We start from the raw sequence: 54379 nt of genomic DNA, 5'->3' as shown, positions 1-54379 counted from the left end.
AGGGGCAGGCCCTGTCGGGCTCCGCCCCGAAGGCGAGTCTGACGCATCCACCTTAATGTGGGGAAACCAGCGGAAAGAGCAAATCCCCCTCCCCCATGGGTCGGTAGACCGGCCGCGCTGCTGGATGGAAGTCGTATTTTGTATGCGATTCGCCGGGGCACAATGGCCCGGCACCGCGGCAGCCAAGCCGCCAGGCCACCCCTCCCCCGCGGCAGCCGCGGAAGGAGGGGGGGGCGGGCCGCCGGCTCAGCCGGCGGCCGAGGCCGCGAGGTCCTTCGGGGTGACCGGCGTCTCGGTCACCTTGGCCAGTTCCAGGACGAAGTCGACGACCTTCTCCTCGAAGATCGGCGCGCGCAGGTTCTCGACCGCCTGGGGGTTCTTGCGGAAGAAGTCGAGGACCTGCTTCTCCTGCCCGGGGTAGCGCCCGGCCTCGGCGCGCATCGCGCCGCCGAGTTCCTCGTTCGAGACCTGGATGTTGTTCGTCCGCCCGATCTCGGACAGCAGCAGGCCAAGGCGGATGCGACGTTCCGCAATGGCGCGGTACTCGCCCTTCAGCGTCGCCTCGTCCTTGCCCTGGTCGTCGGCGTCCAGACGGCCGGCCTTCATGTCGGCCTCGACCCGCTGCCAGATCTGGCCGAACTCGCCTTCCACCATGCCTTCCGGCACCTGGAACTGCGCGCGTTCCGCCAAGGCGTCCAGCAGCGCGCGCTTCGCCTTCATCCGCGCGAGGCCGTCATATTCCCGCTGCAGGTTCTCACCCACGCGGGCGCGCAGCGCGGCGAGGTCGTCCATGCCGAGCTTCTTCGCGAACTCCTCGTCGATCGCGGGCAGCACCTTGGTCTTCAGCGCCTTGGCCGTGATGGCGAAGACCGCCGCCTTGCCCGCCAGCTCGGCCGAGCCGTATTCGGCGGGGAAGGACACCTCGATGTCCTTCTTCTCGCCCGGCGACATGCCCTCGAGCTGCTCGGTGAAGCCGGGGATGAAGCCGTCGCCGGCTACCTCGATCGGCATGTCGCTCGCCGTCCCGCCCTGGAAGGGCTCGGCGAGGGTGCCATCCTCGTTCTTCAGCCGCCCTTCGAAGTCGCAGACCAGCACGTCGCCCTTCACGGCGGGCCGTGCCTCGGCCACGTCCTCGGTGCTGGCCAGACGGGTCGCCATGGTGGCGAGGAACTCGTCGATCTCGGCCTCGCCCGGCGTCGCCTTCTCGCGCACCAGCTCGATCGAGGCGAAGTCCGGCATCGGGATCTCGGGCAGCAGCTCGAGATCGAGCTTGTATTCGAGGTCGGCGCCGTCGCTGTAGTTCACCAGCTCGATCTTCGGCTGCATGGCGGGGCGCAGGCCGCGGTCGGTGATGACCTGCTGCGTCGCCTCCTGCACGGACTGCTCCAGCACCTCGCCCTGCACGGCGGCGCCGTAGCGCTGCTTCACCACGGCGGCGGGCACCTTGCCGGGGCGGAAGCCGGGCAGGCGCAGGTCGGCGCCCAGTTCCTTGAGGCGCTTGTCCCGGCGCGCCGCCAGGCTCGCGGCCGGCACCACGACCTGGAACGCCCTCTTCAGCCCCTCGGCGGGCAGCTCGGTGACCTGCATTGTCCGTATCCGTGTCCTGATGGGGCGCCGGCGGCGCCGAACGCATGAAGCGGGCTCCGTTACCGCCCGGACGGCGCGGGGGCAATGGGGATCGCCGAAAACAGCGCCCATCGCCCCGGAGGGGGCATCATGCGGGCGGAGGGACTTGAACCCCCATGGCTTGCGCCACTGGAACCTAAATCCAGCGTGTCTACCGTTCCACCACGCCCGCGCGCCCGATCCCTAGCCCGGCTTCCGCAGCACGAAAAGCTGCGATTTCAGCGCCGAGGGTGCGGGCACCGGCAGGTGGCTGTCCTCGCGCACCTCCAGCACGCGCAGCCCGGCCGCCGCGGCGAGGGCGAAGACCTCACCCTGGGGAATCAGGTGCAGCTCCGGCGCGGCGGGCTGGCGGCCGGCCAGGTGGGAGGCGGTCGAGAAGCGGTAGCCGGGATACCAGGTCGGCACCTGGAACACCGCCACCCCGCCCGGGGCGAGGCCGGCGAAGGCGAGTTCGAGGATGCGGCGGATCAGCGGCGGCGGATTCCATTGCAAGGTCCGGCGGCTGTACCAGAGGTCGTAGCCCTCGGCCGGCATCGGCTCGCCCGGCCGCGCGCGCAGCCAGCGCAGATGCACCAGCCCCCTTCCCTGCGTCTCCTGCCGGGCCAGCGCCAGGTGGTGGGAGGAGACGTCCATCCCGGTGATCTCCGGGAAGTGCTGCGCCAGCCAGGGCGTCACCCGCCCGGTCCCGCAGCCATGCTCCAGCAGGCGCGGCACCGCCTCCGGCGCGATCCCGTGGCGGGCGAGCGTGGCGACCAGCGCCGCCGCATCCGCCGCCCCGCTCGCCTGGAAGCGCCGCCGGTTGGCGGGGAAGCGGTCGGGGCGGAAGTCGTCCTCGGGCATCACCGACCACTGCGGCGCATCCTCGCCCAGCGCGGCCCAGACCCGCATCTGCCAGAGCATCAGCCGCTCCAGCTCCTCCGGCCCGGCGACCAGATCCGCCTCCGGCGGCGGGCCGGAATCCAGCGCGGGGCTGCCGCGGAACTCCTCCGAGGCGAGGAACCTCTCCCGCAGCGCGCCCACCGTCACCGGCTCCGCCAGGTGGTGGGCCAGCATCGAATCGTCCTCGGGGTCGCGGCCGAGGATGAAGCGGTAGCAGGCCCGCACCTCCTCCGCCCCCGCGGGGCGGTCCAGCCAGGGCGGCGCCGGCATGGCCGCGGCCGGGCTCCCCGCGCGGCGCGCCGCGGCCGCCGCCCGGCGGGCCGCCACCTCGGCCCGCGCATCGCGCCGCGCCGCGCCGGGCGCCTGTTCCCCGCCCCTCATGCCCCATCCACCTCGCGCATCGGCGGGAGCGTATAGGCGGGCGGCCGGGCCGCGTCACGCCGGCGCTACCGCCCGAGCAGGACCCCCGCGCAGGCATCGAGGATGGCGCCCGCATCCAGCCCGTATTCGCGGTAGAGGTCCGGAATGTCCCCCGCCTGGCCGAAGCGGTCCACACCGAGCGGCCTCACCCGGTGGCCATGCACCGCGCCGAGCCAGGCATGGGCGGCCGGGTGGCCATCCAGGATCGTCACCAGCGCCGCCCCCGGAGCCAGCGGCGCCAGCAGCCGCGCGACATGGCTGTCCCCGCGCCCCGCAAGCCAGCCGGAATGCAGCCGGTCCGGCGAGGTAACGGCGAGCAGCCCGGCCTCCGGCACGTCCTCGCGCAGGGCCTCGAAGGCTTCCATCGCCTCGGGCGCGACCGGGCCCTGGTAGGCGACGGCGATCGCGGCGCCCGGCGCGGGAGGGACCACCCAGTAACCGCCCGCCACCACGCCCGCCGCGTCCAGCGCCCGCTGCGGCTGCGCCAGCGCGCGGGTGGACAGGCGCAGCCAGACGGAACAGCCATCCGGCTTCTGCATGTGGTCGAAGGCGAAGCGCATCAGCACGGCGAGTTCGTCCGCATGCGCCGGCTCGAAGGCCAGCAGCCGGTCCTGCGCCATGCCGAGCAGCGGGGTGTTCACACTCTGGTGCTGCCCGCCCTCCGGCGCCAGCGTCAGGCCCGATGGCGTGCTGACCAGCAGGAAGCGCGCATCCTGGTAGCAGCCATAGATCAGCGCATCGAGGCCGCGGTTGACGAAGGGGTCGTACACCGTCCCGACGGGCAGCAGCCGCGCGCCGTACAGGCTGTGCGACAGGCCGAGCGCGGACAGCACCAGGAACAGGTTCTGCTCGGCGATGCCGAGCTCGATGTGCTGCCCTTCCGGCCCCATCCCCCATCGCTGCGCGCTGGCGAGCTTGGCGTCGCGGAACACGTCGTTCTTCAGGTGCCGGTCGAAGATGCCGCGCCGGTTCACCCAGGGGCCGAGATTGGTCGATACGGTGACGTCGGGGCTGGTGGTGACGATGCGCGCCGCCAGCTCCGCCGCCTCTCCCTGCCCGCGGCCGATCTCGGCCAGGATCTCGCCGAAGGCGGCCTGGGTGGAGAGGCTGCGGCCGGGCGGGACGCGCGGCGCAGGCAGGCTGGCGGGCACATGCACCGCCGGCGCCGAAAGCGCCCGGCCCTCGGGCGCGAGGGGCCGCGCGAAGGGCACGTCACCGAGGAAGGCGCGGAGTTCCGCCTCCGTCGCGTCGAGCCCCTCGAAAGGGTCCCATTCATGGCCCTCGCGGATCGACATGGCGGCCTTGAAGGCGGCCATCTGCTCCTTCGTCATCAGCCCGGCATGGTTGTCCTTGTGGCCGGCGAAGGGCAGGCCCATGCCCTTGATGGTGTAGGCGATGAAGCAGGTCGGCTGGTCGCCCGCCGCGTCCTGCGCGCGGAAGGCCTCGGTCAGCGTCTCGATGTCATGGCCGCCGAGATTGGTCATCAGCGCGGCCAGCTCGTCATCCGTCAGCGGGTCGATGATGGCGCGCACCCCCGGCACGCGGCCGAGATCGGCCAGCAGCGCGTTGCGCCAGGCGGCCCCGCCCTGGAAGGTCAGCGCGGCGTAGAGGCTGTTCGGGCAGTCGTCGATCCAGCGGCGCAGCGCCTCCCCCTCCTCCCGCGCGAAGGCGGCTTCCAGGCGGCGGCCGTATTTCAGGGTGACGACGTTCCACCCCATGTCGCGGAACAGCCCCTCGATCCGGCCGAACAGCCGGTCCGGCACCACGCTGTCGAGGCTCTGGCGGTTGTAGTCCACCACCCACCAGACATTCCGAACGTCGTGCTTCCAGCCCTCCAGCAGGGCCTCGTAGATATTCCCCTCGTCCAGCTCGGCATCGCCCACCACAGCCACGTGCCGCCCGGGCCGCAGGTCCGGCCGGCCGAGCCCGTGCAGCCGCACATAGTCCTGCACCAGCGAACCGAAGGTGGTCAGCGCCACGCCGAGCCCGACCGAGCCGGTGGAGAAGTCCACCTCCGCGCCGTCCTTGACGCGGCTCGGATAGGGCTGGATGCCGCCGAACCGCCGCAGCGTCGCGAGCTTCGCGCGGTCCTGCCGGCCCAGCAGGTAGTTGATGGCGTGGAAGACCGGCCCGGCATGGGGCTTCACCGCCACCCGGTCCTCGGGCCGCAGCACCTCGAAATAGAGCGCGGCGAGGATCGACACGGCGGAGGCGCAGCTTGCCTGGTGGCCGCCCACCTTCAGCCCGTCCCGGTTCGGGCGGATGTGGTTGGCGTGGTGGATCATCCAGGCCGAGAGCCAGAGCAGCTTGCGCTCCAGCTGGTGCAGCAGCCGCACGCGGTCGGCTTCGGGAAGCTGCTTCCGGATCGGCCGCTCCGCGGTCATGCCCTGCTCCCTCGACGCCCATGTCCCTGCGCGCCGAACATAGGGGCTCGGGCCAGCCGCGCGAAGGCCGGCGGGCGGCACCCGCCCGCCTTGCCTCCGCGGCGGCCGAGCGTCACGGCCTCGCGAGGAGGGTCCGGCTGCAGTCCGCGGCGAAGCCCTCGCCGCGCGTCGCCAGCGCGCTGGCCAGCACGTCGCAGAGCAGCGGCGCGCGGCTCGGCCAGGCCTCCACCGCCGGCGGTGGCCGGCCGGCGGCCAGGCGGGGCGCCGCGCCCTCCGGCACCGCAGCGGCGGTGAAGCCGCCATGGGCCGCGGAGTGCACCGCATCCAGCACGGCGGCGGCCGTGCCGCCGGCGCCGATCGCCACCACCAGGCCGGCGCCGAAGCCGACGCGCAGCGTCGCCAGCGCATCCACCAGGGTCGCCGGCAGTTCCGCCAACCCTGCGTCGAGGACATGGATCTCGACCACCGCGGCGCCGGCATCGAGCATCGCCGCGGTCAGGCGGTGGCGCAGGCCGTCCGGCATGTCAGGGCCCTTGGCGATGACGGCGGCGGCATCGCCGGGCTGCCAGCCGGGCGGCAGGTTCAGCAGCGCGGGCACCGGATGGTCCGCCATGCCGGGGCCGGGCGTCAGCCAGACCGGCAGGAACTGCGTGTATTCCGGCGTGCCGATCGAGGCGGCGGAGGGCGCGGCGCCGGGCGCCGTCCCCGCCACCATCGCCGCCAGGGCCAGCGCGCCGGCCCGCCTGCAGGAGATCCGCATCGCATCCTCCTCCGCCCATCGCGGTGGGGGGATGCTGCCGCAGGGGGCCGGGCGCGGTCCCGAAACCGGGCCGAAGCCCGGCCGAAATCAGACGAAGCCCTTGGCCAGCCGGCGTACGGCGGAGGACGCCGCGCGCTTGCCCTCGCCGACATACTCCTCGTGGTAGTCCTCGATCCGTGCGGGATCGTAGAGGTAGTTGGCCATCAGCGTGCAGCTTTCGCGGTAGCCCTTCTCGCTCACGTCGCCGCGGGGGTTCAGCCGCTCCACCCGCGCACCGTTCGAGAGGTGGAAATGCGCCACCGGGTCGCGTGCCCTCTTGCGCCCCGCGCCCGCCTGCTCGGCGAGGAGATAGCGCGCGCAGGCGCGCAGCAGCACCGGCTCCAGCGCCTTGGCCAGCGCCTCGTCCCGCGCCCAGAAGCGGCGGGCCAGCACGCGGCGCAGCGTCTGCGCCGGGGTTTCCGGCCCGGCCGGCCGCGGCGGCGCGACCACGGCGCCGTCGGCGGCGGGAGCCGGGAGCGCCAGGTCGCCCGGCGCGGCGGCGCGGAGCGCGGCCGCCTCCTCCTCGCCCAGCAGCGTCGCGTCGCCCGCTTCCAGCCGCGCATCGAGCCAGCGGCGGAAGCCCGGAATGGGCGACAGGGTGGCGAAGGCCTTCAGGTTGCGGAACTCGTCCGACAGCAGCGCGACCACGCGCTTTATGAGGAAGTTGCCGAAGGAGATGCCGTCGAGCCCGCGCTGGCAGTTGTTGATCGAGTAGAAGATGGCCGTGTCGGCCTCCTTCGGGTCCAGCACCGGCGCCTTCTCGTCCAGCAGGCGCTGGACGCTGTCGGCCATGCCCTTCACCAGCGCGACCTCCACGAAGATCAGCGGCTCCTCGGGCATGCGCGGGTGGAAGAAGGCGTAGCAGCGGCGGTCGGAATCGAGCCGGTTCTTCAGGTCGCGCCAGGTGCGGATGCGGTGCACCGCCTCGTAGCCCACCAGCTTCTCAAGCAGCGAGGCGGGGGAGGACCAGTCGATGCGCCGCAGTTCCAGGAAGCCCACGTCGAACCAGCTTGCCAGCAGCGTCCGCAGGTCGCCTTCCAGCGCCTGCAGCATCGGGTCGTCCTGCATCCGGGCCATGATCTCCCCGCGCAGGTCCACGAGGAACTTCACGCCGTCCGGGATGGCGGTGAACTGCGTCAGCAGCTTGAGGCGCGGCGGCTCCAGCGCGCGGCGCAGGCGGGCCTTGGCGGCGGCGCGTTCGGCCGTGCCGGCGGCGGCGGCCACCCTGTCCCACGCCTCGGCGACGGCGGCATGGTCGGAATCGAAGCCGGCGAGCACGCGCAGGAATTCCCCGCGCCCGGCATGGTCGAGCGAAAGATAGGCCTGCGCCAGCTTCGCCGCGCGAGACCGCGCCGAGACCTCGCCCCCGCGGGAATCGAGGCAGGCGCGCATCTGCGCGGCGACCCCCTCATCCTCCCCGCCCGAGACACTGGCCGCCATGTCGCGCCAAAGCGCGGTGACGCGCCGGAGAGCCCGGTCGATGAGGCCTTCGCTCGCCGCGACATCGGACATCACGGTTCCTTTCGCGCTGTTACGCAGATGGTGGCGCAGGGCGCGCGTTCAATCGATCCACCATGTCGCGAGCAACTCCGGCAACCGCGCGGCGAGATCCTCGGCCACCAGCCCCGGCCCGGCGCGGTGCGCGGCCGCGCCGTGCAGCCAGGCGGCGGCGCAGGCGGCCTCGAAGGGCGGCACCCCCTGCGCGAGCAGGCCGGCGGCGATGCCGGCCAGCACGTCCCCCGTGCCCCCGGTGGCCAGCCAGGGGGGCGCGTTGTCGTTGATGGCGAGCCTGCCGTCCGGCGCCGCGACGATGCTGTCCGCCCCCTTCAGCAGCACCACCGCGCCGGTCGCGGCGGCGGCGCAGCGGGCGGCGGCAGGGCGGTCCTGTCCGGCCGGGCCGAAGACGGCCTCGAACTCGCCGGCATGCGGGGTCAGCATCGCCGCCCCGCGCAACGCCGCGGGGTCACCCGCCGCGGCGCGCAGCGCGCCGGCATCGGCCACCACCCTCCGCCCCGCGCCGATGGCGGCGCGCAGCAGGGCGGATGTCGCGGAATCCGGCGGCAGGCCGGGCCCGACGACCCAGGTGCCGACCCGCGGGTCGGCCAGCAGCGCCGCGGCGTCCTCCCCCACCATCACCCCGGGCTCCCCCGCGCGGAGCACCGCGGCGGTCGCGGCATCCGGCGCGGCGATGGTGAGCAGCCCGGCCCCGGCGCGCCGCGCACCCGCCGCCACCAGCCGCGCCGCGCCGGTCAGCCCCGGCCCGGCGGCCACCGCCACATGGCCGCGCGCGTATTTGTGCGCCTCCACGCCCGGCCGCGGCAGGCGCCAGAGGCCCGGCCCGTTCCGCCAGGCACGCGGGGCGATGGCGGGCAGCACGGAGCCGGGCAGGCCGATATCGGCCAGCACCACCTCCCCGCAGAGTCCCCGCCCGGGGAACAGCAGGTGTCCCGGCTTGCGGCGGAAGAAGGTGACGGTCAGCGCGGCCTGCGCCGCGACGCCCCGCACCGCGCCCGTGGCGCCATCGACCCCGGAAGGCACGTCCACCGCCACCACCGGCGCGGCGAGGCCCGACAGCACCTCCGCCGCCAGCCCCTCCACCAGCTTCGACAGACCGGCGCCGAACACGGCATCCACCACCAGCCCGGCGCGCGCCGCCTCCGCCGCCGAGAACGGCACCACCGGCCCGCGCCAGCGCGCGGCCGCGCGCGCCGCGTCGCTGCCGGGACGGGGCGGGGCGAGCGGCGCGACCGCCACCGGCCAGCCGGCCCCCTCCAGCAGACGCGCGGCCACCCAGCCATCCCCGCCATTGTTGCCGGGCCCGGCGAGCACCAGCACCCGCGCGGGGCGGAAGCGCCGCCGGACCGCCCGCGCCACGGCGGCGCCCGCCGCTTCCATCAGAACCAGGCCGGGGATGCCGGAGGCGATGGCCGCGGCATCGGCGCGGGCCATCTCGTCGGGGGTGAGGAGCTCATCCATCGCGGCAGCGTAGCGCGCCCTGCGCCGCCCGCGCGAACCCGCGCGCCCTTCCCGCGCTTCTGCGCCATGCAGATCTCCCGCCCCGCCCTCGCCCTCCTCCTCCTCCTGCTGCCCGGCGTCACGCTGGCGCAGCTGCGATCCGGCCCGGACGCGCCGAGCGTCGGCGGGCAGTTGCCGCCCCAGCAGCTGTCCCGCGACCCCGCCGGCATCGCGCAGCCGACGACGCAGCCGCCGGCCGAGACCGGCACGCCCCGCAACCAGCCCGCCCGGACCGAGCCGCCGCCGGGCCACCAGACGTTGGGCGCGCCCGCCGTGCCGGGCGCGCGCCAGCCGGAGCGCAGCGAGGGCTTCGCCGATACCGGCAGCCCCGTCCCGGCCCGTCCGGGCGCGCGGCCCGACGCCTCCACCACCGGGCGGGACGCGGCGGGGCAGAACGGCCAGGGCGGCGGGCGATAGGGCTTCGCGGGCATTGCCTGCTAACCTGCTGCCCGGCGTCGGCAGTTCGGAGTCGCAGGCATGGCCTTCGTCATCGCGGTGGCACAGCGGAAGGGGGGTGCGGGCAAGTCCACGCTCGCCGCCAACCTGGCCGCCGCCTTCGCCGGCACGGGGCAGCGCGTGGCGCTGCTCGACACCGACCCGCAGCAGAGCCTCGCGCGGTGGCACGCGCTCCGCGCAGCGGCCGGCAGCCGCGCCGGCGTGCTGGATTTCGAGGCGCCGGCCGGCTGGCGCGTGCCCGCCACGCTCGACCGGCTGCGCCGCAGCCATGACATCGTGCTGCTCGACACGCCCCCGCATGCCGACACCGATGCGAAGATCGCGATCCGCGGCGCCGACCTGGTGCTGGTACCGCTGCAACCCTCGCCCGCCGATCTCTGGGCGATGGAGGCGACGCTCGACCTCGCCCGGGCGGAGAAGCGGCCTGCGGCGGTCGCGATGAACCGCATGCCCGCGCAGGGGAAGCTTCCGGGGGAGATCATGGCGGAACTCCGCAGCCGCGGGCTGACCGTGCTCGACGCGCCGGTCGGCAACCGCAGCGGCTTCGCGCAGGCCTTCGCCGCGGGACTCGGCGTCACCGAACACGCCCCCCGCTCCGCCGCCGCGGCCGAGGTCCATGCGCTTGCCTCGGCGCTGAAGGCGCTCCGCCCCCGATGAGCGACGCCGGCAAGGTCGAGATCGTCGAGGACGCCTTCCCCGAGCTGGACGCCGTGGCGGCGATCCAGCGCGGGCTGCACACCTACAACCAGGAAATGGGCGGTCCCTATGACCGCGAACCGGTGACCCTGCTGGCCCGCACCCCGCAGGGGGCGGTCTGCGGCGGGCTGCTCGGCCTCACCTTCTGGGGCTGGCTGTTCATCGACTGGCTCTGGCTCGCGCGGGACCAGCGCGGCCGCGGCCTGGGGTCGGAGCTGCTGGCCCGCGCCGAGGCGATCGCGCGGGAGCGCGGCTGCGCCCATGTCTACACCGACACCTTCTCCTTCCAGGCGCCGGGCTTCTGGGAGCGCAACGGCTATGCCGAGTTCGGCCGACTGGAGGGGATGCCGGCCGGCCATTCGCGGGTGTGGTTCCGCAAGGCCCTGAAAGGCGCCGGTCCTATCGCCGCACCCCCAGCCGGGTTTCCCGCCACCAGATGAACAGCCCCGCTCCGACCAGCACGGCGAAGCCCAGAAGGTCCCATCCATCCGGCCATTCGGCCCAGATCAGGATGCCGAGCAGCGAGGTCCAGACGATCCCCGAATACTCGAAGGGAGCCAGCAGCGTCGTCTCGCCGCGGCGATAGGCCTCGGTCATCAGCAGCTGCGCCACGGCGGAGACGAGGCCGATGCCGGTCAGCAACGCCCATTGCGTCGCGCTCGGCGGGGTCCAGACCGGGATGGTCGCGAGGCCGGAGGCGACCGAGGCCGCGACCGCGAACCAGACGACGATGGCCACCCCGCTCTCCCCCGCATCGCCCATGCGGCGGATCGACATCATCGCCAGCGCCCAGCCCAGCGCGCCCAGCAGCACCAGCCCGACCGACAGCGCGGGCAGTCCGCCCTCCGTCCCGCCCGGCCGCGCGATGACGAGCACGCCCGCGAAGCCCACCGCCACCGCCGTCCAGCGCCGCCAGCCCACGCGCTCGCCCAGCAGCAGCACCGAAAGCGCGGTCAGAAACAGCGGCATGGTGAAGCCGAGCGCGGTGGCCGTGGCCAGCGGCAGGTGGGTGAAGCCGTGGAAGGCGCCGACCATGCCCATCAGCCCGAAGGCCGCGCGCTGGAGGTGCATGGCGGGCTGCCGGGGCCGCAGCAGGCCGAGCCCGCCCGCCGCCATCGCCATGGCCAGCAGCAGCGGCAGGGCGAAGACATTGCGGAAGAAGATCACCTGCGCCAGCGGCACCGCCCCGGCCAGCGCCTTCACCAGCGCCGAGGCCACGACGAAGGTGGCCGCCGCCGCGAGGACGAGCAGGATCGCACGGCGCCTGGCGCGGGCGAGCGGTTCGGCGACGGTCATCGGGCGGGCAGGCATCCGGGAGGGGACATGGACGGTTCCGGGGGCCGAGGGTAGGGTCCCGCGCCCATGGACGCCAGCCAGCCGCCCGGACGCCACCCCAAGGCGCCGCCCATCCCGCCGCATCCCGGACTCGAGGTCGAGGCGGACGAGGTGGTCTATGGCGGCCGCTTCGCCATGCAGCGCGTGCGCTTCCGCTACCGCCGCTTCGACGGCACGCCGTCCCGCCCGCTGACCTGGGAGCTGTGGCGCCGCGGCAACGGGGTGCTGGTGCTGCCCTTCGACCCCGCGACCGACCGCGTCGCGCTGATCGAGCAGTTCCGCCTGCCTGCGCTGGCGGCGGGGCTGGCGCCGGTGATGACGGAATGCCCCGCCGGCCTGCTCGAGGCGGGGGAGGACCCGGAAGCCTCCGGCCGGCGCGAGTTGCGGGAGGAGACGGGGCTGGTGCCGCGCGCGATGGCGCCGATGGGCCGCTTCATGCTGATGCAGGGCGGCTGCGACGAGGTGCTGCATTTCTGGTGCGCCGCCGTCGACCTCGCGGCGCCGCAGGACGCGACGCATGGCCTCGCGCAGGAAGGCGAGGATACGCGCCTTCGCGTCATCCCGGCCGAGGACGCCTTCCGCCTGGTGGCGGAAAACCGGATCGAGAATGCGCCCGCGGCCATGGCGCTGCTGTGGCTGCAGGTGAACCGCGCGCGCCTGCGCGCCGAATGGAGCACGACGTGACCGAGGCCCTGTTCACCGAGGACGCCTATCTGCGCGACTGTACCGCGCGCGTCATCTCCGCCGACGAGCGCGGGGTCGTCCTCGACCGCACCGTGATGTACGCCCGCAGCGGCGGCCAGCCCGGCGATACCGGCACGCTCCGCTGGGACGGGGGCGAGGCCGCGGTGGCGGAGGCGGTGAAGGGAGAGGCCGGCGCGGTGGTCCACACGCTGGCCGCCGGCGCCGCCGCGCCGCCGGTGGGGGCCGAGGTCGCGGTCACGCTCGACTGGGCGCGGCGCCACCGGCACATGCGGATGCACACGACGATGCACCTGCTGTGCAGCGTGCTGCCCGGCATCTACGCGACCGGCAACCAGATCGGCGCGGAGAAGTCGCGGCTCGACTTCGACCTGCCGGACCCGCCGACGAAGGAATGGCTGACGGAGCGGCTGGCGGAACTCGTCGCCGCCGGCCATCCGACCGGCACGCGCTGGATCGCCGAGGCGGAGCTGGAGGCGAATCCGCAGCTGGTCCGCACGCTGTCGGTGCAGCCGCCGCGCGGCGCGGGGCGCATCCGCCTGGTGCGGATCGGGCCCGAGGCAGCGCCGGTGGACCTGCAACCCTGCGGCGGCACGCATGTCCGCTCCACCGCCGAGATCGGGCGGGTGGAGGTGACGAAGCTCGAGAACAAGGGCAAGCAGAACCGCCGCGTCCACTTCATCCTGCCGGAGTGACCGACATGGACAACCTCGTCCCGACGGAGTGGCTTGCGCGCGAACTGGGCGCGCCGGACCTCGTGCTGCTGGACTGCACGAAATACCTGCCGAACGAGCCCTTCGACGGCCGCGCCGAGTTCCTGAAGGCGCGCATCCCGGGCGCGCGCTTCCTCGACATCGACGAGGCCGCGGACCCCGACGACCCCCTGCCCCACATGGTGCCGACGCCCGCGCGCTTCGCGAAGGTGCTGGGCGCGCTTGGCGTCTCCAGCGCCAGCCGCGTCGTCTGCTACGACCAGAAGGGCATGCAGTCATCACCGCGGGGCTGGTGGCTGCTGCGGCTGTTCGGGCATGAACGGGTGGCGGTGCTGGATGGCGGGCTGCCGAAGTGGAAGGCGGAACGCCGCCCGGTCGACTCGGGGGATCCCGTCGCGGTGGGCAGGGCGATCTTCGTGCCCGACCTGGTCGCGCGGCGCCTGGCCGGCATCGGCGACGTGAAGCGCATCATCCGCCAGGGCGGGGGCGAGGCGCTGATCCTCGATGCCCGCGCGAAGGGGCGCTTCGACGGCACGGCGCCGGAACCCCGCCCCGGCCTGCCCTCCGGCCACATGCCCGGCGCGGCGAGCCTGCCCTTCACGGAACTGCTGAACGCCGACGCCACCATGAAGGACGCGGCGACGCTGCGCGCCATCTTCGCCGCCCGCGGCGCGGATGACACGCGCCCCGTCGTCACCTCCTGCGGGACGGGTGTGACGGCCTGCGTGCTCGCCCTCGGCGCGGTGCGGGCCGGCCTGCCCGAGCCCGCGGTCTATGACGGGTCCTGGACCGAATGGGCCAGCCGTCCTGAAACCCCGAAAGAGACGAGTGCCAGTTGATGCCCGACGACGCCACGCCGAAGGCCGCGAAGCCCGGCTTCGCCACGCGCATGTCGCATGCGGCGCGCGCCCCCATCCGCAGCCTAGGCTTCGTGAACCCGCCGCTGCACCGCGGCTCCACCGTGCTCGCGCCGTCCTGCGAGGCGCGGCGGGAGAATGCGAAGCGCCGCTTCGAGCGGGTGATGACCTATGGCACCCAGGGCGGCCCGACCCATTACGCGCTGGAGGATGTGGTCGCCGAGATCGAGGGTGGGACGCACTGCACCATCACCGGCACCGGGCTGGCGGCGGTGGCGGTGCCGCTGCTCGCCTTCCTGAAGGCCGGCGACCGCTGCCTGATGCCGGACAGCGTCTACGGCCCGGCCCGCGGGCTTGCGGAAGGGATGATGGCCGGCTGGGGGATCGAGACGACCTTCTACGACCCCACCATCGATGCCGCGGCGCTGGAGGCGCTGTGGACGCCGAACACGCGGGTGCTCTACCTGGAAAGCCCGGGCAGCCACACCTTCGAGATGCAGGACGTCCCCGCGCTGACCGCCGTGGCGCGGCGGCACGGGGCGGTTTCGATGATCGACAACACCTGGGGCATCCACCACTTCCAGCCCTTCGCGAAGGGCTGCGACGTCTCGATCCAGGCGCTGACCAAGTATGTCGGCGGCCACAGCGACATCCTGCTCGGCTCCGTCACCGTCGCGGACGAGGCGCACCATCTGAAGGTGCGGGGCGCGGCTTCCGCCATGGGCCACTATGCCAGCCCGGATGACTGCTGGCTGGCGCTGCGCGGCGTGCGGACGATGCCGGTGCGGCTGAAGGAACAGGAAGCCGCCGCCTTCGAGGTGGCGCGCTGGCTGCAAGGGCGGCCCGAGATCGCGCGGGTGCTGCATCCGGGCCTGCCGGAGGATCCGGGCCACGCGATCTGGAAGCGCGACTTCACAGGCGCCTGTTCGCTGTTCGGCATCGTCTTCCAGCCCCGCTACACCGAGGCGGAGGTCTTCGCCTTCGTGGACGGGCTGGAGCTGTTCGGCATCGGCGCGTCCTGGGGCGGCTACGAAAGCCTGGCGCTGCCGACCAATGCCGGCATCTCGCGCGCCGTCACTCCGCCACTTCCCGGTCAGGCGGTGCGCCTGCATATCGGGCTGGAGGCGGTGCCGGACCTGGTTGCGGACCTGGCGGCGGGGCTGGACCGCCTGCCGCGCTGAGGATGGGCTGGATGCGGAAATCCAGCAGCGCCTCGACATAGCGGTGGAAGCCGGCAAGCCCGGCTTCCGTCAGCGCGTAGAGCTGCGTCTTGCCGATCCTGCGTCCCGGCGCGACCGACCCCGCCTCCACCAGCCGCTTCAGGACGAGGCGTATGGTGGGGCCGCTGTAGCCCGTCAGGTCGGAAATCATGTCCACCGAGACGTCATGCGGCGGGTCTGCCACCGCGTGCTCGTAGAGCAGCATCGCCACGTCGAAGGCGATGCCGCTGTTGCGGATGCCGAGCAAGGCGTCCTGCCGGCGAAGGCGCCGGAGAAGGCCGAGGGCGGCATCCCGCCCGGCGCGCTGCTGAACCGGTCCGGTCATCGCCTTCGCTTCTGCCAGAGGCACGCGAACACGCAACGAAACGAAATCAACTAACTTTCCAACAACGTCCCCATCGGTCCGGCGCAAAGCCGGCACAGCCCCTCCACCTCCACCGTCGTCCGCGTCGGCGCGAAGCCGACCGCGGCGGCGGCCGCCGCCACCGAGGAGGCGACCGCAGGATCGCACAGTTCCGCGGTGGCGCCGCAACGGGAGCAGATCAGGAACTGGTGCGGATGGTCATGGCCATGGCCGGCGCAGTGGTCATGCGCCTCGGGCTGGGTGGAGCAGCCGATGAAGGCGTTCAGCCGCTCGACCTTGTGGATCAGCCCCTGGTCCAGCAGGAAGTCGAGCGCGCGGTAGACCGTGGGCGGCGCGGCGCCGGGCCGCGCGGCCCGCAGGCGGTCCAGCAGGGCATAGGCGCCGATCGGCTGGGCGGATTCCAGCACCAGGCGCAGCACCTGCCGGCGCAGCTCCGTCAGCTGCGCGCCCCGCCGCAGGCACGCGGCCTCCGCCTCGGCCAGTGCCCGGTCCGTCGCACCATCGCCCGCCGGGAGCGTTCCGGCCATGCCCGACCCCTTCCGCCAAGACCCCATGGCCCTGATATAGTGTAACGCAGCCCGGGATGCAGCCACCATGACCGACCCCGCCCCGCCAGACCCCGCCGCCCGCGTCCTCATGCTCGACGCCGTGCGCTTCGATGGCCACGGCCTCGTGCCCTGCATCGCCCAGCAGCACGACACCGGCGAGGTGCTGATGATGGCCTGGATGAACCGCGCCGCGCTGGCCGAGACGCTGGCGACCGGCCGCGTCACCTACTGGTCGCGCTCCCGCGGGGCGCTGTGGCGCAAGGGCGAGACCTCGGGCCAGGTGCAGAAGCTGGTGGACCTCCGGCTCGACTGCGACGGCGACGCTCTGCTGGCGCTGGTCGCGCAGGAAGGGGTCGCCTGCCACACCGGCCGGCGCAACTGCTTCTACCGGGCGCTGCGCGACGGCGAGCTGGTGGCGATCGCGCCGCCCGAACGGGATCCGGAGGAGCTGTACCACCGGTGACCGCCCCCATCCCCGTGACCGTGCTGACCGGCTTCCTCGGCGCCGGCAAGACGACGCTGCTGAACGCGCTGCTGAAGCGCCCGGAGATGGCCGGCACCGCGGTGCTGATCAACGAGTTCGGCGAGATCGGCCTCGACCACCTGCTGGTGGAGCGGCTGGACGGCGACACGGTGCTGCTGAATGCGGGCTGCCTGTGCTGCACCATCCGCGGCGACCTCGCCCGTGCGCTCGACGGCCTCTGGGACCGCGTGCTGGCCGGGCAGGAGGTGCGGCGCGTGGTGGTGGAGACGACCGGGCTGGCCGATCCCGCGCCGATCCTCCAGACGCTGATGGCGGACCCGCGGCTGGCGCGGCGCTTCGTGCTGGACGGCGTCGTCACGCTGGTCGATGCCGCGACCGGGCTCGCCACCCTCGATGCGCAGGAGGAGGCGGTGCGGCAGGCTGCGGTCGCCGACCGCATCGTGCTGAGCAAGACCGACATCGCGGCGGCGGGGCAGGTGGAGGCGCTGACGGCGCGGCTTGCCGCGCTGAACCCGGTGGCGCCGGTCCTGCCCGCGGTGGCGGGCGCCATCGACCCGGCGGCGCTGCTGGCCGGCGGCCCCTATGATCCGTCCGTGAAGTCGCCCGACGTCGCCCGCTGGATCGGCGCGGCGGCGGGCGACCACCATCACCACCATCACCACGACCCCAACCGGCACGATGCGCGCATCCGCGCGCTCTGCCTCGAATTCGACCGCCCGCTTCCCTGGGACGGCGTCGCCACCTGGCTCGAGATGCTGGCGATGACGCGCGGCGCGGCGGTGCTGCGGATGAAGGGCATCCTCGACCTGGTGGGGGAGGAACGGCCGGTCGCGGTGCATGGCGTGCAGCACCTGTTCCACCCGCCGACGCGGCTCGCGGCCTGGCCGGAGGGAGAGCCGCGGCGGTCGCGGCTGGTCTTCGTGCTGCGCGACCTCGACCCGCGGGTGGTGGAGGATGGGATGCGCGCCTTCCTCGATGCCGCGCGGGAGAGGCAGGGCATCGGCGCCGGGTGACCCGCCCCGCGTTGACTTGCCCCCCGCCGCGCGCTTCCCTGCACGCGCCGGGTGTGCCGCGCCGGGGAGGGCTGGGACGGATGCCGCTGACGATGCCGGAGGAGATCCTCCTCCTGATGCTCGACGACGAGAGCGGGCGGCTGCAGGAACGCGCCGCCCCGTCGGGCGACTACGCCATTGCGGGCGCCATCCTGGCGGAGCTTGCGCTGGCCGGGCGGATCGACACCGATCCCGGCCGCCTCTACGTCGTCGACGCGAAGCCCACCGGCGATGCGCTGCAGGACCGCGTCCTCGCGCAGGTCGCCGCGAGCCGGGAGCAGTTCGACAGCCGCCACTGGATCGAGACGCTCGGCGCCGATGCCGACGCCTTCCGCGACGCGCTGTTCGACCGGCTGGTGGCCAAGGGCATCCTGAAGCGCGTCGAGGGCCGCTTCCTCTGGGTCTTCCCGGAACGCCGCTACCCCGTCGTGAACGACAAGGAGGAACGCGAGGTGAAGGCCCGCATCCTCGGCGTTCTGTTCAACGACGACATCCCGGAGCCGCGGGATTCCATGCTGATCGGGCTGTGCCGCGCGGCGGGCCTGTTCTCCCTCATCCTCGCGCCGCACGAGCTCGACCGCGTGACGCCGCGCATCGACGCCGTGGCCGACCTCGAGGAGCTGAACCGCTCGCTTGCCGACGCGATCCGCGAGATCTACGCCCAGATCGCGCGCTACGCGCCGATGATCTAGAAGCCTCGAGTCAGGAACGGGACTGCCTTCCATGGACATCACGGAGACCACCTCGGGCAGCGTCAGGGTCGCTGCGCTGAAGGGCCGGCTGGACACCGCCACGGCGCCCGCGGTCGAGACGCGGCTGCTGGCGCTGCTGGAAGGCGGCGGCCGGCTCGTCGCCGACATGGCGGAGGTCCACTACGTCTCCTCCGCCGGGCTGCGCGTGCTGCTGAAGGCGGCGAAGCAGGCGAAGGCCGGGGGCGGCGCCTTCGCCGTCGCCTCCCCCCAGGCGCCGGTGCGCGAGGTGCTGGAGATCAGCGGCTTCGACAAGATCCTGGCGATCCACCCGAGCCGGGACGCCGCGGTCGCCGGCCTGGGCTGACACCTGGCCTGCCCCGGCCCGGGCCACGGGCCGGGGCAGCGGCAGGCCGGGCCCGCCGCCTGCCCGGCTAGCCGCGCCTGAGCTTCACCGACAGCAGGTAGACCGTCAGCGGCACGGTCACCAGGTTCGCCGCCACCAGCCCCGCCGAGCCCTTCAGCGCGCCATAGGCCATCCACAGGCTGTTGCCCGCGACCAGCAGCACCAGCAGCCCCAGGCTGAAATCCCGCGCCGAGCCGGTGCGCCAGGTCCGCAGCGCCTGCGGCACGAAGGCCGAGGTCGTGAGCAGGCCGGCCGCAAGGCCGATCAGTTCCACCGGGTCCAAGCGCGCATCCCCTTCCCCGCAAGGCGCGCCCCGCCTATGCACCGGCGGATGGCCCCGGTCCACCTCACCTTCGAGACGCTGCGCGGCGCGGCCCTGCATCCGCTGCTGCCCGCCCTCGCGCGGCTGCGGATCGCCGTGTTCCGCGAATGGCCGTATCTGTACGACGGCGACGCGGCCTATGAGCAGCGCTACCTGCGGGCCTATGCCGATGCGCCCGGCGCCGCCGTGGTGGTCTGCCGCGACGGGGCGGAGGTGGTCGGCGCCGCCACCTGCGAGCCGATGACCGAAGGTCACCCGCCGGTTCGCGCCGCCTTCGCCGCCGCCGGATTCGAGCCGCGGGAATGGTGCTACCTTGGCGAATCGGTGCTGCTCGCGCCCTATCGGGGACAGGGGGCGGGCGTGCGGTTCTTCGCGGAGCGGGAGGCCCATGCCCGCGGCCTTGGCCTGATGCGCTGCGCCTTCTGCGCCGTCCGGCGCGACGCTGACGACCCGCGCAGGCCGGAAGGCCACGTCCCGCTCGACGGGTTCTGGCGGCGGCGCGGCTACCTGCCGCGGCCGGACCTCGCCGTCCGCTTCGACTGGAAGGAGACGGGCGCGGCGGCCGAGACGCCGCACGACCTGACCTTCTGGCTGAAGGACCTGGCATGAGCGACGCGCCGCCTGCCCGCCCGCTCCGCCTCGGCCTGCTCGCCTGGCCGGTGGGCCGCCCGGCGGATGTGGGGGAGTATGCCGAGCGCCTCGATTCGCTGCTGGCGGAGGCACGGGGCCGCGCCGACCTTCTGGTCACCGCCGAATACGCGCCGGTCGAACTCGCTGCCGGGCTGTGCGGCGGTGCCGTCGCGGACACGGCGGCGGAGATCGCGGCGATGGTCGCCCATGCCGGGCCGATCCTGGCCGCGATGCGCGCGGCGGCGATGCGCGCGGGCGTCTGGCTGCTGCCGGGCACGCTGCCGATGCGGGCCGGGGATGGCCGCATTGTCAACCGCGCGCCGCTGATCGCGCCCGATGGCCGCATGGCCTTCCAGGAGAAGCGCGCGATGACCCGCTTCGATGCCGAACGCTGGGGCATCGTGGGGGGCGCGGGCCCGCAGGTCTTCGATACGCCCTGGGGGCGGCTCGGCATCTCCGTCTGCTACGACGTCGAATTCCCGAAGCATGTCCGCGCCCAGGTCGAACAGGGCGCCTGGCTGGTGCTGACGCCATCCTGCACGGACAGCCGCCACGGCTTCACGCGCGTCCGCGTCTCCGCCGCCGCCCGCGCGATCGAGAACCAGTGCTTCGTCGCCGTCGCGCCGACCGTGGGGCTCGCGCCCTGGTCGCTCGGCCTCGACGAGAACCACGGGGCGGCGATGGTGTTCGGCCCCGCCGACCGCGGCTTCCCCGAGGATGGCGTGCTGGCCGCGGGCGGGATGGACGAGCCGGGCTGGGTGTTCTGCGACCTCGACCCCGCGCGCATCGCGCATGTGCGGGAGCATGGCGCCGTGCGGAACCACCATGACTGGCCGCGCAGTCCCGTCCCGCCGCCGCGCCCGGCGGCCTTCGCATGACGCTGGTCTACGTCGTGGCGGGCGAAGCCTCGGGCGATGCGCTCGGCGCCAGGCTGGTCGCTGCGCTGCGCGCCCGTCGCCCCGATCTGGCCTTCGCCGGCATCGGCGGCGATAGGCTGGCCGAACAGGGCGTGCCGAGCCTGTTCCCGATGCGCGAACTGGCGCTGATGGGCCTGATCGAGGTGCTGCCCAACATCCTGCGCCTGGCGCGCCGCATGAAGCAGACCGTGGCCGACATCGAGGCGCGCCGCCCGGCGGTGATCGTCACGATCGACAGCCCCGGCTTCGCCATGCGGCTGGCGGAGCGGGTCCGGCCGCTCGGCATCCCCATCGTCCACTATGTCGCGCCGCAGGTCTGGGCCTGGCGGCCGGGCCGCGTCGCGAAGGTCCGCGAAAGGGTGGACCGCATCCTGTGCCTGCTGCCCTTCGAGCCTGTGGTGTTCGAGGCGGCGGGAATCCCGGTGACCTTCGTCGGCCATCCGGTGCTGGAATCCGGCGCGGATGGCGGCGACGCCGCGCGCTTCCGCGCCGCCCACGGAATCGGCGACGGCGACCGCGTGCTGGTGGTGATGCCCGGCAGCCGGCGGATGGAGGTGAAGCGCCTGCTGCCGGTGTTCGGCGCCGCGCTGCGCCTGCTCGCCGACCGCGTGCCGGGCCTGCGCCCCGTGGTCCCGGTCTCGCCAGTGGTGGCGGAGGCGGTGCGCGCCGGCACGGAGGACTGGCCCGTGCGCCCGATCCTGGTGGAGACCCAGGCCGGTAAGCACGACGCCTTCGCCGCCGCGTCCGCCGGACTCATCAAGTCCGGCACGTCGAGCGTGGAGATGGCGGTGGCGGGCGTGCCGCATTGCATCGCCTACCGGGTGAACCCGATCACGGCTGCGATCGTGCGGCGGCTGGTGCGGGTGCCCTTCGCCTCGCTCGTGAACCTGCTGGCGGAGCGCGAGGTGGTGCCGGAATACCTGCAGGAGGCCGCGACGCCGGTGGCGCTGGCCGATGCGCTGCAGCGGCTGCTGACCGACCCCGCCGCGGCGGCCGCGCAGCGCGCCGGCTTCGCCGAGGTGCTGGCGAAGCTCCGACCGCCCGAGGGACGCCCGAGCGACGCCGCGGCGGCGGCGGTGCTGGCCAGCATCGGGCCCACCTGACCCGCGGCCGGCCCGGAGCGGGCCCGGCCCCTGCCCTACCCCGCGATCGCCGCCTCCACCGCGAGGGCAACCTTCAGCGCGCGGAGCCCGGCCGCCGCGTCCACCTCCGGCGGCGTGCCGTCGAGGCAGGCGGCGGCAAAGGCGGCCTGCTCGGCCTCCAGGCTGTCATGGTCGGTCCAGGTCGCGCGGTCGATGCCGTGCCGCGGCATGTTCGCCACCGGCTCCGCCCCGCCGGGTCGCAGCAGGGCGAGCGACCGGGCGAGGAAATCCACCGCCATCTCCCCACCCTGCCCCAGTACGCGCAGCCGGCGTTCCATGGCGAGGGACACGCGCGAGGCGGTGATGGTCGCCGCCCGGCCGGAGGGGAAGCCGAGCCGCGCGACCGCGAAATCCGGGTGGTCGGACATCACCCTCGCGCCGACCGCGGTGACGGAGGACGGCTCCTCCCCCGCAAGCGCCAGCACCAGGTCGATGTCGTGGATCATCAGGTCCAGCACCACCGAGACGTCGAGCGAGCGCGGCCGGAAGGGCGCGGCGCGCACCGCATCCCAGTGCAGCGCGGCGTCGCGCCCCGGCGCGGCCGCCACGGCCCGGAAGGCGGCGGAGAAACGCTCGATGTGCCCGACCTGGAGCACCCGGCCCCGCGCGGCGGCGAGGGCGGCGAGGGCCTCCGCCTCCTCCGCCGTCGCGGCGAGGGGCTTTTCCATGAACAGGTGCCGCCCCGCGCGCAGCACGGCCTCGCCAAGGGCGGCATGGAAGCGGGTGGGCGCGGCGACGATCACGGCATCGGCCGCGGCGATGGCCTCGGCCACCGGCAGGGACGGGGCGGCGGCCTCGGCGGCGACGGCGGCGGCCCGGCCGGCATCCGCGTCATGCACCGCGACCAGGCGCATCCGGGGCGCCTTCGCCGCCTTCAACGCGTGGAAGCGCCCGAAATGCCCGACCCCCAGCACCGCGACCCGCAGTTCCATCCCGCCACCCTTCGATCGACGCCCACCCATAGCCCGGGCTTGCATCGGGGGGCACCCCCGCGCATCTTCCGGGCCCAAAGGTCCGCACCCGGCACGAAGCCGGGGGGCGCGACGCCACGCAAGCTCCAGGGTCGGCTGTCTCCATGCTGTATTTCGCCCGCTGGAAGGCGCTCGCCATCATCGGCACGTGCCTCCTCGGCATCCTCCTGTCCGTGCCGAACCTGCTGCCGCGGGACATCCTGCCGAGCTGGGCGCGGCAGATCAGCCTCGGCCTCGACCTGCGCGGCGGGTCCTACCTGCTGCTGGAGGTGGACACCTCCGCCATGGTGCGGGAAAGGCTGGAGTCGCTGGTGGACACCGTCCGCCGGGGCACGGCGCAGGCCAATCCGCGCATCCTCTACACCGGGCTCGTCGCGAACCCGGCGGAGCGGCGCGTCAGCCTCCGCGTGTCGGACCCGGCGCGGGCGGGCGACGTCGCGCGCATCCTGCGGGAAGCGGCGATCAGCGTCGCCGCCGGCGCGGGCCAGCAGCAGCCCGACATCGAGGTGACGACGGCGCCCGACGGCACCGTCAGCGCCCAGCTGACCGAGGTGGCGCTGCGCGCCAAGTCCGGCAGCGCGGTGGAGCAGTCGCTCGAGATCGTCCGGCGGCGCATCGACGAGACGGGGGTGGTGGAGGCGCTGATCGCACGGCAGGGCCAGAACCGCATCCTGGTCCAGCTGCCCGGGGTCGAGGACCCGGCCCGCATCAAGGACCTGCTCGGCCGCACCGCGCGTATGACGTTCCACCTGCTGGACGAGACGGCGAACCTCCAGGCGCAGGTGCCGCCGCCCGCCACCATGTTCCTGAACGGGGAACGCGGGCAGGAACGCTACGCGGTCCGCCGCCGGGTGGAGGTGGACGGCGCCAACCTGTCCGATGCCCGCGCGGGCCAGGACAGCCGCAGCGGCGAATGGGTGGTGAACTTCACCTTCGACAGCGTCGGCACGCGCCGCTTCGCCACCATCACCGGCCAGAATGTCGGCCGCCCCTTCGCCATCGTGCTCGACGACAAGGTGATCACCGCCCCGGTGATCCGGGAGCCCATCACCGGCGGCCGCGGCCAGATCAGCGGCAGCTTCAACGCCCGCAGCGCCAACGACCTGGCGGTGCTGCTGCGCGCGGGCGCCCTGCCCGCGCCGCTGACGGTGGTGGAGGAACGCACCGTAGGGCCGGAGCTGGGCGCGGACGCGATCCGCGCGGGCCTCATCTCGCTGGCCGTCGGGACCGCCTTCGTCTTCCTCTACATGGGGCTGGCCTACGGGTTCTTCGGCTGGCTGGCCAACATCGCGCTGGTGGCGAACGTGGTCATCATGCTGGGCATCCTGAGCGTGATGGGCGCGACGCTGACGCTGCCGGGCATCGCGGGCATCGTGCTGACGCTGGGCACCGCGCTCGACGCCAACGTGCTGATCAACGAGCGGATACGGGAGGAGACGAAGCTCGGCCGAAGTCCGATCAACGCGCTGGAAGCCGGGTTCAGCAAGGCGTCCGGCACGATCATGGACAGCAACCTGACGAACCTGATCGCCATGGGCTGCCTCTACGCCTTCGGCAGCGGGCCGGTGCGCGGCTTCGCGGTGACGGTGGCGATCGGCACGGTGGTGCAGATGTGGACCGCGACGGTGGTGGTGCGGCTGATGGTGGCCTGGTGGTACCGCCGCCGGCGCCCGCAGACGCTGCCGATCTGAGCGGAGAGGGAAAGACATGTTCCGCCTTCTGGCCCGCCCGCTGTTCCGCCTGGTGCCGGACGACACGCGCATTCCCTTCATGAAGGGCGCGGTCGCCGGCCTCATCGTCTCGGCCATCCTGTCCACCGCCTCCGTCATCCTCGCCTTCTATCCGGGGCTGGAACGCGGGATCGACTTCAAGGGCGGCATCGTGATGGAGGTCCGCACCCCCGGGCCCGCCAACCTGCCGCAGCTGCGCGCCGCGGCATCCGGCCTCAATCTCGGCGATGTCGGGCTTCAGGAATTCGGCGGCGCCGACCAGGTGCTGATCCGCCTGCCGGTGCAGGCGGACGAGGCCGGAACGCAGCGCGCCGTCAACGCGGTGCGCGGCGCGCTGGAAGCAGCCCAGCCCGGCACCCGCGTGCTGCGGGTGGAGGCGGTGGGCAACCGCGTCTCGGCCGAGCTGTTCCGCGGCGGGATGATCGCGCTGGGCATCAGCCTGCTGGCGATGCTGCTCTACATCTGGTTCCGCTTCGAATGGCAGTTCGGCATCGCGGCCATCGTCACGCTGATCCTGGATGCGACGAAGACGGTCGGCTTCCTCGCGATCACGCAGATCGAGTTCAACCTCCAGACCGTCGCGGCGATCCTGACCATCATCGGCTTCTCGGCCAACGACAAGGTGGTGGTGTTCGACCGCATGCGGGAAAACCTGCGGAAATACAAGCAGATGCCGCTGCGGGAACTGGTGGACCTGTCGATCAACGAGACGCTGAACCGCTCTCTCGGCACCTCGATGACGCTGTTCCTCTCGGCGGTGCCGCTGGCGCTGTTCGGGGGCGACACGCTTGGCGGCTTCGCCTGGACGATGCTGTTCGGCATCGTCATCAGCGCCTCCTCCTCGGTCTTCATCGCGGCGCCGATCGTGCTGTTCACCGGCGCGAGCGCGCTGCGCCGGCAGGAGCCCGCGGCCGCGGGCGCGCCCGCGGCATGAGGACGGGGCGCCGCGCGCTGCTGGCCCTGGCCGCGGCGCCGGCGCTGCCGCGGCCCGCTGCCGCGCGCAGCCCGGCGGTGGAGATGCTTGTGGGCGCGCCCGCGGGCACGCCGACCGACCTGTGGGCGCGCGGCGCCGCCCCCTTCCTGGAACGCCGCTTGCCGCGGCTTGCGGTCGCGGTGCGGAACCTGCCCGGCCGCGGCGGGCTGGAAGCGGTCGCCCAGCTCCTCGCCGCGCCGGCGGATGCGAAGGCCATCGCCGTCATCACCACCCCCGCCCTGCTGGTCCGCGCGATCGAGGCGGGGGAAGCGCCCCCGTCGGGCCGCGTCGTGCCGCTCGCTTCCCTGGTGGAGGAGCCGGTGGTGCTGGTGGCGGGCCATGCGGGCCCGGCGGATCTCGGCGCGCTGCGGGCCCTCGGCGATCGCGCCACGATCGGCACGCCGCCGCCGGGCACCGCGGCGCATGTCGCCTCGTTGCGGTTCGACGGGAAGCTGGACCTGCCGCGCCTCGCCTTCCCCTCGGCCATGGCGGCGCGGCAGGCGGCGCTGTCGGGGCATGTGGCGGCGGCGGTGATCGGCCTGCCGGAAGCGATCCAGGGCCTGCGGGAGGGCCGGCTGACCGGCCTCGGCCTCGCCGCCCCGCGGCGCAGCGCGCTGCTGCCGGACCTGCCGACCCTGCGCGAACAGGGCGTGGACCTGGTCGCGCTGGCGCAGCGCGGCTTCGCCGTGGCGCCGACCGCGGCGCCGGACTGGCGCGCCACCCTCGTCGCAGCGATCGAGGCGGTGGCCGCCGATCCCGATTTCGTCGAGCACTGCGCGGGAACGGGCCAGTCACCCCGCTTCCAGGGCCCGGAGGCCTGGGCCCGGCAACTCGACCGTGTCGATGCCGAACTGCGACAGAGGTGGCAGCAGGAGCCGTGGCTGCCCCGCAGGGCTTGATCGGTTTATACTATTGCAACGGATCAGCCGTTCGATCATCATATTGAGACGGTCCGCCCCTCACAAGGCGTCGCGCCTTGCCGGGCGGGCAGGACCGTGGCGCCACGGGTAGGGTATCCTGGCAGTCCAACCCGCCACGCCACGGCGTGCGCACCAGGGAGCCCTGATTGATGCATCGCCGCCCCCGGCGCGGCCTCGATGACAGCGGAAGCCTCGTGCTCGTCGCCAGCGACCCGCTGGTGATCGCGGCCGCGCGGGATGCCGCGCGCCGGCTGCACGGCATGCCGCCGGTGCTGCTCGCATCCCGGGCGGAGGCCCTGTCGCGCCTGGTCGGCCCGGGTGACGCGCCGCGTCACCTCGTGCTGCAGCACGGCGCGACGGAGGGGGCGGAGGCGCTGCTGTCCGCCGCGCAGGACCGCTTCAGCGGCACCGGGGTCGTGGTGGTCGCGAACCCGGGAGAGGCGGTGCCGGCCGGCCTGCGCTCGGCCCGCGCCGAGGCCGGGGAACTGGCCGATGCCCTGTCCGCCGCCGGGGTGCCGGCCGAACCGCCCGAGAGCGACGCCGCCGCCCTGTCGGCCGGGCTCGACCGCGGCGAGATCACGGTGCGCTTCCAGCCCATCGTCCGCATGGCGGATCGCCGGCCCGTGCTGGTGGAGGCGCTGGCCCGCTGGGAACGCCCCGGCGCCGCGCTGCCCGCCGGCGCCTTCATCGCCATGGCGGAGGGATCGGGCCTTGCCGCAAGGCTGACGCTCGCCGTCGCGCGGCGGGCGATGCTGGACCTGGCGGCGGTGCGGGGCGGGTCGCGGCTGATGCTGTCCTTCAACGTGCCGCTCGCCGTGCTGCTGCGGCCGGAACTGCCGTGCTGGCTGGCGCCCATGGTCGCCGAGGCCGGGCTGTCCCCCTCCGACCTGCTGCTGGAACTGACCGAGAGCACGGAGGTGCGCGACATCGCGCTGCTGCGGCGCGCGCTGGTGCGGTTGCAGCGGGCCGGCTTCGGCGTGCTCCTGGACGATTTCGGGCTGGACGATGCGCGCCGGGTGCTGCTCGGCCTTCCCTTCGCCGGGGTGAAGCTGGACCGCAGCCTCGTCGCCGCCCTGCCCGGCGAAAGACGGGCGCGGGCAGAGGTGGAGCGGCTGGCGCGGATCGTCCATGCCGTGGGCGGGGCGGTGGTGGCGGAAGGCGTCACCGACCCGCGGATCTGGCGGGCCGCCGAGGCTGCCGGCTGCGACCTGGCACAGGGCTTCGGCGTCGGGCGGCCGCTGCCGCCCGGCACGCTGTCCGCCTGGGTCGCCGCCTGGCGCGCCGCGGGCGATCAGCGCCCGTAGCTCTCCCGGTAGAGCGCCACGATCTCCCCGGCGGTCGGCACGCGCGGGTTGTTGCCGGGGCTGCCGGAGGCGAGAGCCTGTTCGGCCATGGTGGGCAGCAGCGCGTCCCACTTCGCCGCGTCGATGCCGTGGCGCGCGGGGGACGGCACGTCGAGGTCGCGGTTCAGCGCGCGCAGCTCCTCCACCAGCCGCTGCGCGGCCGCCTGGTCGCCCTCTGCATCGGTGGCAAGGCCCATGACGCGCGCCGCCTCGGCATAGCGCGGCAGGGCGGAATTCAGGCCGAAGGCCGTCACGGCCGGCAGCAGCATCGCGTTCGACAGGCCGTGCGGGACGTGGAAATGCGCCCCCACCGGCCGCGACATGCCATGCACCAGCGCGACCGAGCTGTTGGAGAAGGCGAGGCCGGCGAGCGTCGCGCCGCGCATCATCTCCTCCCGTGCGCGGGCATCGGCGGGGTCGGCCCAGACGCGGCGGAGATTGGGCGCGATCAGCCGCATGGCGCTGCGCGCGTAGTCGTCCGAGACAGGGTTGGCGCGCCGGCTGACGAAGGCTTCCAGCGCATGGGTCAGGCTGTCGATGCCGGTGTCGGCGGTGATGCGCCGCGGCAGGGTGAAGGTCAGCTCATGGTCCACCACGGCGGCGAGCGGCAGGGCGCCGAGGCCGGCGATCAGCATCTTCTCGTCGCGCTCCGTGTCGGTGATGACGGTGAAGCGCGTCGCCTCGCTGCCCGTGCCCGCGGTGGTGGGCACGCAGATCACCGGCAGCGCGGCGGCATTGGCGGCGGCGGGCACCTTGAAGGCGCGGATATGCACGCCCGGCGGCGCGGCGGCGAGGATCGCCATCGCCTTCGCCGTGTCCATCGGGCTGCCGCCGCCGAAGCCCACCAGGCAGTCGAAGTCGCCCGCCTTCAGCACGGCGACGCCCGCCTCGATCACCGTGTCGGTCGGATCGGGCACGGTGTCGGAGAAGACCTGCGCGGGCATCCCCGCCGCGCGCAGCGGCGCCAGCGCCTTCTCGACCATGCCGGACGACACCATGAAGGGATCGGTCACCACCAGCGGCCGCGACAGGCCGAGCTGGCCCAGCACCTCGGCGAGCTTCGCCACCGCACCGCCACCCATCACCATCAGCCGCGGCGCCACCAGGGAGACCACCATCTCGTCGCGTTTCCTGCCTTGCATTGCGGCGCGCAGGCTAGTCCGCCGCGCGCGTCGGGGTCTAGGCTGCGCCCCCTGCGAGGTGGAAATCCATGCTGGATGTCGTCTGCATCGGCCAGTCGCCGCGGCCGGACCTGGAGGCGGAGATCGCGGCCGCGGTGCCGGGCCTGCCCATCCGCCTGCGCGGCGCGCTGGACGGGCTGAGCCGCGCCGAGCTTGATGGGCTGGCGCCACGGGACGGCGCCGACACGCTCTACACCACCCTGCCGTCCGGCGAGGGCATCACCGTCTCGAAGGCGGCGGTCACCGCGCGCATGCGCGCCCTGGTGGCGGAAGGCGGCGGCCCGCTGCTGCTGGCCTGCACCGGCGAGTTCAAGGGCCTGCCGGACCGGCCGGGGCTGGTGCAGCCTTCCGCCGTGCTGAACGCGCTGGCCGGGGCGCTGCTGCCGCATGGGCGTCTCGGCATCGTGGTGCCGCTGCCGGAGCAGGCGGAGACGCTGGTCGCGGCCCGGCGGCGCCCGGGGCTGGAGGTGATCGGCATGGCGCTGCGGCCGCAGGGCGACGGCGCCGCGCGCGCGGAGGTGGCGCGCGCGATGGCGGCGGCGCGGCCCGATCTCGTGCTGCTCGACTGCATCTCCTACACGCGCGGGGACCGGGCGGCCTTCACCGCCCTGCTCCCCTGCCCCGTGCTGCTGGCCGCCGCGGTGGCGGCGCGCGTTGCGGCCTCGCTTCTGCCGGAGTGACGATGGACGACTTTCCCGAACTCAGCCTCGACGACATCGAGGCGCTGGCGGTCGGCGCCTGGGTGCTCGGCACCGGCGGCGGCGGGTCGCCCTATCTCGGGCTGCTGAACATGCGGCGGCTCTACGCCGAGGGGCATCGCGTGCGGCTGATGCCACCCGGGGCGCTGGCGGATGACGACATGGTCGCCGTGGTGTCCAACATGGGCGCGCCGCTGGTCGGGCAGGAACGCCTGTCCGACAGCCGCAACATGGCGCGCGCCGTGACGCTGATGGAGGACCACCTGGGCCGCGGGTTCCGCGCGATCATGTCGGTGGAGATCGGCGGCAACAACGGCGTGCAGCCACTGCTGGCGGCGGCGCATCTGGGCAAGCCGGTGGTGGACGCCGATGCGATGGGCCGCGCCTATCCGGAAGCGCAGATGACGAGCTTCGCGGTCGGCGACCTGCAACCCTGGCCGCTGACGCTGGTGGACCCGCGCGGCATCGAGGGCATCGTCGCGAAGGTGCCGAGCTGGAAGTGGATGGAGCGCCTGTCGCGGAAGATGTGCGTCGAGGTCGGCTCGATCGCCGCGACCTGCAAGGCGCCGCGCACCGGGGCGGAGGTGAAGCGCTGGGGCATCCCGCACACCACGACGCAGGCCATCAGGCTGGGCCGCGCCATCCGCACTGCCCAGCGGGAACACCGGGACCCCATCGCGGCGATCCTGGAGACCGAAGACGGCAAGCTGCTGTTCCGCGGGAAGGTCACCGACATCACCCGCCGCACGACGGAAGGCTTCCTGCGCGGCCGGGCGGTGCTGGAAGGCCTGGACGGCTGGCGCGGCAGCGGCTTCGAGCTGGCCTTCCAGAACGAATTCGCGGTCGGCTGGATGGACGGGGAGCCGGTTGTGATGACGCCCGACCTCATCTGCGTGCTGGACAGCGTGAGCGGCGAGGCGATCGGGACCGAGACGCTGCGCTACGGCCAGCGCGTCACTGTGGTCGCGCTGCGCGCGCCGCCGGTGTTCCTGACCCCGCGGGGGCTGGATTTCGTGGGCCCGCGCGCCTTCGGCTACGACCTGGACTTCCGGAGCGTCTTCGCATGAGGCGGCGGATCGGCATCGATGTCGGCGGGACGAACACCGATGCGGTGCTGCTGGAAGGCAGCACGGTCCTGCATGCGGTGAAGACGCCGACCACCGCCGACGTCATGTCGGGCGTGGTCGCCGCGCTGCGCGGGGTCGCGGGCGCGGCCGGCGCGGGGGGCGTGCAGGCGGTGATGATCGGCACGACGCATTTCGTGAATGCAGTTGTGCAGCGGCGGGACCTGGCGAAGGTGGGGGCGCTGCGGCTCGGCCTGCCGGCCTCGGCCACCCTGCCGCCCTTCTGCGACTGGCCGGCGGACCTCGCTTGCCTGGTGCGCGGCCAGGTCCACATGGTCGAGGGCGGGCAGGACTATGACGGGCGGCCGATCATGCCGCTGGACGAGCGGGCGGTCGCGGCCGCCGCGCGGGCGATGAAGGCGGCGGGGATCGGCTGCGTCGCCGTCTCCGCGATCTTCTCGCCGCTTGATCCGGCGATGGAGGAGCGCGCGGCGGAGATCGTGCGCGCCGAGATGCCGGACGCCGCCATCACCCTCTCGCGCGAGCTCGGGCGGATCGGGTTGCTGGAGCGCGAGAACGTGGCGCTGCTGAATGCCTGCCTCGCACCGCTGGCCCGGCACACCGTTCAGGCCTTCGAGGAGGCGCTGCGCGAGGCCGGCATCGCAGCGCCGCTCTACGTCACGCAGAACGACGGCACGGTCATCCGGGCGGAGCTGGCGGCGCGCTTCCCCGTGCTGTCCTTCGCGTCGGGCCCCACCAATTCCATGCGCGGCGCGGCCTTCCTGACGGGGATGAAGGACGCGCTGGTGGTGGATGTGGGCGGCACGACCAGCGATGTCGGCGCGCTGCGCCACGGCTTCCCGCGGGAGGCGAATGCGGTGGTGGAGGTGGGCGGCGTGCGGACGCTGTTCCGCATGCCGGACCTGCACAGCTTCGGCCTCGGCGGCGGGTCGCTTGTGGCGCGGGACGGTGGGCGCGTGGCGATCGGGCCGCGCAGCGTCGGCTTCCGCCTGCCGGAACTCGCCCGCATCTTCGGCGGGCCGCAGCTGACGACGAGCGACGTGGCTGTGGCGGCCGGTCTGCTCGCGCTCGGCGATGCGTCGCATGTCGCGGACCTCGATCCCGCCTTCCGGCGCGCCGTGCTGGAGGAGGCGGCGCGGATGCTGGAGGAATCGGTTGACCGCATGAAGACGGAGGCGGCGGCGGTGCCGCTTCTCGCCGTGGGCGGCGGCGCCTTCCTGGTGCCGGACCGGCTGCCCGGCGTGTCGGAGGTGCTGCGCCCCGCCCATGCCGCGGTGGCCAATGCCGTCGGCGCCGCCATCGCGCAGGTGAGCGGCGAGGCCGACCAGGTCTTCCAGGGCATGACCCGCGCCGAGGCGATGGCGGAGGCCGAGCGCATCGCGCGCGGCCGGGCGGTGGAGGCCGGCGCGGACGGGGCGACGCTGGCGCTGGTCGATATCGAGGACCTGCCCATCGCCTACCTTCCCGGCGGCGCGCTGCGCGTCAGGGCGCGGGTGGTGGGGGAGATCGCGGCCTGAACCCCCCTCGCGCCCTCAGCTCCAGCGGAAGGTGGGGGGGGAGCTGACCTCCACCGGGCGGTGCGCCCAGTCCTGCGCCGGGGCGCGGTCGATGATGCGCTTCTGCGCCTCGTGCAGATGGGCGGCGGCGGCGCGGTAGTCCATCGTCACCACCTCGCCATCCGCCACCACCTTGCGGCCGTCCACGAACACGTCCTTCACCGCGCGGTCGCCCGCGGCGTAGACGAGGCTCCGCACCGGGTCGCGGCCCGGGCGCATCATCGGGTGCGTCACGTCCACCAGCACGAAATCCGCGCGGCAGCCCGCCGCCAGCCGCCCGATGTCGTCGCGCCCCAGCGCCTTCGCGCCCCCGATGGTGGCGGCGTCGAACAGCTCCGTCGTGCTCATGCTGCGCGGGTCGCCCGCCTGCGTGCGGGCGAGGTAGGCGACCAGCCGCATCTCGTCGAGCATGTTGTGCGGATAGGTGTCGGTGCCGAGGCCCATGTTCACGCCTGCCCGCCGGTAGCGGCCGAAATGCTTCAGCGTGATGCCGCGGCGCGCGAAGACGGTCGGGCAATGCGCCACCGTCGTCCCGGTTTCCGCCAGGCGCTTCATGTCGGTATCCGTCCACCAGCGGGTGGAGGGGTGGTCGTCCAGGAAGATGCCGTGGCCGACGATGCTGCGTTCCGACAGCAGGCCCATCGAGTCGAGCCAGCCGATCGGCGTCCTGCCGTGGCGGCGGGTGATCTCGTGGAACTCCACCACCGACTGCGCGGCGTGGATCTGCCACGACAGCCCGCGCCGGCCGGCCTCCTGGAAGCTTTCCTTCAGCAGCGTGTCGGTGCAGGTGTCGATCTGCGCCGGCACCACCATGCCGAACAGCCGGCCGCATTCGTGCTGCTCCGCGCGCTCGATCAGGGACAGCGCCTCGGCCATCGCCTTCTCGCCCGCCGCTTCGTCCCATTCGTATTCGACGACATGGCCGTTGCGGGTGAACCACTTCGCGGACTTGAACATCGGCGCGATGCAGACCCTCAGGCCCGATTCCGCCAGCAGGTCGAGCCAGCCGGGATGCGCCATCGACAGGTCGGCCACCGTGGTCACGCCGGACAGCAGCAGTTCGGACAGCGCGACGCGCACGCAGGACGGCACCGCTTCCGCATCGGCGCGGAAGATCGGCATGAACTCGTAGAGCGAGGAGTTGTAGAGCCCGGGGCTGCCGATCTCGTCGATCAGGCCCTTGTTCATCGGCTCGCTCGACGGGTGGGAATGGATGTTGACCAGGCCGGGCATCACCATCAGCCCGCGTCCGGCGATCTCCTCCTCCGCCGCGCCCGTGTAGCCGCGGCCGACGAAGGTGATCGCGCCGCCGTCGTAGGCGACGTCGGCATCGGGCAGGTAGACATGCTGCTTCGCGCCGGAGTCCCAGGCGACGACCATCTCGGCGTTGCGGATCACGGTGGTCATGCCCGGTGGTTCCCTTCCCTGGTTCGGTGCGTCGCCCGGCGCGTCAGCCAAGCTCGCCATGGCGGTCGTGCAGCACGGCGGGTCCTGCGGGTCCCGCGCCGCGCAGCGTGATGTCGGCGCGGGTGTCGCGCAGGATCTCCTGCAGCGCCGCCGCGAAGACGTCGCGCGACAGCACGGCGACATCGGCCAGCATCCCGGGCTCCAGCGTGCCGCGCGCGTCCTCGGCGAACTGGCTGTAGGCGGCGCACCAGGTCTGGCAGTGGATCGCCTGCTCCGCGGTCAGCGTCTCCTCCGCCCCCAGCAGCGTGCCGCGGCTGGTCCGGCGCGTCAGCATGGCATGGAGGTTGACGAAGGGATCGACCGTGCTGACCGGGCAGTCGGAGGAGGCGGACGGGTGGTGCCCCTCCTCCAGCCATGTCCGCATCGGGTAGGCACCTTCGCTGCGTTCGCGGCCGAGGTTGCGGATGTAGAGGTCGCCGAACTCATGGAGGAAGACGGGCTGCGGCACCGGCAGGATGCCGCGTGCCTTCATCCGGAGCATCTGGTCGCGCGTCACGAAGCCGCAATGCTCGATCCGGTGGCGCCGGCCGGCGAAGGGGTGGGCGGGGCTGTCCGCCGCCTCCATCCCCGCCAGCACCTGGCCGATGGCGGCATCGCCGATGGCGTGGATGTCGAGCTGCCAGCCCTGTTCGTGGTACAGCTTCAGCAGCGCGTGCATCGTGGCGTCGGGGAAGGTGAACACGCCCGTCCCGCGGCCCGCGCTGGTCAGGTAGGGTTCGTGGAAGGCGGCCGTCAGCCCGCCCGCGCTGCCATCGGCAAAGACCTTCACCGCGCCCCAGCGCAGCATGTCGTCGCCGTCGCCCGGGCGCAGCCCCGCCGCCCAGGCATCCGCGGCGATGCCTTCCGGGTTGCCGGCCAGCACGTTCCACATCCGCAGCGGCAGTCGCCCCGACCGCCTCGCGGCCTCGAAGGCGGCGATCTCCGCCATCCCCGCGGTCATGCCGACATTCATGTCGGTGGCCGAGGCGAAGCCGAGCCCGGCGAGGTGCATTCCCGCACGCTCGATCGCGTCCACCATCGCCGCCTCGTCAGGCGGGGGCGCGGCGTCGCGCACCAGGCGCATCGCACGTTCCTGGAACAGGCCGGTCAGGGTGCCGCCGCGCCGCTCGATCACGCCGCCCTCGGGGTCGGGCGTGTCGTGGCCAATGCCGGCCGCGCGCATCGCGGCGCCGTTCGCCACGCCCATATGGCCGCAGGTGCGCGTGATGAAGACCGGGTTGTGGGGCGCGGCCGCATCCAGTTCCGCCGCGGTCGGGTGGCGGCCGATGTCGAGTTCCGCATGGTCGTAGCCGCGGCCGAGCACCCAGGCCCCGCGCGGCGCGGCGGCCGCGGCATCCCGGAGGCGGCGGAGCAACTCGTCGAGCGTCCGCACCTCCTCCGCCCGCAGGTTGACGCCCGCCAGCGCCAGGCCATGCGGCAGCAGGTGCATATGGGCCTCGTTGAAGGCCGGAATGGCGACGCGGCCGGCAAGGTCGATGCGGTGCGCGCCCGGCGCGGCAGCGTTGACCTCGGCCGCGGTCCCCACTGCCAGCACGCGGCCGGCGCGCAGCGCCATCGCCTCGGCGAAGCCGCCGGCAAGGCCGCGGAACACCCGGCCGCCCAGGAAGACGAGATCCCGTTCCATGCCCCTCGCAGCCGGCCACCCATCCCCGCCCGACTGTCCCGCCCGGCACCGGCAGCGTCAAGGCGGGCAGGACCACGTTGCGCGGCCCGGCCGGCCGCGCGCATCATCGCGGCCCAGCCAGGAAGGGACGGGCGATGCGGTTCGGCAGGCGATGGTTCACCGCGGCGGCCGCGGCCGCCTTTTCCCTCGCGGCGGGGGCGGCCTCGGCGCAGTCCACGCTGCGGGTCGTGCTGATCAACGACCTGGCCAGCCTCGACCCCGTGCAGTCCACGGCGGCCTTCGTCCGCAACCACGGCTTCATGGTCTACGACCAGCTCTTCGCACTGGATTCGCAGGGCGTCGCGCGGCCGCAAATGGTGGAGCGGCACGAGGCGAGCGCCGACGGCATGATGCACCGCTTCACCCTGCGCGAGGGGCTGGCCTTCCATGACGGGCGGCCGGTGCGCGCGGCCGATGCGGTGGCCTCGATCCGCCGCTGGGCGCAGCGGGACGTGGTGGGACGCGCGCTCGCGGCCTCCACCGCCGCGATGGAGGTGGTGGACGAGCGCACCTTCACCCTGCGCCTGTCCCGCCCCTTCGCGCTGGTGACCGAAGCCCTGGCCCGCCCGACCGCCAGCGCGCTGTTCGTGATGCCCGAACGCATCGCGGAGACGCCGGCCACCACCGCCATCACGGACGCGACCGGCAGCGGGCCCTTCATCTTCCAGGCGAACCAGTGGCGCGTCGGCGACCGGGCGGTCTACCTCCGCAACCCCAACTACCGCCCGCGGAGCGAGCCGGCCGATGGGCTGGCCGGCGGCAAGGTGGTCTCGATCGAACGGCTGGAATGGGTGGCGATGCCGGACCCCGCGACGGCTGCCGCGGCCCTTCAGGCGGGCGAGATCGACTTTATCGAACAGCCCTCCCCGGACATCGTGCCCGTGCTGGAGCGCAACCGGAACATCCGGACGATGGCGCTGAACCCGGTGGGCTTCATGGTGTGGCTGCGGATCAACCACACCCAGCCGCCCTTCAACCACCCCGCCGCGCGCCAGGCGCTGCTGCACCTGGTCAACCAGCAGGAAGTGCTGCAGGCCGCGGGCATCCGCGCCTCGGAACAGGTGCCCTACTGCCCGGCCTTCTTCTTCTGCGGCACGCCGCTGGAATCGAACGCCGGCGCGCAGGGCCTGCGCGAGGCGAATGTCGACCGCGCCCGCGCCCTGTTGCGGGAGGCCGGCTACAACGGCCAGCGCGTCGTCTTCATGAACGCCGCCGACAGCCCGATCAACAACGCGGCGACGCTGGTCATGGCGCAGGCCTTCCAGCGCGCGGGGCTCAACATGGACGTGCCCAGCATGGACTGGGCGACCGTGACCCAGCGCCGCAACCGGCGCGAGCCGGTGGACCAGGGCGGGTGGAACATGTTCGTCACGGTGGCGAATGTGCTGGACGGGCAGAACCCGCTGACCAACCTCTACCTCGCCAGCCCCTGCGAGGGCGGTCTGACCGGCTGGCCCTGCGACCAGGCGCTGGAGGATCTGCGCCGAAGCTGGTGGGAGGAGAACGACCCGGCGAAGCGGCAGGAGATCCTGCACCGCGTCCATGCGCGGGCCTATGAGGTGCTGCCCTACATCAATGCGGGGCAGTTCCGCACGCTGGCCGCGCACCGCACGAATGTGGAGGGCATCCGCCCCACCACCATCCCGGTCTTCTGGGGCGTGACGAAGCGGTAGCGCGCCGCCGGTGCGCGGCCCTCATATCGGGTCGCGCACCAGCGGGCAGGTCGAGCAGTGGATGCCGCCGCCGCCAAGGCCGACCTTGTCGTACTCCACCAGCCGGACCGACACGCCGGCCCGGTCCAGCGCGTCCTGCGTGCGGGGGCTGACCCTGTCGCTCATCAGCACGCGGCCGGGCGCCACGGCGAGGCAGTTGATCGCCCAGGACGGGTCCTCGTGGTTCACGGTGATGAGCTTCACGCCGTTGCGCTTCAGCTCCTCCATGAAGACGAAGGGCAGCGTGGAGGGATTCACGATGGCGGTGTCGTGGTGGACCATCACGAAGGCGCCGTCGATGTGCAGACGGTATCCCGGGATCTGCACCCGGACCAGCCGCGTGCCCTGCACCTTCAGCACCTCCTCCACCTGCCGCGCCCCTTCCTCGTTCACGCGGGAGGAGACGCCGACCACGGCGAGGTCGGGGCGGACATAGGCGAAGCTGCCGCCTTCCATCAGCCCGGTGCCGTGGACCGTGCGGAGGATGGGCATGCCGATGCGGCCGAGCGTCTCGGTCACCGGCGCCTCCTCGCCGCGGCGGATCTTCGGGCCCATGCGGGTGACGATGGCGCCGCCCTGGACGCCGATGCAGCTGTCGCGCGTGTAGATGGACTTGTGCCGCCCCGGCGCGCAGCGGTCCAGGTAGACGATTTCCACCCCCTCCTCCCGCAGGGCAGCGGCCAGCGCATCGTGCTGCGCCTGCTGTTCGGCCAGCGTCGGGCGGACATCGCCGCGCCAATAGGCGCCGCTTTCCGGGTCGCCGAAGGCGCCCAGTTCCTCGATGCGGGGCAGCGTGTCCACCACGCGCATCTCCTCCCCCGGGCGGTGCATCAGCACGAGGCGCAGCCGGCCGATGTCGGAATTGCAGCCCCAGTTGCGGCCCCAGACGCGGGCCATCTCCTCCGGCGTCTCGAAGGCGGGTTCGGGGATCGAGGCGAAGCGCTCGATCAGCATGTTGTAGCGGTGGTCGAACTCGCTCATCGCGCGGGACATGCGGTGGCTCCTCAGGGCGCGGCGACGCTGTATTCGTCGCCCCGCGGCGTGGTGACGTATTCCGGCCAGCGGTGGTGTATGGGGGCTGCGAAGTCGCGCGGCAGCAACGGTGGCATCCAGGCGGACCCGCCCACGCCGCCGCCGGTGCGGGCAAGGAACTCCGCCCGGCAGGCGGCCAGCGCGGCCGGGTCCTCCAGCAGTTCGAGGAAGGCGAGCGCGGTGACCTCCGCGCCCTTCATCCACATCGGGTCGATGCAGTCCGGCACGCCACCCAGCGCGTTGTAGGCCCAGGGCGGGCAAACCCAACCCGCGCGCGGCGCGCGCAGCTGCGGGCGGCCGACATAGAGCCGCACCGTCGGGCAGTGCCAGGTGTATTCCACATAGTCGTCACTGGTGTAGTTGGCCTGCCAGGGTGGGATCTGGGCGCGGATCCTCTCCTCGGCGATGGCGGGGGGCGTCAGCACCTGGATCGCCTCGGGGAAGGGGTCCTCCATCGGCTCCACGCCGATGGCGCGCTGCAGGTCCCGCGCGAAGCCCCGCGCCGCGTCGCCCCAGACCGGCGGTCCGGCCTTGCGGAAGGCGCGGAAGGCCACGCTGGCGAGCGCGCGGTTCGCGAGGCCCGGGCGCGTCTTCGTCACCCATTCCTTGCGGACCGTGCAGTGCGTGATGGCCGCCACCCCCTCCGCCGCCATGTCGAGGATGGCCCACACCTTCTCCTGCATCGCGACCAGCGGGGCGCGCATCGCATACTGCACCACGCCGAGCCCGGGCGGCAGGTTGTCGGCCGTGGCCTGGCCCGCGACGAGGATCGCCTCGTTCAGGCTCCAGGCGCCGGTCTGCGGCAGCATGGACGGGCGCAGCATCCGCCCCTGCGTCACCATCATCACCACCGCATCCAGCGCGCCCGGCGCGCGGGCGATGGCGTGGCTGTTCTGCGCCCCTTCCCGCGCACCGGCGCCGACCCAGTCCTGCGGCTCCTCGCATTCGAAGGTGTAGATGCGCGACCAGTAGGTGCCGCAATGCGTGTCCCAAAGGCAGGAATTGGCCAGCGCCGGCAGGCTGGTCGGGTGGAAGGACACCGCGGCGTCGAAGCCGTCGAGGTGGCCATGCGCGGCATGGACGGGCTTCGACCCGCACATCTTCTCCGCCGGTTCGCCCATCAGCACGAGCGTCCCGCCGATGCCGTGCCGCTCCATCGCGTGCTTCGCGGCGAGCGTGCCCGCCAGCGCGGCCATGCCGAGTGCCGAATGCGGGTCCGTGTGCCCCGCCGCGTGGCGCTGCGTGCCGGCGCGGGGGCGGCGTTCGGCCACCGGCTCCTGGCTCATCCCCGGCACGGCGTCGTATTCCGCGATGTTCGCCAGCACCGGCCCCGCGCCGTTGCGCCACACGGCCTTGAAGGCGGTGGGCATCCCGGCGGTGCCGGCCTCCACCTCGAACCCCTCGCGCCGCAGGCGCTCCACGAACCAGGCGGCGGAACGATATTCCCGCCAGGCGGGCTCGGCCAGCCGCCAGAGATGCATGTGGTCGGCCGAGAGCGATGCGCGGTTCGCCCCCAGCCAGGCTCGCGCCGCGGCCTGCGCGTCCGTCATCTCATCCATCGCGTCGCCTCCGGAGCGTCAGGTCGAGCAGCAGCAGCAGGGTGGTGAACAGCACCAGCAGCACCGCGACCGCAGCCATCGCGGGGTCCAGGTTCTCGTTGATGCCGTCCCAGATGCGGCGCGGCAGGGTGAAGACGTCGCGGCTGGCGATGAACAGCACGATCACCAGCTCGTCCCAGGAATGGATGAAGGCGAAGATCGCGCCGGAGACGATGCCCGGCGCGATGCGCGGCAGGATGACCCAGCGCAGCGTCTGCGCGAGCGACGCACCCATCCCCCGCGCCGCCTGTTCCAGCCGCGGGTCGAAGGCCGCGAGCGCGGTGGAGACGGTGATGACCACATAGGGGATGCCCGTCACCCCATGCGCGATCGCGACCCCCGCGAAGCTGTCCAGCAGGTCCAGCCGCGCGAAGTAGCGGTACAGCCCGACCGCGTAGACGATGGACGGGATGATGATCGGCAGCAGCATGAGCCCGCGGATCAGGTCCGTGGACCGGCGGGAGATGCGCCAGCAGCCGATGGCGCAGAGCGTGCCCGCCACGACCGCGATCAGGGTGGAGGCCACCGCGATCAGGAAGGACTGCCAGATCGAGCCCAGCCATTCGGCCGAGGCCAGCACCGTGCCGTAGTGCCGCAGGCTCAGCGCCTCCTGCGGGAGGGAGAGGAAACGCTGGTCGGTCATCGAGACGGGGACGACGATGCCGATCGGCAGCACCAGGTAGATCGCGACAAGCCAGGCGAGGCCGCCGGCAAGGGGTCCCGGCCTGTGGACGCCCTCCATCGCCTCAGCCCCCCGCCCCGAACAGCCGCCGGATGTCGACCACGCGGGAGAAGACCGCGAGGGTCACCAGGATGGTGACCACCAGCAGCGTCGCCATCATGGTGCCGAGCCCCCAGCGGATGAGGTCGAGGATCTGCAGGCTGATCCATTCCGCGACCATCAGCGTCTTTCCGCCGCCCAGGATCGCCGGCGTGATGTAGAAGCCGAGCGAGAAGATGAAGACCAGCACGCCCGACGCGATCAGCCCCGGCAGCGACAGCGGCAGGAACACCCGGCGGAACACCGTCACGCGCGACGCGCCGAGCCCGCGCGCCGCCGCCAGCAGCCGCGGGTCGATCTCCTTCATGCTGGCCAGCATCGGCAGCACGGCATAGGGCACCATGTAGTGCACCATCCCGACGATGATGCCGAACTCGTTCCAGACGAGTTGCAGGGGCTCCGCGATCACCCCGGCTTCCATCAGCGTCTGGTTCACCAGCCCCTGCCGGCGCAGCAGCGTCACCCAGGCGAAGGCGCGCACCAGCACGCTGATCCACAGCGGCACCAGCACCGCCAGGATCCACCATCGCTGCGCCCGCGGGCTGGACAGGGCGATGCGGTAGGACAGCGCATAGCCCAGCGCCAGCGCCAGCGCGGTGGTAACGACGCAGATGCGCAGCGTCGTCGCGATGACGCGCTGCACGCTCTCGCTCGTGAAGATCCGCTCGTAGTTGCCGAGGCCGGGCTGCGGCTCGGTGAAGGAGATGGCGAGGACCTGGAGGATGGGCGTGACGTAGAAGGCCGTCATCAGCAGGAAGGCCGGCAGGATCAGCGCCCACCATCCCGCGTCGCGCCTCATGTGGCGTCGTCCAGCACGGGCACGCTGGCATCCGCGCCCCAGCCCAGCCGCACCGCCAGCCCCTCCCGCGGGGCGATCGGCGCCCGCCAGGTGGGCAGCGCCACCCGCATCGTGCCGAGATCGGGCGTCTCCACGTTCAGCGCATAGCCGGCGCCGAGATAGGACCAGCCGGAGATGGTGCCGGTGACGCTGTTCTCCGCCCCCTCCCCCTCCACCAGAAGCGCGATCTTCTCCGGCCGCAGCGACAGGGTCGCCGCGCTGCCGGGCGCCGGGCGCGGCATGCCCTCCGACAGCGCCTGCACCAGGCGCGTGCCGCCCGCCGCGATGGCGAAGCCCCCCGCCGCCGCGTCCCGCACCGTGCCTTGCAGGAAGTTCGACTTGCCGAGGAAATCCGCGACGAAGCGTGTCCGCGGCCTCTCGTAGAGCTCGGCCGGCGCGCCTTCCTGCACCAGCTTCCCGTGGTTCAGGATCGCAACCCGGTCGGAGAGAGACAGCGCCTCCTCCTGGTCATGCGTGACGTTGACGAAGGTGCGGCCGACGCGGCGGTGCAGCGCCTTCAGTTCCTCCTGCAACTCCGCGCGCAGCTTCTTGTCGAGCGCGGACAGCGGCTCGTCCAGAAGCAGCAGGGCGGGGTCGAAGACCAGCGCGCGGGCGAGCGCGACGCGCTGCTGCTGGCCGCCGGAAAGCTGGCGCGGCAGCCTGTCGGCGAATTGCGGCAACTGCACCAGGTCCAGCGCGGCGCGCACCTTCGCCTCGCGCTCCGCCTGGCCCAGCCGGCGGACGCGCAGCGGGAAGGCCACGTTCTCCGCCACCGTCATGTGCGGGAACAGCGCATAGCCCTGGAACACCATGCCGAAGTCGCGGCGTTCCGGCGGCAGGCCCGTGATGTCCCGCCCGTCGAGCAGGATGCCGCCCTCGGACGGCGCGACGAAGCCGGCGATGCACATCAGGATGGTCGTCTTGCCGCTGCCCGAGGGGCCGAGCAGCGTCAGGAACTGGCCGCGATCCACCGTCAGCGACACGCGGTCCACCGCGGTGAAGCCGCCGTACCGCTTGCCGAGCCCCTGGAGCGCGAGCGCGTGGCCGGGAAGGGTCGTGCCCATCAGTCGCGGTAGCCCGGCTGTTCGCGATCCAGCTTGCGGCGCAGCGCCTGCCAGGGCAGCCACCCCTTGGTCGGGCCTGTGCTGAACTGCGCGCGCGTCCGCGCCACGACCTCGGCCGGCGGGATCGCCAGCGGCGCGCCGGAGGACTGCGCCGCGAGCTGGATGCGGCAGGCCTGTTCCAGGTACCACATCCAGTAGAAGGCCTCCGCCACCGTCCGGCCCACGGTCAGCAGCCCGTGGTGGCGCAGGATCATGCAGGGTTGGTCGCCGAGGTCGCGCACGATCCTCTCGCGTTCCGAGAGGTTGTCGTCGGCGGCGACGCCTTCGTAGCCATGATGGGCGACGCGGCCGTCGAACTCCATGCTCATCTGGTTCAGCATCAGCAGCCCGCCCTGCTGCGCCGCCACCGCCATGCCGGCCAGCGTGTGCGTGTGCATCACGCATTGCGCGTCGTCGCGGCCGAGATGCACGGCGGAATGGATGACGAAGCCGGCCGGGTTCACGGGCCAGCTGGTGGGCTGCGCGGGCTCGCCTTCCGCATCCACCAGCACCAGGCTGCTCGCGGTGATCTCCTCGAACAGCAGGCCGTAGGGGTTCACCAGGAAGCGGTGCCCGGGGCCTGGCACGCGGACGGACAGATGCGTGAAGACCAGGTCCGTCATGCCGAACAGCGCGACCAGCCGGTAGGCGGCCGCGAGGTCCTCTCGCAACTCCCGCTCGGTCGGCACATGGCCAGGGTCCGGCCGGACGGGTGGCGGGGGAAGCGGCATGTCAGTAGCCCCGTGCATGGTCGTAGAGGTTGGGCAGCGGCTCGCCGCGTTCGTGCATCGCGATCAGCGCGCCGACATGGGCGGCGCGCTCGCCCCGCGGCGGCAGGCTCGCGACATGCGGCGTGACCAGCAGCTTCGGATGCGTCCAGGCCGGATGGTCCGGCGGCAGCGGTTCCTGGTCGAACACGTCGAGCACGGCGCCGGAAAGGCGGCCGGAATCGAGCGCGGCGAGGATGTCCTCGATCCTCTGGTGGCTGCCGCGGCCGGCATTCACCAGGCCGGTGCCGTCGCGCATCCGGTCGAACAGCGGGGCGGAGATCACGCCCCGCGTCTCCGGCGTGGCGGGCAGCAGGCAGACGATGATGTCGGCCCCGGCGAGGAAGGCGTCGCGCTCCGCCATGCCCGCGAAGCTGCGGATGCCCGGCATGTCCTTCGGGCTGCGCGACCACCCGGTCACGCGGAAGCCCACGCCCTGCAGCATCCGCGCCGCGGCCTGCCCCATATGGCCGAGGCCCATGATGCCGACCGTCGTTCCCGTCGCGATGCGCTCCGGCTCGAAATAGTCCCAGCGCCGCTCGGCCTGCGCCGCGCCAATGCGCCGCGCGCCACGCAGCAGCGACAGCACGGCCCAGGTGACGTATTCGCCCATGCGCTGCGCCGCGCCCGCCGTCGCCATCCGCGCGAGGGGGACGCCCTTCGGCAGGTCGGGATCGGCGGTGATGAAGTCCACCCCCGCGCCGCTGCCGAAGATCACCCGCAGGTTCGGCAGCCCGGCCAGCCGCCCCGGTTCCGGGTCCCACACCAGGGCATAGCGCACCGCGGCGGGATCGACCGCCGGGTCGTCCCACCACCGCACCTCCACCCCCGGCGCGTGTTCGGCGAAATGGCGCTGCCATTCGGGCATCGCGGCCTCGCCGCCCGACTTCACCAGGAGGATGGGTCTGCTCACGGGCGCTCCGGTCTGCTGCGTCGCAGCAAGCGTGCCGTCAGCCCGTCACCACGTCCAGGTAGTCCTGGTTGATCTGCTGGTAGTTGTCGCCCCACCAGACGCCGTTCAGCACCACCTGCTGGCGCTGGTTCTCGGGGTCGGTCGGGTTCACGGCGCGGAATTCCTGCGGCACCTGCGCCGCGGCGCGCGGGTTGGTCGGACCGTTGCCGAGGAATTGCAACAGCCCCACCTGCGGCTCCGGCCGTGCCAGCATCGAGGCGAGGAGCTGCTGCGCCAGCGCGCCGCCCTGGTTGCCGCGGGGGATAACGAAGATGCCGGCCTGCAGCAGCCCCTGGTTCCAGATGAAGCGGATGCGCCCGTTGGTCTCGCGCTGGAGGACATTGGCGCGGGTGTGCCAGATATGGCCCATCACCGCCTCGCCGGTGCGGAGGAACTGCTCGCTCTCCGATCCCGAATTCCAGAACACGGCGTTGCGCCGCACTTCCCGGATCTTCGCCAGGCAGGCGCGGGTGTCGAGCGGGTACAGGTTCCGCGGGTCCTTCCCCAGCGCCATCTGCACCGCGTCCAGCGTCGCCAGCGCGTCGCGCCGCAGCAGCCGCGTGCCGGGGAAGCGCCGCAGGTCGAAGAAGTCCGCCCAGTTCTGCGGCGGCCCGTTCGGGAACTTGCTGCTGTCATAGGCAAGGACCGAGCTGAAGGAATACGGCGCGGCCCCGTATTCCAGCGCGAATCCGGGGTCGATCACCTCGTTCCGATCGACGACCGAATAGTCGATCCGGCTGACCAGGTTCTGCCGCCCCAGCACGACGGAGGAGGAGGCCGAGCTGTCGCAGAGGTCCCAGGTGACGCGCCCCGATTCGACCATCGACCGGATGCGCCCGGCGGATGGCCCGGTGCTGTCCTGCACGACCCGCACGCCCTGGTTCGCGCCCATGAAGGGCTCGCCGTAGAAGCGACCGAAGCCCTCATTCGCGATGCCGCCCCAGTTCACCATCACGAGCTGGCGCCCCGCCTGGGCCGCGGCCCCGTCCGGCAGCGCGGGCAAGGCGCCGAGCGCCGCGAGCCCCGCGAGCAGCGTGCGGCGCCCGACTTCGCCGCGGCGATACTTCCGGAAGGCGAGTTCGACGCAATCCTGCTGGAAATCCTGCATGCCCCGTCCCCTTGCTGGTGTCGTCCGCGTGCGATCCGTCCCTGCGCGCCCTCTGCGGCCCCTTGATCCGGACGACATCCGGCGGGAACCTGTCCGGACATAGTCAACAGCGTGACGGGCGCGCCTGCAATGACCGATCTGCATCCCCTCTTCGCGCCCGGCTTCAAGGCCCGCCCCTGGTGGTGGGAAGCGGCGGAGCCGCCCAACCGCGACACCCCCCTGCCCGACCGTGCCGCGGTGGCCATCGTCGGCGGCGGCTATGCGGGGCTGTCCGCCGCGCTCACGCTCCGACGCCTCGGCCACGGGGCGGTGGTGCTGGATGCCGAGCGGATCGGCTGGGGCGCCTCCTCGCGCAATGGCGGGATGGTGTCGGGCGGGCTGAAGGTGGCGGGCTCCGGCCTGGAGAGCGCGCATGGGAAGGACGGCGCGCAGCGCATCGCGCAGGCCGCGGCCGCCTCCCTCCCCTTTATCGAGGAGACGATCGCGCGCGAGGGGATCGACTGCGACTACATCCGTTGCGGCCGCTTCGTCGGCGCCTGGTCGCCACGCCACTACGACGACCTGGCGCGCAAGGCCGACTGGATCGCGGAGGTGACCGGCCAGCCGACCGAGATGGTGCCCCGCCCGCGCCAGCGGGACTTCCTCGGCAGCGACTTCTACCACGGCGGCATGGCCGCGGCCGCGACCGGCAGCCTGCATCCGGGCAAGTATGCGCGCGGCCTCGCGGATGCGGCGGAACGCGCGGGGGCGGTGCTGGTGGATGGCGTGCGGGTGCAGCGGACGGAGCGGGAGGGCGGCGGCTTCCGCCTGGTGACCGACAAGGGGGAGATGCGGGCCGATGCGGTGCTGGTCGCGACCAACGGCTACTCGCTCGACCCCCGCGGCACGGCGAGCCCCTGGCTCGCGCGGCGGCTGATCCCGCTGAACTCCTACATCATCGCCACCGAGGAACTGCCGAGCGCGACGATCGACCGGCTGTTCCCCGGGCGGCGCATGGTCAGCGAGACGAAGCGCGTGCTGAACTACTTCCGCCCCTCGCCGGACGGCAAGCGCGTGCTCTGGGGCGGGCGCGCCAGCTTCCGCAAGGCCACGGCGGAGGAGAGCGCGCCGGCGCTGCACGCCACCATGTGTCAGACCTTCCCCGAACTGAAGGGGGTGAAGGTCACCCATGCCTGGACCGGCTACGTCGCCTTCACCTTCGACCACCTGCCGCATATCGGCGTGCAGGACGGCATCCACTACGCCGCCGGCTGCCAGGGCAGCGGCGTCGCGATGGCCACCTGGCTCGGCCACAACGTCGCGCTGAAGCTGGCGGGCGCGGCGAACGAACGCTTCGCGCTCGATGGCCTGCCCTTCCCGACGCGGCCGACCTACACCGGCAACCCGTGGTTCCTGCCGGTCGTGGGCGGCTGGTACAAGCTGAGGGACCGGCTCGACCGGATGGCGGCATGAACGCCGATTTCGTCCTGCTCGGCGGCCGCATCGCGACGATGGACGCCGCCGGCACCGAATGCAGCGCGCTCGCGGCGCTCGGCGGACGCATCGTCGCGCTCGGCGGGGACGACGCGATCCGCGACCTCGTGGGCCCCGGCACCACGGTGCTGCACGCCGGGGGACGGCGCGTGCTGCCGGGCATCGTCGACAGCCACGCGCATCCCGACGCCTACGCCATCCGCCTGCGCACCTGGACGCTCGTCTCCCCCGACCGCATCCGCACGCGGGACGAGCTGCTCGCGGCCATACGGCGCCGCTGCGCCGAACTGCCGCCCGGCCGCTGGGCCGCCTTCTACCGGCTGAACGAGAGGCAGTCCGGCGGCTATCCCACGCTCGACGAGTTGGACGCCGCCAGCGGGGGCCGTCCGGTCTTCATCCTGCGGACGGACGGGCATCTCGGCCTTGCGAACCGTGCCGCCTTCGCGGCCTGCGGCATCGGCGCCGACACGCCGGACCCGCCCTTCGGCCGCTTCGACCGCCTGCCGGACGGCCGCTTCACCGGCCTGGTGCGGGAGACGGCGGCGCATGTCTTCCTCAACGCCGTCCACGGCCAGGATTCCGAATCCGACATCGCCGAGGGGATGGAGGCGGTGCAGGACCAGTGCCTCGCCGCCGGCATCACATCCGTGGCGAATTCCCTGACCCCCGCCAAGGCCATCCGCGCCTACCAGCGCATGCGGCGGGACGGGCGGTGGCGGATGCGAATGGGCATCATCGCCTCGGGCCGGGACGAGCCGCTGATCCCGCACCTGATCGGCGCCGGCATCCGGTCCGGCTTCGGCGACGAATGGCTGCGGCTGATCGGGGTGGAATGGTGCCCGGACTGCTCCACCTCCGGCCGCACCGCCGCCTACTGGGACCCCTACCAGGGCACGCCCGTCCCGGGCGAGCCGGTGCCGAACACCGGCATGCTTCTCTATGAGAAGGAGGACCTGACCCGCCGCGCCACCGCCGCCCATGCCGCCGGGCTGCAGGTGATGATCGAGGGCGTGGGAGACCGCGGCATCGACTTCGCGCTCGACGTGATGGAGGCCGCGCTGGCCGCGCACCCGGCGGAGGACCACCGGATGCGGGTGGAGCATTGCTGCTACGTCACGCCCCCGATCCTGGCACGCCTGAAGCGGGGCGGCTTCGTGGACAGTTCCGCCACCGGCTTCATGGACGAACTGGGGGAAGCCTATGCCGCGAACCGCGGGCAGGACGCGATGCGCTGGATGTGGCCGCATCGCAGCCTGATCGACGCCGGCGTGCCCGCGCCCGGCCATTCGGATTTCGCCGTCTGCCGGGTTTCCCCCTGGACCGCCATCGCCGCCATGGTCACCCGCCGCACCGCCGGCGGCGCCGATCTCGACGCGCGGGAGGCCGTGACGGCGCGCGAGGCGGTGCGCGCCTACACCTGGCTCGGCGCCTGGGCGCAGCGGGAGGAGGCGGAGAAGGGATCGCTGGAGCCCGGCAAGCTCGCCGACCTCATCGTGCTCGACCGCGACGTGCTGGACGGCGAGGCAGCGGCCATCGCCGGCACCGTGGTGGAGGCCACCGTCGTCGGCGGCGTCCTGCGCCACCGGGCATGACGGGCGCCGGGCGCGGCCATCAGCCGCGCCTGAGCGCGAGGCGCTTCGGCGCCTCCCCCGCCACCGCCGCGGCGAGCCGCGCCGCGACATCCCCCGGCCACGGCTCCACCCGCCGGCTGTCGAGGTTCACGCAGAGGAACAGCACCTCGTTCTCGGCCGAAAGCCACCCCTCCTCCGCATGATGCAGCCGGTGGCGGACCAGCAGGCGCTTGGCGTCGCAGGCCAGCACCGCGCTGTCCGCCGCCAGCGGCGCGTCCACCACCACCTCCCGCACGTAGCCCTGCCAGGATTCGACCGCGAAGGTGCCGAGCCGCCTTGCGCGGAACGCCTCCCCCAGCCCGAGCGACGGCCAGAAGGCATCGGTCGCGAGGTCGAAGGCGACCAGGTAGTAGGCCAGGTTCATGTGGCCGTAGTGGTCCACCCATTCAGGGCGGACGCGAACCAGCGGCGTCCTCATCCGCAGCCGGGATAGGCAAGCCAGCCCAGTTCGCGCCCCGCCACGTCCTCCACCCGCCAGGCATCGGCGCAGCGGCGTTCCAGCATGAAGGCGCGCAGCCCCTCGCCCGGCAGGCGGTCGCCAGGCTCCACCGGGCGGCGGCCCTCCACCGCGCCGGGCCCGGCTAGGCAATCCTCCCGCCCGCCGCCGGGCAGCAGCAGCCGCGCGCCGGTGCGGCCGCTGCCAGCCGGCCAGGCCTCCACCACCATCGCGCCCGGCCGGTCCGCAAGACAGGCGCGCAAGGCCGGGGCGAGGTCGCGCACCCTCCCCTCCCAGCCGGGCCCCTGCGCGGCCGCCGGCAGCGCCGCCATGAGCGTCGCGAGCGTGGCCGCCGCCCTCAATGGATCTCGTCCGCCTTCGCGATCGCCTCGCGCAGCTTCGCCACGCTGAACTCCGGGTCCTTGCAGAGGTCGAGGATGACCTTCTCCCGCCGGGCGCCCAGCTCGATCGCGGCCGGGATCTTCCGCACCGCGTCATGCGGGATCACCACCGCGCCGTGGCGGTCGGCATGGATCACGTCCTCATGCGCCACATGCATCCCGTGCACCGCCACCTCCTGCCCGTAGGCAACCATGTGGACATAGGCGTGCGAGGGATTGACCACGCCGGCGATGAGCTGGAAGCCCGGCGCCAGCATGTCGAGGTCGCGGATCGAACCGTTGGTGACGACGCCCTGCGCGCCGAGCGCCTTGTGGACGGCCGAATGCACCTCGCCCCAGAAGGCGCCGGTGCCGGGCGTGTCGTCCAGGTCCTGCAGCACCACCACGGTCGGCAGGGACGCTTTCGCGACGTAGTCGTACCAGCCGAGCCGCACGGCGCGGTCCGTCTCCCTCGGGCGGCCGGAAGGCTGGGCGGCACGGATCGTGCCGGTGCGGGCCAGGCCGCAGACCGGCGGCAGCGACGGGTCGGCGCAGACCATCGGGCGCACCGTGAAGCCATGGCCGCGCCGCTGCGGCACGACGAGTTCCAGCGCGTTGCAGATGGTGGGCGTGTCCCACTGCCGCAGCGCCTCGAGGTCCTCGCGCGTGAACGGATGCTCTGCCATGGCGGTCGCCTTCTCCCCGGGGTCCTGTCCTGGGCAGGATCGGCCGGGCGGGCGGGCGCGGCAAGCCTCCGACCTGCTTGTTGCGGGGCGGCCGCGCCGGTAGCCTCGCGCCCGGGCGAGCCACGCCCGGAGGTCCGCATGCCCGAATCGCGCCCCGATGCCTGACGCGACGCCGCGCGGCGGCCCGCCCGCCGCCCAGGCCGCCGTGCCCCGCGCCGGGCGGCTGCGCGCCTGGCTCGGCCGCATCGACGTGCGGGCGGGCCTCATCAGCCTGCTGATGGTGATGGTGGTCGGCCTGCTGTCGGGCGCGGCGCTGGTCGTGGTCTCGCGCCAGGTCACCATCGTGGAGCAGCTCGGCCTGCGCGACCGGGACGCGGATGCGGCGGTGGACGAGCTGGCGCTGCACGTCGCCGATTTCTCCTCGGCCTTCGCCAGCGTCATCGCCGGCGTGCTGCAGCCGGGGCCCACGGCGCAGCGCATGGTCCGCAACGGAGAACTGGTGGGCGCCGCCTTCGCGCGGGTGAACGCGCTGCTCGCCGCCGACATCGACCCGATCGTGATGGGCGGCGGCGTGGACATGGCGCGGCGCCTGCCGGAATTCACCGAACAGGTGCGCGCCGCCTTCGCCGCCCGCCAGCGCGCGCAGTTCGCCCCGCTGCACGAGGAATGGCTGGACTTCGCCAGCGCCTTCAACCGCGTCGCCACCGCGGCGCGGGCCGAGGTGAAGCGCCGGTCCGACGCCTCGCTCGCCGCCGCGCATGCGCTGGAGAAGCAGGCGCGCAACATCGTCTTCGCCACCGGCGCGGTCGGGCTGGTGGGCTGCCTGCTGGTCTGGGTGGTGCTGGCGCGGCTGCTGGCGCGCCCGCTCGCACGGCTGGCCGGCGCGATGGACCGGCTGAGCCGCGGCGCGGTGGGGACCGAGGTGCCCGGCGCCGGGCGCAGCGATCAGGTGGGGGAGATGGCGCGCGCCGTGCTCGTCTTCCGCGACAACCTCGTCGCCACCAAGGCGCTGACCGACGCCGCATTGGAGAATGCGCGCCGCACCGCGGTCGCCACCACCCAGGCCTCCGACGCCATCGGCCAGGTCTCGGACGGCGCGATGACCCAGCTCGCGGAACTCAGGCAGGTCGAGGAGGCGCTGAGCCAGACCAACGACGCAGTGCGCGAGGTCGGCCGCACCACGCAGGACAGCAGCGACCGCGCGGACGAGGCGAAGGCCCTGCTGGCCGGCAACCTGGTGAAGCTGCGGATGCTGATCGAGGTGGTGGACGCGGTGGCCGAGGACACGGAGCGCGTGACCCGCATCGCCGGCACCATCGCGAAGATCGCGACGCAGACCAACATCCTTGCCATCAACGCGGCGATCGAAGCCGCGCGGGCGGGCGAGCACGGGCGCGGGCTGGCGGTGGTGGCGGAGGAGGTCCGCGCGCTCGCCGCGAGCAGCGAGAGCCTGGCGCAGGAGATCGCGGATGTCGTCCTCGTCGCCGGCCGCCGCACGCGGGAAGGCAGCGGCACCGCCGCCGCGGTGGGCGAGAGCATGGACGAGCTGGAGCGGCTGGTGACGGAAAGCGCGCGGCTGGCCGGCGCCATCGCCGTGGCGATGGAGGAACAGCAGGCGACCGTCGCCTCGATCAGCGACCGCGTCAGCACGCTGTCGCGCATCGGCCAGTCCAACGCGACGGCGGCCGAGGAGATCACGGTGACGATGATCGACCTGTCGAAGCTGGCGGCCGAGACGCGGAGCGTGGTGGAGACGATGGCATCCGACAGGGGACGGCGTTGAGCGGGGCGGGGGCGGTGGAGACCGGGGCTGCAATCCTCGTCGTCGATGACAGCAGCTTCAACCGGCTGGTGCTGAAGCGCCGCCTGGGCGAACTCGGCTATGGCGACATCACCATGGCGGAGGACGGCGTGCAGGGCCTCGCCGCGCTGGAACGCGGGCGCTTCGACGTGGTGCTGCTCGACCTCGAGATGCCGAACCTCGACGGCATCGGCGTGCTGGAGCAGCTGCGCGCGATGCGCGGCGCGGCGCCGCCGGTCATCGTCATCTCCGCGCTGACGGAGATGGAGAAGATCGTCCGCTGCATCGAACTCGGCGCCGAGGACTACCTGCCGAAGTCCTTCGACCCGCCCCTGCTGCGCGCGCGGCTCGGCGCGGTGATGGAGAAGAAGCGGCTGCGGGACCTGGCGGATGCGCGGCTCGCCGCGCTGGAGGCGGAGCTGGAATCCGCCCGCGCCGCGCAGCTCGCCCTGGTGCCGCGGGACTTCGCGGCGGCGGCGACGGGCAGGCTGGCCGTGCATGCGGCGATGGTGCCGGCGCGGCAGGTGGGCGGCGACCTCTACGACTGCCTGCGGCTGGATGCGCGGCACATGCTGTTCGCGGTGGCCGATGTCTCGGGCAAGGGGGCGCCGGCGGGGCTGACCATGGCGCGCACGCTCGGCCTGGTGCGCGCCGCCGCGAAGCGCTTGGCCGCGGAGGGTGCGACGCCGGACCCCGGTGCGGTGCTGGAGATGGCGAATGACGACCTGGCGGCCGACAACGAGAGCCAGACCTTCGTCACCGTCGCCCTCGGCGTGATCGACGGCGAAACCGGGCAGGGCCGCATCGCGGTGGCGGGGCATGACCTGCCGGTGGTGCTCGGCGCCGCGCCGCGGCTGCTCGGCCCCATCCGCCGCCAGCCCGCCCTCGGCGCGATCGAGGGCATCCCCTTCGCCTCGGACCCCTTCGCCCTCGCCCCCGGCGAGGCGCTGTTCATCTATTCCGACGGCGTGTCGGAGGCGGAGGACCGGCAGGGCGGCTTCTTCGGGCGGGACCGGCTTCTCGCCGTGCTCGGCGCCGCCGGTACCGACCCGCGGGCGGTGGTGGAGGAGGTGCTGCGCGCCGTCACACGCTTCGCCGACGGCGCCCCGCAGGCCGACGACATCACCGCGCTCGCGCTGCGCTACGGCAGCCCGCCATGATGCCCCGCCGGTCCGCCGCGCCGCACGCGACAGGCGCGGCACGGCAGGGTAGCCTGCCGCAACCCGCCACCCGCCCGCGGAGCCGACGTGCCTCCTGACGCCCTCGCCATCACCGTCCCGCCCGAGGCGGAGGCGGTCGCCCGCATCCTCGACGCCATCGAGGCCTGGACCGAGGCCGAGGCGCTGCCGCCCGCCACCGCGCACCGCGTCGGCGTGGTGGTGGAGGAGCTGGCGGCCAATGTCGCCATGCACGGCACCGGCGGCGCCGATGGCGCGAGCCTGGTCGCGGTGACGCTGCGGCGGGAAGGCGGCCTCGTCGTCGCCACCGTCGAGGATGACGGCCGCGCCTTCGATCCGCTGTTGCAGGCGCCGCCCGATACGGACGCACCCTTGGACGAGCGCGACCCCGGCGGGCTCGGCCTGCACTTCGCCCGCCGCATGACGCGCGACCTGCGCTATGCCCGCGAGGCCGGGCGCAACCGCGTCACCGCCGTCTTCGACGCGGGATGAGGCGATGACGGAAGGCGCCGGCGCGGTGGCGGCGACCGCGCTCGGCCCCGTGCTGGAACGGCTCGAATCGCTGGTGGGCCTGGCGCCGAACGACGTGCTGGTGAACCGCCTGCGCCGCGCGGCGGGGCTGGTCGCGCGGCTGCCGCTGGACCATGGCGGGATCGACCACCCGGACTGGGCCGCCCTGCTCGACGCCGTGACGGTGCAGGAGACGCGGATGTTCCGCGCCGCGGCGCAGGTGGAGGTGTTCCGCGCGGCCGTGCTGCCCGCCATCGCCAGGCCCGGCCGCCCCGTCTCGCTCGTCTCCGCCGGCTGCGCGACGGGGGAGGAGGCGTGGACCCTCGCCGTCGTCGCGGCCCGCGCGGGGATCGAGGCGCGGGTGCTCGGCCTGGATCTCTCGCGCCCGGCGCTGGAAGCGGCTGTGGCGGGGCGCTACCACCTCGGCCCGCCGGATGCGTTGCGGGAGGTGCCGGCCGCGGACCGTGCCCTGCTCGACATCGCCGGCGGCTGGTTCGAGCCGGTGGCGGCGCTGCGTCCCATGGTCGCCTTCCGACGCGCCAACCTGCTGCGCCCGGACCTCGGACCCGCCGCGGCGGACGCGATCCTGTGCCGCAACGTGCTGTTCTATCTCAGCCAGCCCGCGCGGGATGCGGTGGTGGGGCAGTTGGCCTCGGCGCTGCGGCCGGGCGGCGCGCTGCTGCTCGGGCCGACCGATTCGCCGCCGCCGGGGATCGGGCTGCGGCCCTGGGCGCCCGGCCTCGTCGGCATCTGGCGGCGGGAGGGCGGCGGTGGCTGACCGCGCGCTTCTCGCCGGTGGGCGGGCCCATCTGCTGCCCGCGGGGGCGGAACCCATCGCGCCGCTGCCGCTGAGCCCGGCGCCGCTGGCCGCGCCGGGGCTGCTCGGCCTCGCGGTCGTGCAGGGCCGTGCGGTGCCGGTCCTCGCCCCCGCCGGCCCCGGCCCCGCCTGGGTGCTGCTGGACATGCCGGCTGGGCGCGTGGTGCTGGTGGGCGAGGACCTGGCGGATGCGCCGCCCGATGCCAGCCCCCTGGTGCTGCCTTGCATCGGCGCACGCCCGCCGCCGCCGGCGCTGCCGGCCGGTGTCGCGGCCGGCACCGCCATGCCGCCGGCCGCCGCGATGCCCGGCAGCGCCCGGCGCGACCAGGTGGA

Annotated in this window: 54 protein-coding genes and 1 tRNA gene; 29 read left to right on the top strand and 26 right to left on the bottom strand. The window is 73.4% G+C overall.

The genetic code is table 11. From position 1 onward, the window contains the following. Window positions 1-246 precede the first annotated feature (246 nt). The 7 genes from tig to ACK8OX_RS03605 form a co-directional block, all read right to left on the bottom strand. Window positions 247-1587, bottom strand: coding sequence for a trigger factor (gene tig / locus ACK8OX_RS03635; RefSeq protein WP_430662565.1), 1341 nt, complete (start codon window positions 1585-1587; stop codon window positions 247-249). Window positions 1588-1717: 130 nt separating this feature from the next. Next, a tRNA-Leu gene (locus ACK8OX_RS03630) sits at window positions 1718-1798 on the bottom strand. Window positions 1799-1809: 11 nt separating this feature from the next. After that, window positions 1810-2886, bottom strand: a complete 1077-nt coding sequence (locus tag ACK8OX_RS03625; protein WP_430662564.1) for a class I SAM-dependent methyltransferase — start codon at window positions 2884-2886, stop codon at window positions 1810-1812. A 65-nt stretch (window positions 2887-2951) separates the two neighbouring features. Further along, a complete protein-coding gene (locus ACK8OX_RS03620) occupies window positions 2952-5309 on the bottom strand; it encodes a 1-deoxy-D-xylulose-5-phosphate synthase N-terminal domain-containing protein (RefSeq protein ID WP_430662563.1) in 2358 nt (785 codons plus the stop codon). A 112-nt stretch (window positions 5310-5421) separates the two neighbouring features. Continuing rightward, window positions 5422-6069: a hypothetical protein gene (locus ACK8OX_RS03615; protein WP_430662562.1), complete on the bottom strand. Its 648-nt coding sequence runs from the start codon at window positions 6067-6069 to the stop codon at window positions 5422-5424. Between the two features lie 87 nt (window positions 6070-6156). Next, window positions 6157-7620: a malonyl-CoA decarboxylase domain-containing protein gene (locus ACK8OX_RS03610; RefSeq protein ID WP_430662561.1), complete on the bottom strand. Its 1464-nt coding sequence runs from the start codon at window positions 7618-7620 to the stop codon at window positions 6157-6159. A 48-nt stretch (window positions 7621-7668) separates the two neighbouring features. Then, a complete protein-coding gene (locus tag ACK8OX_RS03605) occupies window positions 7669-9084 on the bottom strand; it encodes an NAD(P)H-hydrate dehydratase (protein WP_430662560.1) in 1416 nt (471 codons plus the stop codon). 66 nt (window positions 9085-9150) lie between these two features. Here ACK8OX_RS03605 and ACK8OX_RS03600 point away from each other — a divergent pair, with 66 nt between their 5' ends. Genes ACK8OX_RS03600 through ACK8OX_RS03590 form a run of 3 tightly spaced genes read left to right on the top strand, consistent with a single transcriptional unit; the run spans window position 9151 to window position 10715 of the window. After that, on the top strand, window positions 9151-9540 hold the full coding sequence (locus ACK8OX_RS03600; RefSeq protein ID WP_430662559.1) for a hypothetical protein: 390 nt from the start codon (window positions 9151-9153) through the stop codon (window positions 9538-9540). 60 nt (window positions 9541-9600) lie between these two features. Beyond that, window positions 9601-10236: a ParA family partition ATPase gene (parA, locus tag ACK8OX_RS03595; protein WP_430662558.1), complete on the top strand. Its 636-nt coding sequence runs from the start codon at window positions 9601-9603 to the stop codon at window positions 10234-10236. After that, window positions 10233-10715: a GNAT family N-acetyltransferase gene (locus ACK8OX_RS03590; RefSeq protein ID WP_430662557.1), complete on the top strand. Its 483-nt coding sequence runs from the start codon at window positions 10233-10235 to the stop codon at window positions 10713-10715. The genes parA and ACK8OX_RS03590 overlap by 4 nt, the downstream gene beginning before the upstream one ends. On the opposite strand, the gene ACK8OX_RS03585 is transcribed toward ACK8OX_RS03590, so the two are convergent. After that, window positions 10675-11571: a DMT family transporter gene (locus ACK8OX_RS03585; protein ID WP_430662556.1), complete on the bottom strand. Its 897-nt coding sequence runs from the start codon at window positions 11569-11571 to the stop codon at window positions 10675-10677. The two genes, ACK8OX_RS03590 and ACK8OX_RS03585, sit on opposite strands and share 41 nt — an antisense overlap. A 66-nt stretch (window positions 11572-11637) precedes the next feature. Between ACK8OX_RS03585 and ACK8OX_RS03580 the strand changes: the two genes are divergently transcribed. From ACK8OX_RS03580 to metC, 4 genes are read left to right on the top strand one after another with little or no spacing between them, the layout of a single operon-like run. Then, window positions 11638-12294, top strand: a complete 657-nt coding sequence (locus ACK8OX_RS03580; protein ID WP_430662555.1) for an NUDIX domain-containing protein — start codon at window positions 11638-11640, stop codon at window positions 12292-12294. Beyond that, on the top strand, window positions 12291-13007 hold the full coding sequence (locus ACK8OX_RS03575; RefSeq protein WP_430662554.1) for an alanyl-tRNA editing protein: 717 nt from the start codon (window positions 12291-12293) through the stop codon (window positions 13005-13007). The genes ACK8OX_RS03580 and ACK8OX_RS03575 overlap by 4 nt, the downstream gene beginning before the upstream one ends. A 5-nt stretch (window positions 13008-13012) precedes the next feature. Continuing rightward, entirely contained in the window at window positions 13013-13864 is an 852-nt protein-coding gene (locus ACK8OX_RS03570) for a sulfurtransferase (RefSeq protein WP_430662802.1), read from the top strand. Then, window positions 13864-15063, top strand: coding sequence for a cystathionine beta-lyase (gene metC, locus ACK8OX_RS03565; protein WP_430662553.1), 1200 nt, complete (start codon window positions 13864-13866; stop codon window positions 15061-15063). Before ACK8OX_RS03570 ends, metC begins: the two co-directional genes overlap by 1 nt. On the opposite strand, the gene ACK8OX_RS03560 is transcribed toward metC, so the two are convergent. Together ACK8OX_RS03560 and ACK8OX_RS03555 are read right to left on the bottom strand one after the other, a co-directional pair. After that, on the bottom strand, window positions 14957-15427 hold the full coding sequence (locus ACK8OX_RS03560; RefSeq protein WP_430662552.1) for a hypothetical protein: 471 nt from the start codon (window positions 15425-15427) through the stop codon (window positions 14957-14959). The genes metC and ACK8OX_RS03560 overlap by 107 nt on opposite strands. Before the next feature lie 50 nt (window positions 15428-15477). Beyond that, entirely contained in the window at window positions 15478-15993 is a 516-nt protein-coding gene (locus ACK8OX_RS03555) for a Fur family transcriptional regulator (RefSeq protein WP_430662551.1), read from the bottom strand. A 67-nt stretch (window positions 15994-16060) separates the two neighbouring features. On the opposite strand from ACK8OX_RS03555, the gene hisI reads away from it, so the two are divergent. The 4 genes from hisI to ACK8OX_RS03535 all read left to right on the top strand — a co-directional run bounded on the left by hisI (window position 16061) and on the right by ACK8OX_RS03535 (window position 18606). Beyond that, entirely contained in the window at window positions 16061-16477 is a 417-nt protein-coding gene (gene hisI / locus ACK8OX_RS03550) for a phosphoribosyl-AMP cyclohydrolase (RefSeq protein ID WP_430662550.1), read from the top strand. Then, entirely contained in the window at window positions 16474-17511 is a 1038-nt protein-coding gene (locus tag ACK8OX_RS03545) for a CobW family GTP-binding protein (RefSeq protein WP_430662549.1), read from the top strand. The genes hisI and ACK8OX_RS03545 overlap by 4 nt, the downstream gene beginning before the upstream one ends. Before the next feature lie 80 nt (window positions 17512-17591). Then, complete coding sequence (locus tag ACK8OX_RS03540) at window positions 17592-18242, top strand: GOLPH3/VPS74 family protein (RefSeq protein WP_430662548.1); 651 nt, start codon at window positions 17592-17594, stop codon at window positions 18240-18242. Window positions 18243-18273: 31 nt separating this feature from the next. Continuing rightward, a complete protein-coding gene (locus ACK8OX_RS03535; RefSeq protein ID WP_430662547.1) occupies window positions 18274-18606 on the top strand; it encodes an STAS domain-containing protein in 333 nt (110 codons plus the stop codon). A gap of 67 nt (window positions 18607-18673) precedes the next feature. Here the strand turns inward: ACK8OX_RS03535 and ACK8OX_RS03530 are convergent, their stop codons facing one another. Then, window positions 18674-18919 (bottom strand): SemiSWEET family sugar transporter, encoded by a 246-nt coding sequence (locus ACK8OX_RS03530; protein ID WP_430662801.1) that lies wholly within the window; start codon window positions 18917-18919, stop codon window positions 18674-18676. A gap of 57 nt (window positions 18920-18976) precedes the next feature. Between ACK8OX_RS03530 and ACK8OX_RS03525 the strand changes: the two genes are divergently transcribed. The 3 genes from ACK8OX_RS03525 to lpxB are packed head-to-tail and all read left to right on the top strand — an operon-like array spanning window position 18977 to window position 21617. Further along, window positions 18977-19576: a GNAT family N-acetyltransferase gene (locus tag ACK8OX_RS03525; RefSeq protein ID WP_430662546.1), complete on the top strand. Its 600-nt coding sequence runs from the start codon at window positions 18977-18979 to the stop codon at window positions 19574-19576. Continuing rightward, the gene (locus tag ACK8OX_RS03520; RefSeq protein WP_430662545.1) at window positions 19573-20475 is read left to right on the top strand and encodes a carbon-nitrogen hydrolase family protein; all 903 of its coding nucleotides are present in this window, start codon (window positions 19573-19575) and stop codon (window positions 20473-20475) included. Before ACK8OX_RS03525 ends, ACK8OX_RS03520 begins: the two co-directional genes overlap by 4 nt. Continuing rightward, window positions 20472-21617: a lipid-A-disaccharide synthase gene (gene lpxB, locus ACK8OX_RS03515; RefSeq protein WP_430662544.1), complete on the top strand. Its 1146-nt coding sequence runs from the start codon at window positions 20472-20474 to the stop codon at window positions 21615-21617. The genes ACK8OX_RS03520 and lpxB overlap by 4 nt, the downstream gene beginning before the upstream one ends. A 35-nt stretch (window positions 21618-21652) precedes the next feature. On the opposite strand, the gene ACK8OX_RS03510 is transcribed toward lpxB, so the two are convergent. Then, on the bottom strand, window positions 21653-22588 hold the full coding sequence (locus tag ACK8OX_RS03510) for a Gfo/Idh/MocA family protein (RefSeq protein ID WP_430662543.1): 936 nt from the start codon (window positions 22586-22588) through the stop codon (window positions 21653-21655). Between the two features lie 143 nt (window positions 22589-22731). On the opposite strand from ACK8OX_RS03510, the gene secD reads away from it, so the two are divergent. From secD to ACK8OX_RS03490, 4 genes are all read left to right on the top strand, one after another. Further along, a complete protein-coding gene (gene secD, locus ACK8OX_RS03505; protein WP_430662542.1) occupies window positions 22732-24318 on the top strand; it encodes a protein translocase subunit SecD in 1587 nt (528 codons plus the stop codon). Window positions 24319-24334: 16 nt separating this feature from the next. Next, the gene (gene secF, locus ACK8OX_RS03500; protein WP_430662541.1) at window positions 24335-25291 is read left to right on the top strand and encodes a protein translocase subunit SecF; all 957 of its coding nucleotides are present in this window, start codon (window positions 24335-24337) and stop codon (window positions 25289-25291) included. Continuing rightward, entirely contained in the window at window positions 25288-26229 is a 942-nt protein-coding gene (locus ACK8OX_RS03495; protein WP_430662540.1) for a tripartite tricarboxylate transporter substrate-binding protein, read from the top strand. Before secF ends, ACK8OX_RS03495 begins: the two co-directional genes overlap by 4 nt. A 170-nt stretch (window positions 26230-26399) precedes the next feature. Further along, the gene (locus ACK8OX_RS03490; protein WP_430662539.1) at window positions 26400-27554 is read left to right on the top strand and encodes an EAL domain-containing protein; all 1155 of its coding nucleotides are present in this window, start codon (window positions 26400-26402) and stop codon (window positions 27552-27554) included. Here the strand turns inward: ACK8OX_RS03490 and ACK8OX_RS03485 are convergent. Next, window positions 27542-28711: an iron-containing alcohol dehydrogenase gene (locus ACK8OX_RS03485; protein WP_430662538.1), complete on the bottom strand. Its 1170-nt coding sequence runs from the start codon at window positions 28709-28711 to the stop codon at window positions 27542-27544. The two genes, ACK8OX_RS03490 and ACK8OX_RS03485, sit on opposite strands and share 13 nt — an antisense overlap. Before the next feature lie 92 nt (window positions 28712-28803). Between ACK8OX_RS03485 and ACK8OX_RS03480 the strand changes: the two genes are divergently transcribed. From ACK8OX_RS03480 to ACK8OX_RS03470, 3 genes are read left to right on the top strand one after another with little or no spacing between them, the layout of a single operon-like run. Next, window positions 28804-29454 (top strand): AroM family protein, encoded by a 651-nt coding sequence (locus tag ACK8OX_RS03480; protein WP_430662537.1) that lies wholly within the window; start codon window positions 28804-28806, stop codon window positions 29452-29454. A 2-nt stretch (window positions 29455-29456) separates the two neighbouring features. Further along, window positions 29457-30539 (top strand): DUF917 domain-containing protein, encoded by a 1083-nt coding sequence (locus ACK8OX_RS03475; RefSeq protein WP_430662536.1) that lies wholly within the window; start codon window positions 29457-29459, stop codon window positions 30537-30539. Further along, window positions 30536-32074, top strand: a complete 1539-nt coding sequence (locus tag ACK8OX_RS03470) for a hydantoinase/oxoprolinase N-terminal domain-containing protein (RefSeq protein ID WP_430662535.1) — start codon at window positions 30536-30538, stop codon at window positions 32072-32074. The genes ACK8OX_RS03475 and ACK8OX_RS03470 overlap by 4 nt, the downstream gene beginning before the upstream one ends. 15 nt (window positions 32075-32089) lie before the next feature. On the opposite strand, the gene ACK8OX_RS03465 is transcribed toward ACK8OX_RS03470, so the two are convergent. Then, window positions 32090-33520 carry an amidohydrolase family protein gene (locus ACK8OX_RS03465; protein ID WP_430662534.1) on the bottom strand — a complete coding sequence of 477 codons (1431 nt, stop codon included), beginning with the start codon at window positions 33518-33520 and terminating at the stop codon, window positions 32090-32092. A 43-nt stretch (window positions 33521-33563) separates the two neighbouring features. Then, window positions 33564-35204, bottom strand: coding sequence for an amidohydrolase (locus tag ACK8OX_RS03460; protein ID WP_430662533.1), 1641 nt, complete (start codon window positions 35202-35204; stop codon window positions 33564-33566). 134 nt (window positions 35205-35338) lie between these two features. Between ACK8OX_RS03460 and ACK8OX_RS03455 the strand changes: the two genes are divergently transcribed. Further along, on the top strand, window positions 35339-36916 hold the full coding sequence (locus ACK8OX_RS03455; RefSeq protein WP_430662532.1) for an ABC transporter substrate-binding protein: 1578 nt from the start codon (window positions 35339-35341) through the stop codon (window positions 36914-36916). Window positions 36917-36937: 21 nt separating this feature from the next. On the opposite strand, the gene ACK8OX_RS03450 is transcribed toward ACK8OX_RS03455, so the two are convergent. From ACK8OX_RS03450 to ACK8OX_RS03415, 8 genes are read right to left on the bottom strand one after another with little or no spacing between them, the layout of a single operon-like run. Then, complete coding sequence (locus ACK8OX_RS03450) at window positions 36938-37948, bottom strand: dimethylarginine dimethylaminohydrolase family protein (protein ID WP_430662531.1); 1011 nt, start codon at window positions 37946-37948, stop codon at window positions 36938-36940. A gap of 11 nt (window positions 37949-37959) precedes the next feature. After that, window positions 37960-39546, bottom strand: coding sequence for an amidohydrolase (locus tag ACK8OX_RS03445; RefSeq protein ID WP_430662530.1), 1587 nt, complete (start codon window positions 39544-39546; stop codon window positions 37960-37962). Beyond that, window positions 39539-40327 carry an ABC transporter permease gene (locus ACK8OX_RS03440; protein WP_430662529.1) on the bottom strand — a complete coding sequence of 263 codons (789 nt, stop codon included), beginning with the start codon at window positions 40325-40327 and terminating at the stop codon, window positions 39539-39541. The genes ACK8OX_RS03445 and ACK8OX_RS03440 overlap by 8 nt, the downstream gene beginning before the upstream one ends. Before the next feature lie 4 nt (window positions 40328-40331). Then, a complete protein-coding gene (locus ACK8OX_RS03435) occupies window positions 40332-41165 on the bottom strand; it encodes an ABC transporter permease (RefSeq protein WP_430662528.1) in 834 nt (277 codons plus the stop codon). Next, the gene (locus ACK8OX_RS03430; protein ID WP_430662527.1) at window positions 41162-42268 is read right to left on the bottom strand and encodes an ABC transporter ATP-binding protein; all 1107 of its coding nucleotides are present in this window, start codon (window positions 42266-42268) and stop codon (window positions 41162-41164) included. Before ACK8OX_RS03430 ends, ACK8OX_RS03435 begins: the two co-directional genes overlap by 4 nt. After that, window positions 42268-43038 (bottom strand): class II aldolase/adducin family protein, encoded by a 771-nt coding sequence (locus ACK8OX_RS03425; protein ID WP_430662526.1) that lies wholly within the window; start codon window positions 43036-43038, stop codon window positions 42268-42270. Before ACK8OX_RS03425 ends, ACK8OX_RS03430 begins: the two co-directional genes overlap by 1 nt. A 1-nt stretch (window position 43039) precedes the next feature. Next, window positions 43040-43987 carry a 2-hydroxyacid dehydrogenase gene (locus ACK8OX_RS03420; RefSeq protein WP_430662525.1) on the bottom strand — a complete coding sequence of 316 codons (948 nt, stop codon included), beginning with the start codon at window positions 43985-43987 and terminating at the stop codon, window positions 43040-43042. A 37-nt stretch (window positions 43988-44024) separates the two neighbouring features. After that, window positions 44025-45134: an extracellular solute-binding protein gene (locus ACK8OX_RS03415; protein WP_430662524.1), complete on the bottom strand. Its 1110-nt coding sequence runs from the start codon at window positions 45132-45134 to the stop codon at window positions 44025-44027. A 129-nt stretch (window positions 45135-45263) separates the two neighbouring features. On the opposite strand from ACK8OX_RS03415, the gene ACK8OX_RS03410 reads away from it, so the two are divergent. Continuing rightward, window positions 45264-46586 carry an NAD(P)/FAD-dependent oxidoreductase gene (locus tag ACK8OX_RS03410; RefSeq protein ID WP_430662523.1) on the top strand — a complete coding sequence of 441 codons (1323 nt, stop codon included), beginning with the start codon at window positions 45264-45266 and terminating at the stop codon, window positions 46584-46586. After that, window positions 46583-48199 (top strand): amidohydrolase, encoded by a 1617-nt coding sequence (locus ACK8OX_RS03405; protein ID WP_430662522.1) that lies wholly within the window; start codon window positions 46583-46585, stop codon window positions 48197-48199. The genes ACK8OX_RS03410 and ACK8OX_RS03405 overlap by 4 nt, the downstream gene beginning before the upstream one ends. Before the next feature lie 19 nt (window positions 48200-48218). On the opposite strand, the gene ACK8OX_RS03400 is transcribed toward ACK8OX_RS03405, so the two are convergent. Genes ACK8OX_RS03400 through ACK8OX_RS03390 form a run of 3 tightly spaced genes read right to left on the bottom strand, consistent with a single transcriptional unit; the run spans window position 48219 to window position 49740 of the window. Further along, entirely contained in the window at window positions 48219-48656 is a 438-nt protein-coding gene (locus ACK8OX_RS03400; protein WP_430662521.1) for an acyl-CoA thioesterase, read from the bottom strand. Continuing rightward, window positions 48653-49036, bottom strand: coding sequence for a hypothetical protein (locus tag ACK8OX_RS03395; protein WP_430662520.1), 384 nt, complete (start codon window positions 49034-49036; stop codon window positions 48653-48655). Before ACK8OX_RS03395 ends, ACK8OX_RS03400 begins: the two co-directional genes overlap by 4 nt. Next, window positions 49033-49740: an RraA family protein gene (locus ACK8OX_RS03390; protein ID WP_430662519.1), complete on the bottom strand. Its 708-nt coding sequence runs from the start codon at window positions 49738-49740 to the stop codon at window positions 49033-49035. The genes ACK8OX_RS03395 and ACK8OX_RS03390 overlap by 4 nt, the downstream gene beginning before the upstream one ends. Window positions 49741-49897: 157 nt before the next feature. Between ACK8OX_RS03390 and ACK8OX_RS03385 the strand changes: the two genes are divergently transcribed. The 5 genes from ACK8OX_RS03385 to ACK8OX_RS03365 form a co-directional block, all read left to right on the top strand. After that, window positions 49898-51523, top strand: a complete 1626-nt coding sequence (locus ACK8OX_RS03385; protein WP_430662518.1) for a methyl-accepting chemotaxis protein — start codon at window positions 49898-49900, stop codon at window positions 51521-51523. After that, a complete protein-coding gene (locus tag ACK8OX_RS03380) occupies window positions 51520-52701 on the top strand; it encodes a PP2C family protein-serine/threonine phosphatase (RefSeq protein ID WP_430662517.1) in 1182 nt (393 codons plus the stop codon). Before ACK8OX_RS03385 ends, ACK8OX_RS03380 begins: the two co-directional genes overlap by 4 nt. A gap of 87 nt (window positions 52702-52788) precedes the next feature. Beyond that, entirely contained in the window at window positions 52789-53211 is a 423-nt protein-coding gene (locus tag ACK8OX_RS03375) for an ATP-binding protein (protein WP_430662516.1), read from the top strand. 4 nt (window positions 53212-53215) lie between these two features. Next, window positions 53216-54007: a CheR family methyltransferase gene (locus tag ACK8OX_RS03370; protein ID WP_430662515.1), complete on the top strand. Its 792-nt coding sequence runs from the start codon at window positions 53216-53218 to the stop codon at window positions 54005-54007. Further along, a partial coding sequence (locus ACK8OX_RS03365; RefSeq protein WP_430662514.1) for a hypothetical protein occupies window positions 54000-54379 on the top strand: 380 nt, incomplete at its 3' end. The genes ACK8OX_RS03370 and ACK8OX_RS03365, both read left to right, overlap by 8 nt.

The sequence above is a fragment of the Falsiroseomonas sp. CW058 genome, assembly GCF_050563535.1.
Taxonomy (GTDB): Bacteria; Pseudomonadota; Alphaproteobacteria; order Acetobacterales; family Acetobacteraceae; genus Falsiroseomonas.
This window is presented reverse-complemented; position numbering and strand designations above follow the sequence as displayed.

Coding starts and splice junctions, on each gene's coding strand:
- ACK8OX_RS03490 (WP_430662539.1), top strand. CDS start 26,400: ATGCATCGCCGCCCCCGGCGCGGCCTCGATGACAGCGGAAGCCTCGTG.
- ACK8OX_RS03590 (WP_430662557.1), top strand. CDS start 10,233: ATGAGCGACGCCGGCAAGGTCGAGATCGTCGAGGACGCCTTCCCCGAG.
- secD (WP_430662542.1), top strand. CDS start 22,732: ATGCTGTATTTCGCCCGCTGGAAGGCGCTCGCCATCATCGGCACGTGC.
- ACK8OX_RS03615 (WP_430662562.1), bottom strand. CDS start 6,069: ATGCGGATCTCCTGCAGGCGGGCCGGCGCGCTGGCCCTGGCGGCGATG.
- ACK8OX_RS03600 (WP_430662559.1), top strand. CDS start 9,151: ATGCAGATCTCCCGCCCCGCCCTCGCCCTCCTCCTCCTCCTGCTGCCC.
- ACK8OX_RS03475 (WP_430662536.1), top strand. CDS start 29,457: ATGGACGACTTTCCCGAACTCAGCCTCGACGACATCGAGGCGCTGGCG.
- ACK8OX_RS03435 (WP_430662528.1), bottom strand. CDS start 41,165: ATGAGGCGCGACGCGGGATGGTGGGCGCTGATCCTGCCGGCCTTCCTG.
- lpxB (WP_430662544.1), top strand. CDS start 20,472: ATGACGCTGGTCTACGTCGTGGCGGGCGAAGCCTCGGGCGATGCGCTC.
- ACK8OX_RS03415 (WP_430662524.1), bottom strand. CDS start 45,134: ATGCAGGATTTCCAGCAGGATTGCGTCGAACTCGCCTTCCGGAAGTAT.
- ACK8OX_RS03390 (WP_430662519.1), bottom strand. CDS start 49,740: ATGGCAGAGCATCCGTTCACGCGCGAGGACCTCGAGGCGCTGCGGCAG.
- ACK8OX_RS03430 (WP_430662527.1), bottom strand. CDS start 42,268: ATGGGCACGACCCTTCCCGGCCACGCGCTCGCGCTCCAGGGGCTCGGC.
- ACK8OX_RS03480 (WP_430662537.1), top strand. CDS start 28,804: ATGCTGGATGTCGTCTGCATCGGCCAGTCGCCGCGGCCGGACCTGGAG.
- ACK8OX_RS03610 (WP_430662561.1), bottom strand. CDS start 7,620: ATGTCCGATGTCGCGGCGAGCGAAGGCCTCATCGACCGGGCTCTCCGG.
- ACK8OX_RS03450 (WP_430662531.1), bottom strand. CDS start 37,948: ATGTCCCGCGCGATGAGCGAGTTCGACCACCGCTACAACATGCTGATC.
- ACK8OX_RS03510 (WP_430662543.1), bottom strand. CDS start 22,588: ATGGAACTGCGGGTCGCGGTGCTGGGGGTCGGGCATTTCGGGCGCTTC.
- ACK8OX_RS03470 (WP_430662535.1), top strand. CDS start 30,536: ATGAGGCGGCGGATCGGCATCGATGTCGGCGGGACGAACACCGATGCG.
- ACK8OX_RS03555 (WP_430662551.1), bottom strand. CDS start 15,993: ATGGCCGGAACGCTCCCGGCGGGCGATGGTGCGACGGACCGGGCACTG.
- ACK8OX_RS03410 (WP_430662523.1), top strand. CDS start 45,264: ATGACCGATCTGCATCCCCTCTTCGCGCCCGGCTTCAAGGCCCGCCCC.
- ACK8OX_RS03425 (WP_430662526.1), bottom strand. CDS start 43,038: ATGCCGCTTCCCCCGCCACCCGTCCGGCCGGACCCTGGCCATGTGCCG.
- ACK8OX_RS03455 (WP_430662532.1), top strand. CDS start 35,339: ATGCGGTTCGGCAGGCGATGGTTCACCGCGGCGGCCGCGGCCGCCTTT.
- ACK8OX_RS03440 (WP_430662529.1), bottom strand. CDS start 40,327: ATGGAGGGCGTCCACAGGCCGGGACCCCTTGCCGGCGGCCTCGCCTGG.
- ACK8OX_RS03385 (WP_430662518.1), top strand. CDS start 49,898: ATGCCTGACGCGACGCCGCGCGGCGGCCCGCCCGCCGCCCAGGCCGCC.
- ACK8OX_RS03495 (WP_430662540.1), top strand. CDS start 25,288: ATGAGGACGGGGCGCCGCGCGCTGCTGGCCCTGGCCGCGGCGCCGGCG.
- hisI (WP_430662550.1), top strand. CDS start 16,061: ATGACCGACCCCGCCCCGCCAGACCCCGCCGCCCGCGTCCTCATGCTC.
- ACK8OX_RS03535 (WP_430662547.1), top strand. CDS start 18,274: ATGGACATCACGGAGACCACCTCGGGCAGCGTCAGGGTCGCTGCGCTG.
- ACK8OX_RS03445 (WP_430662530.1), bottom strand. CDS start 39,546: ATGGATGAGATGACGGACGCGCAGGCCGCGGCGCGAGCCTGGCTGGGG.
- ACK8OX_RS03540 (WP_430662548.1), top strand. CDS start 17,592: ATGCCGCTGACGATGCCGGAGGAGATCCTCCTCCTGATGCTCGACGAC.
- ACK8OX_RS03625 (WP_430662564.1), bottom strand. CDS start 2,886: ATGAGGGGCGGGGAACAGGCGCCCGGCGCGGCGCGGCGCGATGCGCGG.
- ACK8OX_RS03605 (WP_430662560.1), bottom strand. CDS start 9,084: ATGGATGAGCTCCTCACCCCCGACGAGATGGCCCGCGCCGATGCCGCG.
- ACK8OX_RS03560 (WP_430662552.1), bottom strand. CDS start 15,427: ATGACCGGACCGGTTCAGCAGCGCGCCGGGCGGGATGCCGCCCTCGGC.
- ACK8OX_RS03525 (WP_430662546.1), top strand. CDS start 18,977: ATGGCCCCGGTCCACCTCACCTTCGAGACGCTGCGCGGCGCGGCCCTG.
- metC (WP_430662553.1), top strand. CDS start 13,864: ATGCCCGACGACGCCACGCCGAAGGCCGCGAAGCCCGGCTTCGCCACG.
- ACK8OX_RS03460 (WP_430662533.1), bottom strand. CDS start 35,204: ATGGAACGGGATCTCGTCTTCCTGGGCGGCCGGGTGTTCCGCGGCCTT.
- secF (WP_430662541.1), top strand. CDS start 24,335: ATGTTCCGCCTTCTGGCCCGCCCGCTGTTCCGCCTGGTGCCGGACGAC.
- ACK8OX_RS03405 (WP_430662522.1), top strand. CDS start 46,583: ATGAACGCCGATTTCGTCCTGCTCGGCGGCCGCATCGCGACGATGGAC.
- ACK8OX_RS03400 (WP_430662521.1), bottom strand. CDS start 48,656: ATGAGGACGCCGCTGGTTCGCGTCCGCCCTGAATGGGTGGACCACTAC.
- ACK8OX_RS03370 (WP_430662515.1), top strand. CDS start 53,216: ATGACGGAAGGCGCCGGCGCGGTGGCGGCGACCGCGCTCGGCCCCGTG.
- ACK8OX_RS03620 (WP_430662563.1), bottom strand. CDS start 5,309: ATGACCGCGGAGCGGCCGATCCGGAAGCAGCTTCCCGAAGCCGACCGC.
- tig (WP_430662565.1), bottom strand. CDS start 1,587: ATGCAGGTCACCGAGCTGCCCGCCGAGGGGCTGAAGAGGGCGTTCCAG.
- ACK8OX_RS03570 (WP_430662802.1), top strand. CDS start 13,013: ATGGACAACCTCGTCCCGACGGAGTGGCTTGCGCGCGAACTGGGCGCG.
- ACK8OX_RS03520 (WP_430662545.1), top strand. CDS start 19,573: ATGAGCGACGCGCCGCCTGCCCGCCCGCTCCGCCTCGGCCTGCTCGCC.
- ACK8OX_RS03580 (WP_430662555.1), top strand. CDS start 11,638: ATGGACGCCAGCCAGCCGCCCGGACGCCACCCCAAGGCGCCGCCCATC.
- ACK8OX_RS03585 (WP_430662556.1), bottom strand. CDS start 11,571: ATGACCGTCGCCGAACCGCTCGCCCGCGCCAGGCGCCGTGCGATCCTG.
- ACK8OX_RS03465 (WP_430662534.1), bottom strand. CDS start 33,520: ATGACCACCGTGATCCGCAACGCCGAGATGGTCGTCGCCTGGGACTCC.
- parA (WP_430662558.1), top strand. CDS start 9,601: ATGGCCTTCGTCATCGCGGTGGCACAGCGGAAGGGGGGTGCGGGCAAG.
- ACK8OX_RS03485 (WP_430662538.1), bottom strand. CDS start 28,711: ATGGTGGTCTCCCTGGTGGCGCCGCGGCTGATGGTGATGGGTGGCGGT.